Origin of the sequence: Deinococcus sp. (genome assembly GCF_018260405.1) — a bacterium.
Classification (GTDB): domain Bacteria; phylum Deinococcota; class Deinococci; order Deinococcales; family Deinococcaceae; genus Deinococcus.
Map to the genome: position 1 here is coordinate 51,103 of NZ_JAGLBG010000001.1, position 41,859 is coordinate 92,961.

The window sequence follows — 41,859 nt, forward strand, 5'->3', positions numbered from 1 at the left end:
TGCAGATTCGCAGCAGGAGAATGCACGAGGTCGCCGAGTTCGGGGTGGCGGCTCACTGGATGTACAAGCAGGGCAACCAGCTGGCCCAGCGCGACCGTGAAAACTGGATTTTGCAGCTCAAGGAGTTGCAAAACGAGATCAACGACGCTTCCGACTACATGGACGCGGTCAAGAGCGACATCCTTTCGCAGCGGGTGCGCGTCTTTACCCCCAAGGGGCTGGCGGTATCGCTGCCTGCCGGAAGCACCCCGGTCGATTTTGCCTATCACATCCACACCCGCATTGGGGAAACCACGGTAGGCGCCAGGGTCAACGGCAGCATCGTGCCGCTGTCGCACCGCCTGGACAACGGCGACATGGTCGAAATTGTGACCAGCAAGGTGGGGAAGCCCAGCAAGGACTGGCTCAACTTTGCCATTACCCGCAGCGCCCGCACCAAAATCCGCCACCATTTCCGGACCCAGGAGCGCGAGGTAGCGCTGGGGCGCGGCCACGACCTGCTGGAGCGTTACCTGCGGAAGCGGCAGCTGGCCGTGCGTCAGCTGATGCGGACCAAACTGCTGGAAGAAGCGACCCATAAGCTGCTCGGCACCCGCAATCCCGACGACCTGTATCTGGCGCTTAATGCCGGAAAACTAACCCCGGCGGTGGTGGCGCGTATTCTCTCGCCCAGTCTTGCACAGGAGCAGGTCAGCGCGGCGCAGCGTAAGGGGCCGGTGCCGCGTGCGCCCGAGCCGGGCGGCGTCTTCGTGGAGGGCTTTACCACCACGACCAAACTCAGTCACTGCTGTAATCCCATGCGCTACGATCAGATCATGGGCTACCTGACCCGTGGGCGGGGCGTCAGCATTCACCGGCTCGACTGTCCCAACATGATTCGTCTGCTTAAAGACGAGTCCGAGCGCTGCATCGCCGCGAGCTGGGACGCTGGAACGGCAGGCAACACCATTGTCGAACTCGATGTGCTGGCCCCCGACCGCAGCGGGCTGCTGGCCGACGTGCTGGGTACCCTGACGCAGCTCAGGGTCAGCCCCATGAAAATTGAGGCGGGGGTAGGAGCCGACGATGTCGCGCACATTTCTCTGCGCCTGGCTGTGTCCGGACACTCACAGCTTGAGCAAATCCGGCAGGCCATTCTCAAGGTGCCGGGCATCAGCGACGTCGTGCGCCTTGGCCGCAAGGGGGCGCGTAGCCGCAGCGCCAGCAGCGACTGACCGAAAAGCTCAGGTTGAATGGCAATGGAGTTGAATGGAACTGAGGCAGGGCAGCTCTCAGGGAGCGCTAAAGTCGGCCTGTGAGCCTTATTCTGCTGCCAGACCTCGGCGACCTGTTGCGTTTACAGCCCCAGTTCAATGCGGGTACCGTCGTCGAACTGGTCCGGGCACTGGGAAGCCGGGCACTGGGAAGCCGAGAAGGGGGAAGCCAGGAAGTGGTCTGGGTCAGCTCCAATGACCCAGACCACCCACTGCGCGATGCGCTGCCCGCCGCCGGAATAACCGTTCGGGACGGTCTGCTGCGCGACTGGAGTTGGGCGCAGCGTGACCACGAAGAACTGGTGGGGTATCTCGGGCAGTATCCGCAGGGCCGTGAGCGCTTGCAGGCTGTAGCACAGGCGGAAGCCGAACTGAGCCAGCAGTTGACCGTGCCGTTGGCTCCCGCGCAGCTGTTTGGCAACGGGACAGATGGCGGGTTATTTCGCGCCGTACAGGACTACCACCAGACTCTGCGTGAGCAACTCGATGAAGGACCGGGCACCCTCTGGCGGGCAAAACGCCTAGCCGAAACCGTGCAGGCACTTGCAGGCCAGCAGGGACTGGTGCTCGCCCCTTTCGACGATCTTCCCGCCTTGCTGCAACACGTATCCGGCGCTGAACTTCCCGACCTCACCGGCTTCAGCCCTGGCGAAATCAGCCGCCTGCGAGCACTTGCCGACCGGGCCTGGCAGCTACATGAGGAAGACGATCCGAATGCCCTGCTCGAAAGCCTGACCCGTGAAACCGGAGACGAAGTGACCCCGAAAGCCGAACTCGACACGCTGGCGGCTGGAATCTATCTGGCAGCCGGTGAGTTGGGCGCGGCCCGTGAGCTGCTTGAGCGGGCCGCGCATGGCCTGACCGATGGACAGCCGCGCAGTCTGGCCGGTCTGGTTCTGGCGCGGCTGGGGCAGGTGCGCGACCTGCAAGGCGAACGTGACCTGGCCCGGCGAACCTATCAGGCGGCGCTGGCCCTCCAGCACGCGGCCCAGGTGGTGCGCGAAGTGGCCGGGCAGGGACTATTGACGCCTTTTGTCCTGTCGCCCGGGCCATAGTCATGCTGCCTGGTGCTTCTAGCACAGAAGGGGGGTGTGTGAAGAGCAGCCTAAGAACAGCCTCCCTTGCTGTCCGTGCCACCGTGGTGAGATGCACCCGGACGGGGCGGGGGGGGCTAGGAGTGGACACTGACACCCAAACTGCTTATACTTGAAATGTTGCCCGCCAGACGGCGGGTTTTTACCAGCGACATCTGACCCACAAAAGTGGGCGCTGGGAGCAGCTTAAGCGCCGTAAGGCGGCAGTTGCGAAAGGAGCATCTCATGGCTAAAGACGGCCCGCGCATTATTGTGAAAATGGAAAGCAGTGCTGGTACCGGTTTCTACTACACCACCACCAAGAACCGCCGTAACACCCAGGCCAAGATGGAACTGCGCAAGTATGATCCCGTGGCTAAAAAGCACGTTGTGTTCAAGGAGAAGAAGGTCTGAGTCACCCTTCGGGGCAGACTTTTGATCTCTTCTCCTAAGGTGGCGACGGCATGAATATCGCTCAGTATTTCAGCGCGGCCCGCGAGGAACTTTCGCGTGTGTCGTGGCCTTCCCGCACCGAGGTACTGGAAGGGACGCAGGCGGTGATCATTTTTGTGGTCGCGCTGACGCTGATCGTCTGGCTGATGGATGTCCTGTTTAGCACCGGAATCCATCTGGCGCTCAAGTGAGCGTCGGCAGTTTCACAGGCTGGGGAGCGCAAGCATGAGCATCGAATGGTACGCCGTTCACACGTATGTCGGTCAGGAAGACCGCGTGCAGGAACAACTGATGGACCGCGCCAGAAAACTGGGCATGTATTACACCAAGATCTTTCAGGTTATTCAGCCTGAAGAGCAAAAGGTGGAAATTCAAGAAGGCGGCAAGAAGGTCATGGTCACGAACAAGCTGTTTCCTGGCTACGTCTTCGTGCAGATGGATATCGAGGATGACGACGCCCCCGGTGAGCTGGGCGAGTCGTGGGAAGTTGTGCGCGGCACCAACGGCGTGACGGGTTTCGTCGGCACTTCGACACATCCGGTGCCGCTGGCTCCCGACGAGGTCGAGCGCCTGCTGGCCTCGGTTGGTGTCGGGGCGCAGCCTGTCGCCGAGGAAGCGCCGCGCGTCAAGGCCAACTTCAAGTCGGGCGACATGGTGCGCGTGACTGCTGGGCCATTCGCCGATTTCAGCGGCGTGGTTGGCGAAGTCAACGAGGCGCAGTCGAAGGTCAAGGTGCTCGTTAGCATCTTTGGCCGTGAAACGCCTGTCGAACTTGATTTCTCGCAGGTCAGCCGCTAAATCAGGCTGCTTCAACTGGTTTCACGCTGGCCTCTTGGCAAATGTGAGCCAGATAGAGTAAAATAGAAAAGTTGCTGTGTTTCCAGCGTCGAAACACGGAACTTAGCGTCAGCACCCCACACCTGAGTTTTAACGGTTTGTCACTGTGCTGGGGGAGCTAAGGAGGAACGTAATGAAGAAAGTCATGGGGATTGTCAAACTGCAACTCCCGGCGGGTAAGGCCACTCCGGCCCCGCCCGTGGGTCCCGCGCTCGGTCAGTACGGTGCGAACATCATGGAATTCACCAAGGCGTTCAACGCCCAGACCGCCGATAAAGGCGACGCGATTATTCCAGTCGAAATTACTATTTTCGCAGATCGCAGCTTCACCTTCATCACCAAGACCCCGCCTATGAGCTACCTGATCCGCAAGGCTTCGGGCATCGCCAAGGGCAGCGCCACCCCCAACAAGGCCAAGGTCGGTAACCTTAACTGGGATCAGGTTCTCGAAATTGCCAAGACCAAGATGCCCGACCTGAACGCAGGCAGCGTTGAAGCCGCCGCGAACACGGTCGCTGGCACCGCCCGCAGCATGGGCGTGACGGTCGAGGGAGGCCCCAGCAATGGCTAAGCATGGTAAGCGTTACAACGCGCTGGTCGGCAAGATTGACCGCGACAAGCAGTACAGCATCGACGAAGCCGCCGCTCTGGTCAAGGAACTGGCAACCGCCAAGTTCGATGAAACCGTCGAAGTGCACTTCCGCCTTGGTATTGATCCTCGCAAGAGCGATCAGAACGTGCGCGGTACGGTCGCGCTGCCTCACGGGACGGGCCGCACTGTACGCGTCGCTGTGATTACCAAGGGTGAAAATGTGGCCGCCGCTGAAACGGCTGGGGCCGACTATGCTGGCGGCGATGAACTGATCGACCGCATTGCTGGCGGCTTCATGGACTTTGATGCCGTCGTGGCGACCCCCGACATGATGGCGGCTGTGGGCCAGAAGCTTGCCCGTCTGCTTGGCCCCCGTGGCCTGCTGCCTAACCCTAAGAGCGGCACCGTCGGTCCCGACGTGAGCGGCATGGTCAAGGGCCTCAAGGCTGGCCGTATCGAGTTCCGTAACGACAAAACTGGTGTGGTTCACGCGCCGATTGGTAAGGCCAGCTTCGATGCCGGGAACCTCAGCGCGAACTTCAGTGCGCTGATCTCCGCGCTCGAAGGGGCCAAGCCCGGCAGCGCCAAGGGCGTATTCCTTCGCAGCGCTTACCTGACCACCACCATGGGGCCAAGTATTCCGCTGTCTGTCAGCAGCAGCGTTTCCTGAGTTCACCGGGAATGGGTCTAGGCCTGTTCCCTTTTCCTAACGGCATTCCGGTGCAGCAAGTTCGCACCTGCTTTTAACAGGTTCTTGGTCACTTCGCCCCTATTCGGCATCAAAGACAGCGGGGACGCTAGCCACGTTTAAATATCCCGCCGAGTTGTCAGGTTGCGGCGCAGCACTGCTCGCGAAATTTTTGCACCTGAACTTGTTCCCACTAAGGAGGTTCACCGCGTGGCGAACGAAAAAAACCAGCAGAACCTCAGCAGCCTTCAGGGCAGCCTCACAGGAGTCGAAACGTTCTACGTCGTCGATTACCAGGGACTGACCGCCGGGCAACTGAGCCAACTGCGTAAAGACATCCGTGAAAAGGGCGGGCAGCTTATTGTTGCCAAAAACACCCTGATCAATCTGGCTCTGCAAGCAGGTGGGCGTGATTTCACCGAGTCTCTCAAAGGCCCCAGCGCCCTCGTCCTGGCTCATGAAGACCCCGCAGGCGTTGCCAAGGCCCTGACTCAGGCAGCCAAAGGCAACGACAAGGGAATCCCAAGCATCAAGGCCGGGTTCGTCGAAGGCAACAAAGTTGATCTGAACTTTGTGAACCGTCTTGCCAGCCTCGGCAGCAAGCTGGAGCTACAGGCTGAACTGGTCGGCGTCATGAGCGCCCACCTCAGCAGCTTCGTGGGCATCCTCGAAGCCTACAAAACCAAGCTTGAAGGCGAAGGCGAGAGCGCTTAAAGCGTTCCGCCGGTAGCTTTCCGATTTTAGCAGTCATTCAACTATTTCATTCCTGGAGGAATACATCATGGCTTACGACAAACAGGCTCTTATTGATCAACTCGGCACCCTCACCATTATGGAACTCGCTGACCTCATCGACGGTCTGAAAGAAACCTGGGGCGTTACCGCCGCTGTTTCGATGGGCGGCGGCGCTGCCGGTCCTGCGGCGGCTGCCGTAGAAGAGAAGACCGACTTTGATGTCGTGCTGATTGACGCTGGCGCTTCGAAGATCAATGTCATTAAGGAAATCCGCGCCATCACTGGCCTGGGTCTGAAGGAAGCTAAGGACATGAGCGAGAAGGGCGGCGTTCTGAAGGAAGCCGTAGCCAAGGACGAAGCCGAGAAGATGAAGGCCCAGCTCGAAGCAGCTGGCGCAAAAGTCGAACTGAAGTAATCCTTCCGTTCCGGAATGCAGCCCCCAGCCACTGTGGTTGGGGGTTTCCTGTTGGGTCGCCAGTTTCAAAGGCTTCTGAAGGTCAATTGTGTCCTGGTATTCGTTTCTGGGATGTTTGACCCCGTATGCTGCGTAAGTTCCACACCAGCGACGGATTTGATCCATGTGCCCGGTAATACACAGGAACATGCGATTTATGTTGGTGCGAGCAAGGAGAATTAAGATGGCTACAGGTAGAGTTAAGTGGTTCAACGCGGAAAAAGGCTTCGGATTCATCGAGACGGAAGGCAGCGCCGACGTCTTCGCGCACTTCAGCGCGATCAACGCTCAGGGCTTTAAGAAGCTCAACGAAGGCGACGAAGTAGAGTTCGAGATCGAAGCTGGTCAGAACGGTAAAGGCCCCCAGGCCAAGAATATTGTCGTTACCAAGGCAGCCCCTGCCTCGGCCTACGGCAACAGCAGCGCTGGCGGCTCACGTCCCCCCCGCCGCGATGATCGCTGGTAATCAGTAAAACATCGTAATCGTCAGTCCCCTGCCTGCGTGGTAGGGGGCTTTTTTATGATCTGAGTTCCTTCCTCAGCTGCGCGGCCAGCGTAAACCACTCGCCTTCTTGACGGCGGTAAAGACTGGTGGCCTTCTGCTCAGTTCTTTTCATTGCGTCCAGTAGGGCCTGCGCTTCATCTCGGCGGCCCTGTGCCAGCAGGTAGGCAGCGTAACGGGCGCGTGGCTCCTCGGTGGTGGCTCCCAGTAGGGCTTCTTGATAGGTCTGGTCGGCGGGCAGATTCTGTTTTTCCTGCGCCTGAGCCAGCAGGGTCAGGGTGCGGGTGCGGGTTCCGGCGCTGGTTTTCAGGTCGACCAGGTTCAGCTTTTGTTCGGCCTCACCCGCTTTGCCACGGGCCAGATCAAGTTCGGCAGATGAGAGCAGCACCAGGGGATCGTCGGCGTAAATGCCTCTGAGGAGTGGGTCCAAGGTGGCCTGGGCTTCTTCTAGTTTGCCTGCGCGGGATTGCAAAGCCGCCAGATCCGTGCGGTGTTGCAGGGTGTCGCTCTCTGCGAGTGCCGCCGACGCCTCACGAATCCGCACGTCGAGCGATTTGAGGGCATTGACCCCCCTGGACACAGCCTGCCCGGCCTGCCTTCTGGCCCCGCCAAGCCAAGGAAAAAACACCGTGACGGCGTACACGACCGCTCCCACCGTACTGAAGATGCCGCCGAAAAAAGTCGCCATCCCCAGGATAAAAAGCCAGTAGAGTTCCTGGCGCGTGACCAGCGCGTGAATAAAGCATAGGGCCGTCAGGACACGCAGCAGGAGTAGCAGATAGGGGAGAAGGTGCTGAATGGTCAAGCCGTCCATAGCAACAGAATACGGTACGCGGTGGTGTGCTCTGAGGACATTAAACGCACTGCCAATTGAACCGGGCCGCTTTGGATTCGACCAGGGCAGACTCGCAAAGCTGCGCCTCAGAGCGAGCAGCAGCAAACCGGACTGTCGGGCATGGAGTTGGCAACCCAGTAGCCTTGCGGGTTGGGAACGAAACAGGTGGCCGTCCGTATTAGCTGGCAAGGCCGGGCGGGTCAGCCTTATGGAACCGCTGGCACCAGGCTCCAGTAGATTTCCAGGGCGTAGCGGTCGGTCATGCCAGCGAGGTGGTCACAGATTGTGCGCGGCAGTCCATCGGCCTGTTCGCGGCGGCGGGGCCGGGGCGGCAGCATGGCCGGGCGCTGCATGAAGGCGTGAAACAGCGTTTCCAGGACGCGGGTGGCCTGTTCGACCTGCATCTCGACCCGCCAGTGGTGGTAGAGCTTTTGGGCCATGAACGCTTTCGTCTCGCGCAGTAGGCTGCGGGTTTCGGGGCTATACTCGATCAGTTTCTGGGGTTGCGCGTGAACGTCCGCCGCCGACTGTACGCCGCTTTGCCTGATGCTTTGGTCGCTGCTGGTGGTCAATTCGTCGATCAGCCAGCTTAGAAGCTCGCGGTGTAGCAGGCGGCGGTCCAGCGTGTCGAGGTCGCTGCCGCGCAGGCCCAGCTGGTCGCGCAGCTTTTGCCAGAGCCCCAGCCCGGCCAGTTCGTGGTTCTGGATCATGCCGCTTCTCAGGCCGTCGTCCAGATCATGGGCGGTGTAGGCCAGCGCGTCAGCGAGGTCCACGACCTGCGCTTCCAGACCCGGTTGGCCCAGGCCGCTGCGGTGGTGCTTATTAAGTCCGTCGAGGGTGTCCAGGGTCAGGTTAAGGCCCGGGTGGTGCGGGTAGCGGTCTTCCAGATGTGTCACGATGCGGTGGGCCTGCAAATTATGGTCGAAGCCGCCGTGTTCGGCCATAAGTGCATTCAGGATGCGTTCGCCCGCGTGCCCGAACGGGGGGTGACCCAGATCATGGGCCAGCGCCACCGTTTCTGCCAGGGTTTCGTTGAGACCCAGGTTCAGGGCCACGGAGCGGGCGACCTGTTGCACTTCCAGCGTGTGCGTCAGGCGGGTGCGGTAATGATCACCCCTGGCATTCAGAAACAGCTGGGTCTTGGCTTCCAGTCGCCGGAAAGCGGTGGTGTGCAAGACGCGGTCGCGGTCTTTTTGAAAGGCGGTGCGCGTGCGGCTGGTGTCCTCGGGGTATTTACGCTGCGCCGCCGCACTGAACGTGGCGTAGGGGGCGAGGGTCGTCGCTTCACGGATTTCCAGATCGGTGCGCAGGAACATGGGGGCATTGTGGCAGATGATGCCCGGTGTCCGGCAGCCCGTCGGCGGCCCGGCCCAGACGCCCGCTGTTTTCCCGAAATGCTCTAGAGTCGGCACATGAGTGATTTAGGCCCGTCTCAAGCCGACACGCAGGTGCTCTACGAGGGCCATATTCTCCGGTTAGAAGTGATCGGGGGCAAATGGGAAATTATCCGGCACGCCGACGCCGTGGCTATCCTGGCGCTGAATGAAAGGGGCGAGATGCTGCTGGTGCGCCAGAGCCGTCTGGCGATTGGTCAAACCACCCTCGAAGCCCCCGCAGGGCTGATTGAAGCCGGGGAAAGTCCTGAGGCGGCGGCCCGCCGTGAGTTGCAAGAAGAAGCTGGCTTCGACGCCGATATGACCCTGCTGACCCGCTTCTATTCGTCACCGGGCTTTTGTGATGAGCAGCTGTATGTGTTTGAGGCGGCCCGTCTGCGTGAATCCCGCCTGCCGATGGATGAGGACGAGGACATCGAGGTCGTCTGGATGACGCCCCAGGCGGTGCTGGACGGGCTGCGTAACGGCTCGGTGGTTGGCAGCGCCTCGACCATGAGCGCGGCCCAGTTCGGAGTGCAGCGCCTGAAGGAGCGGCCCCAGGCCCAGCACGGGCAGGCCCAGCCTTGAAGACCTATGTTTCGCCGGGGCAGCGCCCGGATACCGACACAGTGGTCGCCATCGGCAGTTTCGACGGGGTTCACCTGGGACATCAGGCTCTGATCGCCCAGCTCAAGGCCAAGGCGCGGGAGCACCGGGTGCCCAGCGTGGTCTACACCTTCGACCCTCCGACGCGGGTGCTGACCCAGGGCGTCGAATTCCTCTCGACCCTGCCCGAAAAGCTGGAACTGCTTAAGCTGTACGGCGTGGATGAGACCATCGCGGTGCCCTTTACGCCCGAATTCGCCGCGCGTCCCAAGGAAGAGTTTTTACAGGACCTGCGCTCTTTACGGCCCCGCGCCATTGTCGTGGGTGAAGACTTTCACTTTGGGCGGGGGCGTGCGGGCGGTGTGGCCGATCTACGGCTGGTGGCCCCCGAGGTCGTCACGCTGGCGATGCATCAGCTGGGCGGCGGTGACATCAAAAGTACCCGCGTGCGTGAACTGCTCCGGGCGGGCGAAGTGCAGGCCGTCAGCCGCCTGCTGGGCCGCCAGTACGACGCCGAGGGGGTTGTGGTCAAGGGCGATCAGCTGGGCCGCACCATCGGCTGGCCCACGGCGAACCTTCAGGTGGCGGCGGGCAAGGCGTTGCCGCTGGGCGTATTCGCGGTGACGGTGCAGCGCGAACGGGACGGGCGGGAGGAACGCTGGGCAGGCATGGCAAATGTCGGCTCCCGGCCCACTGTGAACGGCACCGAGCGCCGCTTCGAGGTCAATCTGTTTGACTTTGATAAAGACCTCTATGGGCAAGAACTTCAGGTTAAGTTCTATGACAGGTTGCGCGGCGAGCAAAAGTTTGCCGGTCTGGAAGACTTGAAAGCTCAGCTTGCCCGTGACGCCGAGCAGGCGCGGGCGGTGCTCGCTGGGCTGCCGGGAAATGTGTACTGATTGCGCGGGGCGGGGAACTTAAGCTCTCTTGAGTGCGTACTCTCTGGTGATGAAGCGATTTGCTGCCGTGTTACTGGCTGGGCTGACCCTGACTTCCGGGTTGACCGACGCTGCTCGCCGGAGTGGAGGTGGGTTCGGCGGAAGCCGGAGCAGCAGCTACCGGAGTGCACCTTCCCGGAGCAGCACCTACCGGTCGTCTCCCCGTTACGTTCCGCGCTCTGTGCCCACCGCGCCGCCCACTGCGCCGCAGAATACCTCGACAAGCAGGTACACTTCGCCGGGTTCTGTGGGGTCCCGCACGCCCAGTACGGCCCAGCGACGGGCAACTCAACGGCAGGTGTCTTTGCCTAGTAACGCGGCTATCCGCACTCACCCGCTGAATACAGCTGCCGCCGCCAAAGTGACCCCGGCGCAGTGGAGCAGCTGGAACAAGGTGACACTGCCCGCCGGGGTTTCCCGCAGCGCGATAACCTACAGTGCAGCGCCCAGCAGTCAGTATCAGTACCAGCTTCAGCCGGGGCGTTACTACCCCTACCCGCAGAGTTATTACCGCCAGCACGCAATCGGCTACGACATTCTTAAGTACGCGCTTATCTTCACGGCGGTCAATGGCATTGCTAATGCTGCCGCGCCCCAGCCAGCGCTTTCTTATCCGAGTTACAGCACGCCCGCTGTGAGGCCGCCGCGCAGTCCCAATCTATGGACGTACGCTGGCGTGGGGTTTCTGGCCGCTGCCGCCGCGTGGTTTCTGATGGGTCGCCGCCGCTAGGTACAATCAGGTCTGTCCTACAGACCGCCCTGGCTTTATCCTTCGTCGATCTGCGCCAGTTTCTGAATCCGCTCGGCCAGTTCGGACAGGTTCAGTGCCCTCAAAGCCTTGGTGGTGCGCGTGATTCCCGCCTCGTCTATGCGGCCCTGGTTCCAGCCTGCAATAAGTATGGCGCAGCCTTGCAAGGCGTCTGAGACAGTCTCCTTATGAAACATGGCGGCAAGGTTTCCCGTTTGTGGCGGCGTGGTCTGCTGCACCTGCGCCTGAACATCCAAGACCACCTGCATAAAAATCTGGTCGAGGCGGGCACGGTCGTTGGGGGCAATGGTTTTTCCGGTCATGGGCGACAGTTTAGACGGCCTAGGCCTATCAGACCATTGATTCCAGAAAGCCGGAGCGTTTCGGTGCCAGCATTTGCACAGGCGCACGCCAGCAGGCCAGCCCCCCAGGACTGGGGCGGTCAATGCTATAGGCGCGGGTGTCAGCTTTCACGCAATTTGCGAAGCGAAACGCCGTAATCCCCAAAATTTAACAAAATATTTGAGAACCAGTATACACAATAATTGCAAAATCTCCAGAAATTTAATACATTAATTGAGAAATGACTCCTGGCATCCCTGACGCACCGGCGCGGAAGATCAAGAAGTCTTACCGGTCGGTTCGAGGGAGTTTGCCCTCCATTGACGGCGGGCCCAGTCTTGGGTATGAGTCCACTCTGGAACGAGACTTTTACATCATTCTCTCCATGGATCCGGTCGTTGAGCGTGTGCTGCCACAACCCGTCACGCTCTCGTTCCTGGACGATTCAGGGCGAAAGCGGCGCTACACGCCAGACGTCCTCGTGACCTATCAGTGCGGGCGACCTCCGGCAATGTTTGAGGTGAAGTACAGCTCAGAATTGCTCGAAGACGCAGACCTTTACCGATGCCGGTTTCAAGCAGCTGCGGCTTACGCCGCAGAAAGAGATATGACCTTCGCTGTCATCACGGAAGACCAGATCAGGACAGGCCGCCTGCAGTGGGCCACCTTCCTGCGCCCTTACTGCTTCCGGGCTCCCTCTCCAGAGCTTGAAGCCAGGCTAGTGGGCGCGTTGGAGTCCCTGGGAGAGACGACGCCAGCGGAGTTGCTTGCCGGTTTCCCAGTTCATGAACACGGGATATTGATCCCGGTACTCTGGCAACTCGTTGCCCGTCACCGGGTCTGGATGGACTCCGAGGCTCCCGTCACCATGCAGAGCTGCCTGCGCTACAGGGCTGGCACGTGACCCGGCTCCGGGTACGGCCAGGCACACGGGCGGTCTATCGGGGAGAACAGGTGCGGATCGTCTCCATCCATGCCTTTGGTGAAGTCCAGGTCAGACGGGAGGACGGCACCCTCACCGACGCCCCGGTCGAGGAGTTGACGCCCGTTCAGGCCGCTTCAGCGACCCCAAAAGTGGGAACCGCGAGTGGCTTCCCGCTGGATTCACCTGAGCACGCCCGACGCATGGAAAAGGCGAAGGCCAAGCTCGTCGCGGTACAGGAACTGCTCGCTCTTGGCTCAGACCGATCGTCTGAACGGGTAGCCAGGATAGCGGCGGATAACAGGATCAGTGTGTCTACACTTTACCGTTGGGAAGCCGTTTACCGGCGCTCGGACTCGGTGGATGCGCTGGTGAGGCCGCAGAGATCTGACAGGAATCGCAACCGGACTTCAGAAGAGGTGGAGGCGTTGATCGAGCGCGTCATCAACGCCTATTTCCTGACCAGGGAACGGCCCACACAGCAAAGCGCGTATCAACGTCTCCGTGACGACATTGACCGGGCCAATCGGAGTAGGGTCGGGGAAACGCCACTCCAGACACCCCATTTTGCGACCTTTCGGAGGCGGCTGTTGGACATCAGTGCCGAACGGCGAGTCAGCCGCCGCTACGGGCCAAAGGCAGGGACACTGCGCCAACTGATCATCTCAGCCTACCCGGGTGCCATCTCCCCCCACTCGGTGGCCCAGATCGACCACACCCCGATCGACCTGATCCTGGTCGATCAGCGCCTGCGCCAACCATTGGGGCGTGCGTTCCTGACGCTGATCATGGACGTGTATAGCCGTATGGTGCTCGGCTTTTCCATCGGCTTTGAAGCGCCGTCTTCGTATGGGGTGGGCATGGCCATCTCCCAGGCCATCTTGCCCAAAAGGGGCTGGCTGGTGACCCGCCAGCAGGAGGTGGACGCAGCCCTGGCTGATCTGCGCCGCCAGCTTGGTAAGACCAGCGAGGAAGCCTCTCTGAAGCTGGAGTGGCCGTGCTGGGGGAAGCCGGACAAGCTGTTCATGGACAACGCCCGTGAGTTCGATGGCAAGATGCTCCACTGGGCGCTCGACAAGCACGGCATCGTGCATGAATTCCGCCCGGTGGGCCGCCCCAAATACGGCGGCCACATCGAGCGACTGTTAGGTACGTTCAGCAAGGAGATCCAGTCCCTGCCGGGAAGTACCTTCAGCAACACCCAGGCGCGGGGGGACTATGACGCTGAGGGCCGGGCAGTGATGACCCTCGACGCGTTCGAGACTTGGTTGACGGCCTACATATTGGGCGTTTATCACCGCAAGGTACACAGCGAACTCGGGGTTACGCCCCTGGAAGCCTGGAAGAATGGGCTGACAAAAGGGACGGCAGACGCCCCTGCCCGGGGTCATCCCGAACTGATCATGGGTGATGAAGCCGAGCGCCTGCGCCGTGATTTCCTGCCGTCCTTTGAGCGGACGGTGACGCCGGCGGGCGTGACCTTCGAGGGGGTGACCTACGTGGGTGAGGCTTTGGCTCGCCACCTCCCGCCCGCGAAGGTCGGGCGCAACGTGAAGCGCCGCAAGGTGACGGTTCACTACGATCCGTGGGACATGAGTGGGGTTCTGTTTCTCGATCCTGACCTCGATACCTATTTTCCACTGCGATCCCGTCAGCTTGACTTTCCTGGACTGACCCTGTGGGAACTGCGGGCTGCCCGGCGCTTCGCTCGGAAGAACAGGATGCGTGCGGATGACGATCTGGCGATCATGCAGGCCTACCGCGTGATGCGGGAGGTGCAGTCTCGCGAGGAGCAGGCGACCCGCGGAGCCCGGCTGGAGTCCGAGAAGCGTCGCCGTCAGCTCAAGAAAACCAAGGAGGCTGGCTCCCCCGTCATTGATCCCCCTCGGCCACCTTCTGCGAAGCGCCCAGCTCTGGCGGAGTTCCAGGAGTTTGGTGATATCCGTCCCTTTGACGATGTGCGCGACTGAGCCGCGCCCAGGTGGCCGATGCTGGCGCTCAGTGGCATGCGGCCCTGTCCTGCCCCATTCCAGGCTGATCGGACACTTGCTGTGGGCGGCGCCGTAGGCTACGATATCGCAGAGGTGTTGCAGTTGACACAAGAGCGCTCTCTGAGGGACAAGGCCCGCACCCTGCTCGACGCACCAGTGGAGGAGCGCCTTCTCTATATCCGGGAGGATCACTGGATCGGCTATCCGGCCGCCCAGATGGTGCTGGCCAAACTTGAAGACCTTTACGCTGCGCCGGACGTGACTCGTCCTGAGAACGTCCTGATCGTGGGCCACACCAACAGTGGGAAGAGTTCCATCGTGCGGGAGTTCGCTTCCCGTCATCCAGCGCAGAACGATCCACACGCCGGCCAGGCAGAATTGCCGGTGATCGTCTTCGATGCGCCGGCGGTACCCACCGAAGAGCGGCTCTACACCCATCTGCTCAATCAGCTTGGGGCCGTGACGCGTCCTTCGGAAGGGGTCGATGGCAAGCTCTTCCGTGTGCGCACCCTGCTGCGCCGCCTCGGTACGCGGGTGCTGGTGCTCGATGAGGTAAACAACCTGCTCGCCGCGAATCCCAGGATTCAGCAACAGGTGCTGACGTCCATCAAGGAGCTCGGCAACGACCTCGGTCGGCCCATTGTCCTGACAGGCACCGAGGTGGCTCTGGCTGCCCTGCGACTCGACCCGCAGGTGCAGAACCGGTTTCCTCCGGTCTTTCTGCCCCGCTGGGTGCTCAACCGCGACTATCTGCAACTGCTCGCGTCCCTGGAATCGTTCCTGCCGCTGAGGAAAGAGTCTCGGCTCGCGTCCGAGGTGATCGCTCCCCTGATCCTGGAGATGACTGACGGTCTCATCGGTGAGATGATCCTGCTGGTACGGCGTGCGGCGACTGAAGCGATCCGGACGAACGTTGAATGCATCACGGAAAAGCTGCTGCGCTCTCTGGACTGGCATAGCCCAACTGAGCGCAACCGGTTGTCGGCGGCCCTGGAACTGGGCGCTCCAGCGCGCCCTTCCTGAGCCGTGGAGGGGTTGCTGCCGCTCCGGCCCCGGCCATACGAAGGTGAACTGCTGTCCTCCTGGGTGCAGCGGCTCGCCCACGCCAACATGCAGCGGCTCTCCTACCTCACGCTGCTGTTGACCGGAGATCACGATATTTGGAGCCACGATCCTGACCGGCATCTGCGGCCGACATTCGGCCAGGCCCTGAGCAGGGCAACGGGAACACCGCTGGAAACCATCCACTCGCTCACCTTGGGAGCCGTGGCAGGCCGCGTCGTCCCCGCCCTCCCACAGCAGGCTCCAGTGCGCTGGATCATGCCCCTCTATCGGCGAGGCTACAGGCGGATGAAGCCCGGGGCGGCCTACTGCCCGGCGTGCCTCGCTGGCGCCCAAGCCCATGTGGCGCGGCACTGGCGCATGTCGTTTGCCACCAGCTGCCTCAAGCACGGTCTGCGGCTCCTGGACTGCTGCCCCGCCTGTGCCGCGCCCTTCGCGCCCCTGCGCAATGATCTGGGCCGAGGCCAGGACTGGAGCCTCCAAATGGAACTGCCCTTCGCCTTCTGCCCGGACTGTGGCGAAGACCTCCGGGGCGCAGCCACGATGCCCGCCGATCAAGGTGAACTCGCTCTTCAACAGCGCCTCGCCGATGCGGTGGACACAGGCACGATGGTCTGGTCAGGGATCGGAACGGTGCCGTCGCTTGAGGGATTCGACGTGCTCCACCAACTGCTGACGCTCATTCTTGGACGGGACGCACAAGGCTTCCTGTCCACCTCCTGCGGCCTCCCTGGCCCGGTGGGCCGAAACGAGCGACCCAACCGCTCGTTCGAGGATTACGGTCTGGAGGATCGCCGCACCCTGCTCGCGCAGATGGACTGGTTGATCTCAGACTGGCCGGCACATCTCGGACTCCTCTGCCGGTCGCTGAAACTGACCCGGCGTCCCCTGATGGTCAACTTCCTGTGTCCCCCGACCTGGTACGACGCGGTGGCCGAGACCTTCAGTCAGGCGAACGGCCGCCGGCGTTACGTCAGCCCGCCGCTCGCTGACCACGGCGCGCCCGATGAATTCGACCGGCAGGCGCAGCAGGCTCCCTCAGCCTCCGAGAGGCGCCGGTGGGCCATCCTGGCGGCCTATGCCAGGATGCCAGACACACGGGCGGTCTGCGAGGCTCTGGGCGTCCGCGCAGAGCTGGTGAGGCAGACGGTACGGCGTTACAACGAGAGAGGGTTTGAAGGTGTAATCGACGCTCGGCGGGGCAGCATTGTTGAGAAGCGTCGCATGCTTACGCAGGAGCAAGGCGTGGAACTGCAGGAGACGTTGAGGCGCCAGCCCATGAGCAATGCGGAATTGGCCGACTGGATCGCGCTGCGCGCTGGACGCCGGCCTGACGCGACGACGTTGTGGATGTATCGCCGGGGCGTGGCGAGCCACTCGTTGGAAGGACGGCGGGCCTGAGAAAAATAGCGAGAACGGCTCGTCTGTGATTAGCAGTCGCTCGGGTGCCCGGATGACCGAGAAGGATCTCTTCGAGATCATCCGTCGTCAGTCCGAGCAGATCGACGGGTTGATCGCCGAGAACAAAGCCCTCAAAGCGGAATTCGCCCACCTGTAATTGTACAAACACTAGACCTCTTGCGAAAGTCACGCCGTGCCAGTCAGGCAGTGGTTGCACACGGCTGCGATGAGATTCACACGTAAGGAAAAGCGCCGTCGTCGGTGACGGTACACGTCCTTCAGCACGCGAAAGATCTTCAACCGGCGTATGACGTGCTCAACCCGCAGGCGGGTTGACGCCAGCGCCCGGTTCTCCTGACGCTCTTCGGGCGTGAGCGATCTGGCCTTCGTCTCCTTGTGCGGTGTGATCGAGTGGCCATGATGACGCCAGATGACCTGATAACCGGCATCCCCGATCAGGGCGGTCTCAGGGTGGAGACGCACGCCCGACTGGCGAAACAGCGTGAGGTCGTGCATGGAACCGAAGGCGGTGGCGACACACCTGAATCTCCATCATCAAATGTGCGGAAGTTCCATTTTTAGGCCGCCAACGACAATACTTCAGGTTGTCAGCTGGGGACGATTCGTGCTGGACGGTGGGATCCTGCGGAAAGATGGCCCTTCGTTTCGCCCCGCAGGTGCAGCAGATCCGATCGTATTCTGGTGGGCGCGCGAGGTGGATGGTGCCAGTGTCGTGCCAGCAGTGATCGTGAACGTGAGCCTTCACGATCACTCGGCGCTGCGGAGTTCGGTTGCGTTACGAAAAAGGTGTTTTCTATCCTGATTGGGCTGGCCGGCGCCCAGCCCTCGTGGGCGCGAAGGTCAATCGTCACCACAATCCCGCGGGCACTTTGGATCGATTAGCCAGCATGGCGCTCTCGAATCTGGGGTAATCCTCCCTGGAGGTGAGAGGAACGAGGTGATGCAAGTCGCCCTCTCGGCACTTGAGCAGACGCGCAGCCTCGCGGGGCTCACCCAGCAGGTGCAAATTCCCCTGAACCTTGGGTTCTCCAGCCTCGATATCTCGCCGGGTCGGTCTCGGAACCGCGAGGGGCCGCCCATAGTCGATGCACGCCCGGCTGGCGTGCAGGCTGCCTCCCTGCACGTCGGTCTGGATCATCAGCACCCCCTGCGCCAATCCGGCCTGAGTCCGGTCCCGCTTGACGAAGTGGGCGGGGAACACTCCCACCCCGTAGGGATACTCGGAAACAAGCGCGCCGCCTTGTTCGAGGATGCGCCCAGCGAGGGCGGTGTGCTGCCGGGGAGCGATTGTCTGAAGGCCGTGGGCGAGAACTGCGACGGTGTGGCCCCCGACGTCGAGCGCCGCCTGGTGGGCCAGGGCATCGACTCCCAGAGCGAGTCCGCTCACGACACTCCACCCCCGCTCGGCTAGGTAAGTGGTGGAGCGGCGGGCGATCTCTACTCCATGGGGCGTGGGTTCACGGGTGCCGATGACCGCCACTCTCCGCTCCTGCCGCAACTCGCCCTTCACGAAGAGCAACGCGGGGGGGTCTGGGGTTTGCCTGAGCAGTGCGGGGAAGGCCTGGTCAACGAATGTGAGCAGGCGCGCGCCGTCCCGTCGGGCGTGGTCGAGGTTGTCGCGAGCCAGATCCGCCGCCTGGGCCACGGCGGCCTCCGTAAGTTTGGGTTCGAGGGTGGGCAGCAGCAGCCCCATCTCGCCCACATTGGTCTCCAGGAACTTGGGATGCCCGGCCAGCTTCAACAGGGTTCGTGGGCCAATGCCCGGAACGAAGCTCAGCGTGAGGAGCGTCTCTCCTCCCTCGCTGGCGACACCCCTCACGGGCGGCTCCGGTCACGGAAGCTAACCGTCTTTGCGATGGCGAGGGCCTGGACAGCCTCTGGGGCAACTCCCTGACTCTCCAGCAGGTTCCTGGCCCGCAAGAAGGTGCTACCGGTAGTGGTCACGTCATCGATCACCACATAATTGTGCCCGGGTGTGGCCCGAAAGGTGGGATGCAACAGGAGGTTCCGCTCCAGGTTCTCCCCCCGCTCCTCACCGTTCAGCAGCTTGTTGGAGGGCGTCCCTGGCGTGAAGTGGAAGACCGTTGGGTCGAGCAGGAGACCGCACCCGTCCTCTTTCAGCACCTCGCCAACCCGGTAGAGCAGGTTCTCAAGGCGCGGGGGCCGCTCCAACTTGGCGGGAATTATGGTCACTACGAGGTTCTGATGCTGCCGGGCCATGCCCTTGAGGATCCAGGCCACCACGTCCACCCAGACCGCCGGCACTTCGGCCTCACCGTGCTCCTTGTCCAGGATCTGGCGGGTGAGGGTGTGAGTGTCGCGTCCGGGAACGGCATGAACGCCCTTCTCGTCCTTTGGGGCGGTGAAGTACCGGCCGAGGATGGTGGTGGGCAGGCGCCGACCGCCTTTGCGCAGGCGACTGAATAAGTTGATCCGGAAGTGCTTGGCCTCCCGCCGAAGTTTGGTCAGGGGTGTCCCCGCGAGCGCCGCCTCCAGGGGCAATTCATGCAGCGCCAGGTCGGCCGCTACTTCCCCGAGCTGTTGGGGAACCGTGCAGACGGCGTGCGGTAGGGTCTCCAGCGCGTTGAAAAAGGTCCAGTCCCTGGTTGCCGTCGCCCCCTGAACAGGGGTGGAGCGCTGTTGCTGCCGGAACTGCTCTTCCAGATGCCGCTTCGTTTCCAGGGAGTAGAAATCGACCATCAGGGCGCGCGCCCCCGCCCTGTAGGCCATCTCCACGTCGTCGTCCTCATCGCCGATCACCAGCGTGCGCCCGGGTGACACGCCGAATCTCCCCATCAACTCCAGGAGGAGGGTGGGATCTGGCTTGTACCTGTGACCTGCCGCCCTGGCCTCGTCGTGGCCCAGCACCGCGTCCCAGGCGGTGCCCGGGTAGCAGTGATCAAGCAGGGCGTCCAAGTACCAGCGGGGGGACTTGGAGATGACGGCCAGTTTGGGGCCATCCGCCCCCGATTTCAGGGCCTTGATCCAGGCCCGCACGTCGCGCTGGGCCGAGGTGTTTCTCCGGCCCTGGTTCCACTCCTCGCCTGCCGCCGGGGCTAACCCCCGGAACGCCTTCAACGGGGTGGTGAAGGCCAGAGTATTGTCGAAATCGAAGACGATCAGGTCAAAGGGCACGACAGGTGAACTGGGTAAGGACGCCGCCTGAGCAGCGGTCTCCGTCTGCTGGGGAGCGGCTCCCCGCCGTCCCGGAGGCAAAAGAGAAGGGTTCTCGGAGAACCACCCCCGCACCAGCTCCGGGGTGAAGGCCTGGACTGGAGCGTTGCCAGGGGCGACCAGGGTGGGCCGGATGCCGTAGGTCGCTTGTAATTCCTCCAGCATCTGGCGGAGCTGACGCTCGCTCTCGAAGGCCAATGCGCCACCGAACAGAACGCGACCCTCATTCAGGAAGATGTTTCGGATGCTGCCCATCCCGGCGGGTACACCACTCGGTGCTGCCAACGCCGGGGTAAAGCACAGCCTCTCCACCTGCTTACTGGAGAACTGGGTCTGAACCTCGCGGCCCAAGACATGCTCGATCTGATTCCGGTAGTCCCGGACGTAATCGGCGGTTCGCAGGCGATCATAGTGGATGCCTTGCGGTACCCCCCCTACCATCTCGCCGAAGTAGAGCCAGCGGTGGTAGCTCTGCATGCCTCGAATGGTGCCGCCGATGGCGTCGGGCAGCCCCGGAAAGCGCAGTACCATCTCCAGCCGCTCGTCTCTGCGGTCAAAATGGGGAATCTGCTGCTCCAGCCCTGGAGCGAAGCACCCGTGAACAGTGAGGACGGCCGTCCCCGGCGTCGAGGATCTGAAAGCCGCCAGACGGTGTGCCGCACCCGCACCACGAAAAAAGAAGTTGTCCTGATCGCTCACGCCTCCACGCTAGGGGAAAGTCCGTCATCAAGAGCGCACATTTGAGGCATCCCTGCGAGGGCCAGTCTGCCAGAATGACCTCATCGTGTCCTCACTCACTCTGGAAAGCTTGTTCGCGGAAGCCGGGTTCACGCCCAACCCACCACAGCTCCAGGCGATCTTGCACATCCACGGGCCGCTGTTCCTGGTGGCCGGCCCCGGCTCTGGGAAGACCCGTGTGCTGCTGTGGCGCACCGTTAACCTGATGGTCTTCCACGGCGTGAAGCCCGAGGAGATCTTCCTCGCCACCTTCACCGACAAGGCCGCCAAGCAGCTCAAGGACGGACTGCTTTCCCTGCTCGGCCTGGTCACCAACCGCACGGGGCAGCCATATGACCTGTCCAGGATGTACATCGGCACCGTGCATTCCCTGTGCAACCGGCTCCTGACTGACCGGGCGTTTTCCCCTGGGAGGCAGCGGTCGCAGTCCCCGGTCGTGATGGACGCCCTGGAGCAGTATTTCCACCTGTACCGCAAGCGCTTCTGGAGGGATGCCCTGGCAGCGCTGAGCATCGAGGACGACCTGGAAGATGTGCAGGCCCAGATCAACCGGGTGTTCGGGAACAAGAACAGTTCCTCGCGGCACAAGGCGGTGGTGGGGCTGCAAAGCCTGTTCAACCGCTTCAGCGAGGAGAACCTCGATCCGCAGGAGCTGTTGGCACGGAACACCACTCCGGAGCTCGATCTCCCCCTGAAGCTCTATGCCCACTACCTCACGACGTTGGGACAACAGGTCGACCTCTCCCTGCTCCAGCAGGCCGCCTACCGGGCCGTCACGGCCTTCCCGGACGCCTCCGCCCTGTTCAAGCACGTCATTGTGGACGAATACCAGGACACGAACGCGATCCAGGAAAAGCTGTATTTCGCTCTTTCCGGCTGCGGGAATATCTGCGTGGTGGGGGACGACGAGCAAGCCCTGTACCGCTTCCGGGGTGCGACCGTGGAGAATTTTGTGCAGTTTCCGGAGCGCTGCCACCAGTACCTCCAGGTGCCCCCGACCCGCATCGCACTGAACACCAACTACCGCTCCCGCAAGGGAGTGGTGGACTTCTACACGGCCTTTATGGACGTGGTGAACTGGAAGCGACCAGAGGGTGGCGCCTATCGTATCGAGGGCAAGGGCATCCAGGCGAACAGCAATGATGCCGCCCCCTCCGTCGTCGTCAGCGATTCCGGCCACCCCGAGGACGTATCCCGCGAGATCGCCAGGCTCATCAAGGATCTGATCGACGCGGGCAAAGTGCAGGACGCCAACCAGATCGCCTGCCTGTTCCCCAGCGTGAAGAACGCCCCGGCCAGGCGCCTGGAGGCCGCTCTGGGCGAGCTGGGCCTGAAGGTCTACTCCCCCCGCGCTAAGCGCTTTCTGGAAACCGACGAGGCCACAGTCATGCTGGGCTTGATGATGCAGGTCACCGGGCGCACGCCCCGCGAACTGGAATTCAACGGTGGGGACTACAAGCTCTACCACGATTGGCTGGACGTGGCCGAGAAGGAGGCGAAGGCCGTGATCAGGCAGGACGCCCGCCTCGCCAGCTTCCTTCAGGAGCGCAAGGCCGAGATCGCCGCTACCCTCAAGGACTACCACGCTCTTCGAGGAGTGCTAGAGAAGCAGGGCTGGGCGCTGACCACCCCGTACGATCCCGATGTGCACAAGCGGGCGCTGATGGACGCCACGGGGCTGAGTGGCCGGGCCAGGCAGGGGATCGGCAACCAGCACTTCGACCGGGTCGCCCGCGAGCGGCAAGCAGAAGGCAAGCCGGTCACGCTGAATTACGCGATCAACCGGGCCACGTCGCTCGACTGGACGGTGCTCGACCTCTTCTACCGCCTCACTGCCTTCCAGCCGTTCAAGGCGATGTTCGACCTGGCCGAGCAGGGCCAGGACGAGGGGCCGGTCACCACCCTCAGCCTGGTGTCGCAGCTCGTCTCCCGCTTCCTGGAGGAGACGCAGACCATCCTCACGGCCAGCAGCTTCGACAACGACTTGCTCCGGAACCAGTTCAGCGGCTCATACCTGTTCGCGCTCTTCCGCCTGGGCGAAGGCGAGTACGAGGACGAGGAGGTTCCCTTCCCCAGAGGCCGCGTGCCGTTCCTCACCGTCCACCAGAGCAAGGGGCTGGAATTCCCGGTCGTGGTGCTGGGCAGCGTCCGCAAGGACGACCGGGGGCCGCAGACGGTGGAGACCCTGGTGCGGCCCTTCCTGCCCGGGGGCGGCGAGCCGCTGGAAAAGATCAGCACCTTCGACACCATGCGGATGTTCTACGTGGCACTCTCCCGCGCCCAGAACCTGCTGGTGCTGGCCCACACCAAGGGCGCGGGCCAGAGCACCCATGATTCTTTCAAGGTGATGCTGGCCGGATCCGTGCACCGTATCCGCGACCTCGACCTGAACACTGTCCCCGCCGCGAAGCACGAGACGGACGACACCAGCCGCACCTACTCCTACACGGCGGACTACCTGCGCTACCTGGAGTGCCCACGGTCATACATGATCTTCCGCAAGTACGACTTCGCGGATTCCCGCACCGGGGGCATGTTCTTCGGGAATCTGGTTCACCAGACCATCGAGGATCTGCACAACCGCCTGATTGCCGTGAGGCAGGGAGTGAACGCATGACCGCGCCGCATGACCTGGAAGGCTTCATCCGGGACGCCTTCGAGCTGAACTACGAGCGCATCCGCCTGGAGACGGGCCGCGCCGTCACCCCGAACATCCGCGAGGCCGCCCTGGAACAGGTGATCCTCTATTACCGGCGGATGCGGGAGGTGGCCGAGAACGTCACCGACACCGAGGTGAAGCTGACCCTGCCGGAGCAACGGACGCCGCTGGGCCGCCGGTTCACCCTGGAAGGCGTAGTGGACATCGTGCGCGAGGGGAACCAGACCGTCATGTACGACGTGAAGACCCACCTTGACGCGGACAGCGCCCACGGGCAGCTCGATCAGTACGTGCAGCAGCTCAACCTGTACGCCCCCATCTGGCAGGGCCTGCGGGGGCAGCCGCTTGACGAGACCGCCATCATCGCCACCCGTCCCACCCGCGAGCTGCGGCAGGCGCTGCGGGACGGCACGCCGGCCACCGTGACCGCCGCGCTGGAGAAGTGGCAGCCGTGCATCACCATCCCGCTGGACGCGGTTGCGGTGGACGACACTGTGGAGCAGTTCGGAACAGTGGTCGATCAGATTGAGGGTCGCGAGTTCCGCCCGCCGCCCGTGGAGCGGCTCCGCGCCCCGATCCGCCCAGGAGCCAAGCAGCCCTTCGGCACCGCCGTGTGCGCCAACTGCGACGTGCGCTTCACCTGCAACAGCTACCGTCAATTCCGCCTTCAGACCACGCCGGGGGTCGCCCCCGACCGGGTGATGCAATCAGCCCTGGACGAGTACGCCAGCAGCACCGAGCAGGGACAATGGGTGGATGCGAACATGGGCACCCTGGGCCGCAACAGCCTGCCTGACGCCACTGACTTTGACGTGGGAGATGCCCGATGAAGTCCTATCAATTGAGCGCGCTGCAAAGAGTGTCTATTCAGGATGTGTGGCCGAAGGAAGCGCAGGACTTCACTCCGTGGCTCTCCGGACATCTGCCCCTCCTTTCGGACGTTCTGGGCATCGAGTTGCAGCTGGTGGCCACCGAGCATCCCGTCGGCCCGTTTCGGGCGGATCTGCTGTGCACTGCGGGCTCTGAGGAAGCACTGGTCGTTATCGAGAACCAATTCTATAAGACTGATCACAGCCATCTCGGGCAACTCCTTACCTACGCCGCAGGTACAAAAGCCAGCACACTGGTGTGGATTGCGGAGACTTTTACCGCCGAGCACCGTGCCGCGTTGGACTGGCTGAATACCAACACGCCGGTCGGCGTCAATTTCTTTGGTCTGGAGTTGGAACTCTGGAGGATTGGAGACTCTCTTCCAGCCCCAAAATTCAACGTCATCAGCCAACCCAACAACTGGACGAAACTCGGTGTGTCTGGTGTTCAGGAAATCACGCCGACCGCGCAGCTCCAGCTGGCCTTCTGGACGGCCTTCCGGGAGTACGTACTGGAACGCACCACGGCACTCAAACCTGGGCAGCCTCAACCCTTGAATTGGTACGAGTTCTACATCGGGAAGTACGGCTTTTGGATCGGTGCTCGGGTCAACACCAAACTCAACAGCCTGTGGGTGGCGCTTTTCATGCAGCCGCCGGCTACGAAGGCGATGTTCCAGCAGCTTGAAGCTCAGAAAGCAGATATCGAGGCTCACTTTGGGTGTGCCATGATCTGGAAGGAAAATCCGGATCTCAACAAGTCGAATATCGAACTCCACCGTCTGAACTCGGATTTACGCGATCAGGAGCGATGGCCAGAATACTTCGACTGGCTCCTATCCCAGCTTCTGAAACTGAAACAGGTGTTCGTACCCCTTCTCCCTTCTTTATCGGATGAGGTAGGAACGTTACCCACATATGAGGAGAACCCATGATCGACGAAATGAAGCGCCCCGAGCGTTTGGACGAAGACCGTATTGAGGCGATCAAGGCCCTGTTTCCCGAGGCCTTCCCGGACGGGAAGTTTGACGCGCAGACGCTCAAGGAACTGCTGGAGAGTCCTGCGGAACCACCAGTTGAAGGCGGGGAGTTCTACGGCCTGAACTGGCCTGGGAAGCGGCAGGCGAGGAAGCTGGCGGTGAAGCCGTCGGAAGGCACGCTGGCTCCTGTGCCCGGCCTGGGCGTCAGCGAAGACACCACAGGCAACGTCATCATCGAGGGCGACAACCTGGAAGTGATGCGGACGATTCTCAAGGCCTACGCGGGCAGGGTGAAGCTGATCTACATCGATCCGCCGTACAACACCGGCAGGGACTTCGTGTACAGCGATGACTATTCGGAGCCGCTGGAGACTTATCTGCGGCGCACCGATCAGCAGGACGACATGGGGCTGCTCACCAGCAATCCGAAAAGCGGTGGCCGCTATCACTCGAAGTGGCTGGACATGATGTATCCCCGCCTGAAGCTGGCGCACGAGCTGCTGTCGCCGGAAGGGGCAATATTCGTCAGCCTGGACGACAACGAGATCTTCAATCTTCGGCACCTGATGGATGAGATTTTTGGAGCGGAGAACTTCATTACGACGGTGATATGGCAGAAGGTCTATGCGCCGAAAAACTCAGCCAAACACTTCTCTGAAGATCATGACTACATTGCCATCTATGCCAAGGATGGGGATTACTGGCGTCCTAGGTTAATGCCCCGAAGCGATGAAGCCAATGCTAGGTACATAAATCCAGATAATGATCCTAGAGGGCCTTGGAAGCCTGGGGACACTACGGCGCGTAATTACTACGCCGATGGTCTATATGAGGTTGAAAGTCCAAGTGGGAAAAAATTTACACCAGCACGAGGAAACTACTGGAGATATAGCTTTAGTCGTTTCAAACAGCTAGATCAAGATAAAAGAATCTGGTGGGGACAAGAAGGTGGAAATATGCCTTCCGTCAAACGTTTTCTGTCTGAAGTAAGGCAGGGAATCGTGCCGCAAACGCTTTGGAAGTACGAGGATGTTGGGCATACACAGGATGCGAAAAGGGAACTTATCGAGTTTGTAGGATTTGAAAACACTGATAATGTAATCGACAGTGTGAAGCCTACCAAGCTACTTCAGCGCATCCTGCATTTAGTGACAGATTCAAATACCAATGACATTGTGCTGGATTTCTTCTCCGGCACAGGTTCCACCGGACATGCTGTCATGAAGCAAAATCACGAGGATAAGGGCAACAGAAAATTCATTCTAGTTCAGTTGCCTGTCGAGCTGGATACGCCCGAGACGAAGCTGAAGACCATCGCAGACGTGACGATGGAGCGGATCAGAAACGTCGGTGCTGCCCTGTCCAGCGAGAAGACCCAGGCGGATGTGGGTTTCCGGCTCTTCCGCACCTCAAGGTCGAATCTCACGAAGTGGCAGACCAAAACCGCACGTTCCGTCGCGGAGTTGCAGGGCTTTGACTTCACTGGTGCGGGCGCTCTCGTGCCCGACTACAAGACGCGGGACGTCCTGACAGAATTGATGCTGCTCGAAGGCTTCCCCCTGGACAGCCGGGTGGAACAGTCGCCAGAGTTTGACGATGAGGTTCATGTTGTCACGCACCCCGAGCGCAGTTTCCGCCTGCTCGTGTGCCTCAGCACCGATACTCTGTCAGACGCCACGGTTCAGGCGACGGCGAAGTACCCCAAGGACACCTTCGTCTGCCTGGAGTCCAGCCTGAACGACCAGCTCAAGCTTCGGCTCGCGGACGCCGTCGAGAACGTGAAGACCCTCTGATATGGCCTTTGAATTCAAGTTCAATGCAGATCAGCCTCACCAGAAGGCTGCGATCAACAACACCGTGGAGCTGTTCGACGGCTTCCAGCGCCTGGACACCGAAGCCGTCATTCTGGCCGACGAGATCATCCCCAACCTGCCGGAAGGCACGTCGCTCGACGAGGAGTGGCTGACTGAGAACCTCCAGGCCGTGCAGCTCGGTCACAACCTCCAGTTCCCCGACGCCGCCATGCCGGTGCGGGGGCTGGAGATGGGCACTGAGGCGGACGGGATGATGCTGGAGGGGGTCAGCAATGATTCCCACCGCGCCCCGCACTTCACGGTCGAGATGGAGACCGGCACCGGCAAGACCTACGTCTATTTCCGGACGATGCTCGACCTCTACCGGCGCTGCGGATTCCGTAAGTTCATCGTGGTGGTGCCGAGTATCGCCATCCTCGAAGGGGTGAAGAAGACCTTCGAGGTCACCCGCAAGCACTTCCAGGAGCTGTACGGCGTCACCAACTTCAAGTTGATCGAGTACGACGGCGCGCGCCTGGGGCAGTTGCGGAACTTCGCCCAGAGCCAGTACCCGGTCGTGATGGTGATGACCACCCAGTCCTTCAACCGGGCGTCCAACAACTTCTACAAGTCGACCGAGAAGCTGGCCGGATCGCGCCTGCCCTACCAGTGGGTGCAGGAGACGCGCCCCATCGTGATCCTCGACGAGCCGCAGAACATGGGCTCCGACCGGGCGAAGGAGGCCGTCCGCACGCTGGCCCCACTGTTCGTGCTGCGCTACTCGGCCACCCACCGCGCGGGCGAGACTCCGAACACGATCTACCGCCTCACGCCCATTGAGGCGTTCCGTCAGGGCCTGGTGAAGCAGATTGAAGTCACAGGTGTCTCGGAACTCTCTGGCCTGAACGTGCCGCAGTTCCGCGTTGAAGAGATCACCCGCAACCCGATCACCGCGAAGGTGCGGACGGTGGCCGTGCAGGACGGGTTGACCAGCGAACAGACCTTCACCCTACATGGCGGTGACGACCTGTTCAAGAAGACCAAGAACCCAGCCCACGAAGGCTTCGTGGTGGACAACATCGGCGTCCCAAAAGACGACTTGCCAGGCTTTGTGAAGTTCACGAACGGTGAGGAGATCGGCACGGGCGACGAGGTGCTGGGTTCGCGCACGGAAGTGTGGCGCGCGCAGATCCGGGAGACGATCCAGACCCACTTTGACCGTCAGCGCCGCCTGAACAGGCACCGCGTCAAGGTACTGTCGCTGTTCTTCATCGACCGGGTGGCCAACTACCAGGGGCAGCCGGGGACGATCCGCCGCCTCTTCGAGGAAGAGTACGTCAAGCTCCAGGCGCAGTACCCGGAGTGGCAGGGTAAGGCCGCTGGCGAAGTTCACAAGGGCTACTTCGCCAAGAAGAAGGTCAAGGATCAGGAGGTCTACAGCGAGGACGTGAACCAGAAAGCCGATGGTGACGAGGCCAAGGAAGCGTTCCGACTCATCATGCAGGCCAAGGAAGAACTGCTTTCCTTCGCTGAGCCAACCGCCTTCCTGTTCGCTCACAGTGCCCTAAAAGAAGGCTGGGACAATCCGAACGTCTTTCAGATCTGCACCCTGAACCAGACCGTCAGCAGTACCAAGAAGCGTCAGGAGATCGGCCGTGGCTTGCGCCTGTGCGTGGATCAGGAGGGGAACCGCCCCGAGGAGTTGAATCTCAACATCCTGACGGTCGTGGCGAACGAGAGCTACGAGAGCTACGTGGCGAACCTCCAGCAGAACTACACCGATGATGGCGAGGGTGCCCCACCGCCGCCCAGGAAGCCCAGCCTGTCCACTGCCAGGCGCAGGGACGATCTTTTCAACGGTGAGGCCTTCCAGACTTTCTGGAAAAAGCTCTGCCAACGCCTGTCCTACCGCATCGAGGTGAACACCGACGAGCTGGTGCAGGAGGCGGTGAAGGCCCTGACGGGGGCCAAATACCCCCAGCCCATGCTCTCGATCTCCAAGGGGCAATTCGTGGTGCGGCAGTACGTCCTGCGGCTGGAGAAGGTCATCGGACAGGCCGCCGTATTGCTGCTCGAAACCCGCGATTCGCAGGCGGTTTCGCAAGTCTCACTGGGAATCACGAACACGCCCGCCAACCAGCACCAGGTCGTGCTGGAGGTAGGGGCTGACCTCAGCAAGCACAAGTCCTTCCCCTCCGGCGATCCCCGCCGGCAGCACTTCCGCAAGTTCAAGGTGCAGAAGATCTACGAGCAGTACGGGGAGTGGCGGGTCAAGTTTGACAACGAGGTGGAGATCAGCCCGAGCGAGCCGTACTGGATGGACGTGCAGGTCACGGCTCCGAAGAGCACGCTGGATGTGCAAGTTGTGGCAGAGGCGCAGCCGATCCCAGACTTCATCGGGAGGGCCGCGGCCGAGACCGACCTCACGCGGGCGACGCTCATTCGTATCTTCAGGGAGGTGCCGGACGGCGTGAAGGAAAAGTTGCTTACCAACCCGGAGGGGTGGACGAACACCTTTGTCTCTACTCTCAAGAACGTGCTGGCCGACCACGTGGCCGACCGGATCAAGTACCACGGAGGGCATGAGGTCTTTAGCAGCCCGGAGGACCTGTTCGCCCCGGAGGTCAAGCAGCCCCAGCGCGAGCTGGTGGACGACGAGACGGGCAAGGGGCTGTACGACCTGGTGCAGATCGACTCGGAGGTGGAGCGGGCCTTCGTGCAGCGAACCATCCACGACGACGGGGAGAACGTCGCGGTGTACTTCAAGTTTCCCCCCAAGTTCAAGCTGGGGCTGCCCCGCGTGATTGGGAACTACAACCCCGACTGGGCCATCGTGCGGCTTGGGGACGAGCAGACGCGGATTGAGCTGGTGCGTGAGACGAAGGGCACAACCGACGAGAGCGGCCTGCGCTTCGAGAGTGAGAAACGCAAGATCAGGGCTGCCAGGCGGTACTTCGAGGCGTTGGGGATCGACTACCGGGTGGTGACTGGAGAGACCGAGCGGTATTGGGAAAAGGCTTCCGAGAAGGGGGGGCACGGCCTGCTATGACGGTTCCCGCAGGAGCACCCCTGCCCAAGCGGCTCAGGAAGCTCGCCGGTCAGCTGCGGGACTTAAGCGGGAACATGCCCCGAACCATCCACGGGTTGGCGAGTTGGCTGGCTCGGGCGGCAGTCGTCTGCCAGAACGGCGAGCCGTACCTGGCAGACCGGCTTCAGGGTGAGCCCACAACCGTGGAGGAGCAATGCATTCAGGCGGCCCAAGCAAACCTTGCCGCCGTCGTTAAGCGCTGGAAGCCCCAGATCACTCGCTTCATCTCGTTGGTGCAGCGTTATCCAGACCAGACGGTGGCGTTCCGAGAAGGTCGGCGCCGCTTCATCGCCCTCGTTGAGGTGGGGGAAGGCATTCGGTCACCTCGACTTCGGCGGGAGCTTGAGGGGCTTCAGAAGGTGTTGTCCCATACGGGGTCCCGTACCGCCACACGTCCGGAGCAGAATGTGAAGACCCGCGAGTTGACGCGGGCAGCAAACGAACCGATTCCTCTTCCTCGCCTCATGCCCCCAGTTCCCCCTGCGCCGAAGCGGGTCATTCCCCTTGCGGAACCGGCCCGTTTTTCAACCTGGGCAAAGTGCGGGGTGTGTAAAGCGAAATTGGTGGATCTGGTGTGCATTGTCTGCCACCGGCACGTTTGCCCGAGATGTGGCGCATGCTCGTTTACCTGTGAGGCCAGGAATAGGAGAAGGGAAATGGTTCAGTTCCCAGCCTTCAGGGAGAGCCGCGTGGGCTTCGTCCCGGAGGAAGAATGGATTGCACGGAAGCGGGAGATGCGGGAAGGAGTGGGTCGATCACTTGATTTCGAGGTCTAGGAGCAGGAGTGCAGCCTTACCAGGAAAGGAAATTTGATTTTGAGAGACCGTGCTGCTCATCCATCAACCCAGGACATTGCTGAGCGCTTGGACGATCTGGCCGTACAGATTGAACAGACCGCTCAGGCGCTAAGTGCGTCCGCCGTTGAACTTGATCGTCAAGCTGTCGCCTCGTGAGACACGACGTGCTTACAGTGAGTTAAGTAGGTCGAAGTTGATCTTTAGATCAACCGAGCGGAGCGAGTATCGAGAAAAGTATGTTGAAGCTAACATTGCGAGATTCCGGCGTTTTCCCGGAATCTCGCAATGTTAGCTTCAACCAAGACTTTCCACGAAGAGCCAGAGTGAGTGTCACACGGCCTCAAGCACGGCGACGTGACGCTCCATGTCGGTCAGGACACCATTTTTCGCATTCTGCGCTGCCAGGTGCTGGGCTGAGCGCCAGGTCAATGACAGATCAGCCTGACGCACCAGCAACACGGCGTGAAAGGCCTCTACGACACACCAGACCCAGTTCTCCTGGGCCTGGATTGTGCGGCACCGACACTGTCCCAGACCCAGGTTCTGCTTCAAGAAGCGGTGAATCACCTCAATTCCCTAGCGGGCCTTCCAGGCCCGCAGCAGCGCGCGAACCGTGAATGACGAATCGAACGTGCTGAAGAGGCAAAAGCACGTCCATTCACCGTGCACCTTCCGCCACACAATGAGGACATCGAAGGTGCCGACCGCACGTGAAACGCGGAGTCTGCGCACCCGCCACTCCAGCTCGTCATACAGATGGCAACGTTCAGGTGGAAACTGCTCAGCCAGCGCTTCGAGGGTGAGGGACTCACCCTCGAACTCGACCGTCATGTTCCGCTTGGCGCGCACCAACATCGGAATCTGGGTCTGGCGACTGAAAGCCACGACCTCATCACGCCCGAACTCCCCGTCCACGAGGACGCCGGCCATCGCGACTCCGGCGGCGCGGCACGCCTGAACGGTGTGGATCATCTCCTGGGTCGCGGTGCGGTACGGGTACATCGGGGTTTCCAGCATCCGGGAGACTTTGAACTGCTCCAGGAGTGGGGTCGGGTCGTGCCCCAATTTCACCAGGGCGGCAGAGGTGAACTGGTGGCCATGTCAACGGCGACTTAAAATTGACCACTTTCGGCGGGTTAAATTTGACCACCCTGCCAGCTGTCATTTCCGGTTCACCTCCTGATTGGTGGGACTGAGCCCCACCAGCGTGCTCGGGAACAGCCCAGATTTCTTCTTCTCCCGCAGCCGGTACGATTCGCCTTTGATGTTCAACACGTGGCTGTGGTGCAGCAGCCGATCCAGGATGGCGCTCGCCACCACCGGATCGCCCAGTACCTCGCCCCAGTCACCGAAGCCCTTGTTGGATGTCAGGATCACACTCCCGCGCTCATAGCGTGCCGCGACCAGTCCGAACAGGGCATTCGCTGCCAGGCGGTCATAGGGCCACACGCCGAATTCGTCGATGACCAGCACCTTCGGTTTCAGGTAGAAGCGCAACCGATGCTCCAGCCGGTTCAGGGCCTGCGCTCGGCGCAGGTCCTCCATCAACTGGCCGGCCCGCGTGAACAGCACGCTCTCCCCCTGTTCGATGGCGTTCACGCACAGTCCGACGGCCAGGTGCGTCTTCCCGACGCCAGGCGGCCCCAGCAGGATCACGTTCTGTCCGTCAGCGGCAAACGACAGGGTGCCCAGTTCCTTGATCAGCCGCTTGTCCACGCTCGGCTGAAAGGCGAAATCGAAGCTGTCCAGCCGCCGGTCGAAGGGCAGTTTCGCGAGTTTCAGTCGGCGGGTTCGGCCGTGTTCATCCCGGGCGTTGACTTCGATCCGCAGCAGATCTGCCAGGAACTCCGCATACGGGAGTTCCTTCTTGGCGGCCGCGTCCAGTCGACTGTCCAGCAGGCTTGCCGCATGCGGCAAGCCCAGTCGCTCCAGGTCGTCCCGACAGCGCTCCACCGAGATCATGCTGACCCCTCCCGGAACACGTCGGCCAGCACCTCGTCCAGCGTGACACTGTCCTGAATGGCCACCAGGGCGGCATATTCCGCCAGGGGACGCTGCTCGACCTGCACGTCCGACAGCGCTTCTTGCTGATAGGCCAGGTGCGGGCCACGTCGGGCGGCCGCGCCACCCGCCGGCAGGCCGTCGTACTGTCGATCCACCACGAATCGCGCGCCGCGCTGAGCTGACCGGGGATGCACGGCGATGCGACATCCACCGCTGAAGATCTGCACCGTGACCTGGTCGGCCTGCACGTCGACGCCCTGACCGGCATACGACCAGGGCACGCCATAGAAGTTGCCGGCATACGACACGAAGCTGTCCCAGCTGACCTTGCGGGGTTCCCGCAGGAACACCGCGATGGTGTCGACCGGTGGGATGGGGGTCAGGGCCGGCTGTTCCTGGTGCAGTCGATCCACCGGGCGGTCACGCGTCGTGCCGTGAACGCGGGAATTCGCGATGTGGTCAAGCCAGGATCTGGCTTGACGGTTCAGATCCGCGTCGTCCACGAACTGCGCACCCAGCCAGAAGTTCTTCTCCACATACCCGACGCCGCGCTCGACTTTGCCCTTGGTGCGCGGCCGGTACGGGCGGCACAGCCGGATGGCAAACCCCAGCCGCAGCGAGAAGTCCAGGAATTGTGGATTCCAGACCGGCGCGCCGGTCTGGTCGCGTTCCAGCACGACCTGCTTGGTGTTGTCGTACAGGATGGTCTGGGTGATCCCGCCGAAATAGGCGAACGCGTTGACGTGACACCGGATGAAGCTCGCGGTATCTGCCTTGCGGATGAACTCGACGTACAACGCTCTTGACCAGCCCAGCACCATCACGAACGCCCAGATGGAACACGTCTGGCCCTCCAGATTCCGGTAGCTGTACCGCCCGAAGTCCACCTGCGCCTGTTCCCCGGGCTGAGTTTCGAAGCGGGTGGTGAGGCGCTGGGCGGACACGTGTGTCCGCCGAAATGGGCGCACAAAGTCCTTGACGACGGTGTACTGGCCGTCGTACCCGCGTTCCTGTAGTTCACGGAATAACACCACGGCATTCAGGACGCCCAGCTCGATCCGGCCTGTCAAAAACTCTATGAAAGGGGCCAGCTTGCTCCCCCGGGGTTGACGTCGGCGTGGCTGCGGGAGGCCGGGATCGCGGAGGTACTTCTTGACGGTGTTCCGACTGACGTTCAGGGTTTTGGCGATGCCGCTGATGGACTGACCTGCCGCCTTGAGCTCGATGATGTGCCGCACCTGTGCGCCTCCAAGCATGCCGACCTCCGACTCGTAGTGAATCGCAGATCGTGGGGGGCTCCAACCTCGGCATGGTCAATTCCTATCCGCCACTTTTGATCATTTTTAGGCCGCCAACGACAGCCAGGACGGGTTCGTTCTTTTCCGCTGTATTGGAGGCTCAGCCCTTCCATCTCGACGCCGGCGTGAGGAACCAGCACACAATCGACGGCCAGGAACGCGCCACAGGGCGCATTCCTGGGACAGCGCGATTATCCACACATTGGCGAAGGAGATCATGCCATTGAGACTGGTGACACGGTGCAGCAGCGCCGTGACGATGCTGAGCGGTAGGCTGGGGAGGCGAGGCAGAGTCACTTTGCATGAAGGCGCATGAGACCGGGGTTTTTCAGCTCCTGCACTCATCGGCTTTCGTTGCTGTCGACGTTCTTTATCTTCTTGAAACTTTTGCTGTAACGAAGCGCGAGGGGTTCAGGGGCGCTGATGATGCGATGGTTCTGTCAGAGGGTGCCGATGCACGTGACGGGTGAGCGGGTGGTGGGTGCGGATGGGCGGGTGTGGTTAGTGTTCTTGGTGGCGACAAGGCTGGCGCTCGTGTGCGGAACGGTGACGTGCTTGGAGGCTTAGGAGCGTGTACCTGAAATGAAACGATCCCGGAAGTTGTTCCGGGATCATCACGTCATGACGGGGATTACATCATGGCGTGGGCCATCTCCATGTGCCGGGAGTAGTCGTCCGCAATCAGTTTGGCATGCCGTTCGGCGAAACCTTCCTCGAGCAGCGCACGTCGAACGAGATCCTTATGCTCGTCGCGGTCATCAAGGCCTTCTGCGGCTGCCGCTTTGATGAATTCGAGCCAGCGCTCACGGTCATTGGGATGACTGTTGCCCGTGCTTTTGTTCGCGCTGTGGTAGCGGAACAAGTCGTATGTTTCTACGGTGAGTAGGTTGCGAAGGTGAACCGTAGCGGGGGTCTGCCGAATTCCCACGGTTGATGGAAGCAATGGGCGCAGGGCGGTGACAAAATCCTGTTCGAGTGTGTTGGATTCGGTGAGGGAGATGTCGTCTTCGCCCTTGTCAGGCACAATGTTGACGATCTTCGCAATCGGTTCATCGCGGTTGAAGTCGATTGCGAGGAGTGGGCGTTTTCCATCGGAGCGGGTGTAGTACCGCTGAGTGAGGCCGAGGTGCCCTTTTGCGGGTTCAAGGTCGTGCCGGCGCGTCCATTGGCCGATCGTGGTGGGAAGTGTATCGAACGTGGCTATGAGGTTCGTGTCGGTGAAAGTGGTTTTCAGGTATTGGGGTCGCTCGCCGCTGGTGGGGCTGGTCATTATTGGATCCTCCTGTAAATTAGGCACTTGGCCTGCAGGGAGCTCAAGACCTTTGTCCAGGGCGGCGCTGAGTGTGTTCCAGTCGCGCCAGCCGTGGATCCGTGCAATGAGGTCAAGTGTCTTCCGGTGCCCCAAGGTTACGGCTTCGTCGCTGAGTGCAGCGCGAAGGCGTCGTGCTTGGGCCTTTAGGGCCTGAGCGGGGGCAGTCATAGTTGTTTCCTCCAAAGAGCGAAGTGGTGGAGTTCCCGCTTTGTCCGCCACGCGCCCTTTGAGGGAAGCAGCGATGACGAGGGTCATGCGCTCGCGCTTAGCCAAACCATCGCTGGCGCGGGAGGCGGGCGGCGAGCAACCGTTCTCATAAAATAGCGGCTCACTTCGAGTGAGTGTGAGAAAACCGTCACTATTGCGTTTGAGCGGCAGGGTGTATGGCGCCGCGTGCTGGGCGCTCCGAGCGTGACGGCCTCCGCCACGTTGAGCGCGGCGCTTAAGGATCCGTGCTTTGATTCGTAGCGACGGGGCACCTAGAGCGACCCCGTGGCATCACCGATCGTGTGCGATGTGCGGTCAAGCATCCGCATGGTGTGGAGGTCAAAACGGTAAGATCTCAGCTCAGATTAGTAAGTGGAATCGGAAGGAAGACAGTTTCGCGCTGTAGCCGAGTCACTGAAGCAGAACACCGTCGCTTTTTTGGTCAGAGCTAGGTCGGTCAGGCTATAGCGCTCAGTTGCTGACGCCGGAGCCTGAGCATGTTGGTGCCTAACGGGGGCAGCAGATAGTGTCGGCTAACCCATATGTATCCTGCAAAGAGCTGCACCCCGTCAGCCGGAATCCTCGCCGGAATGCCTGCCTGAACGGAAGTTGCCGGCAGCCCCAGCAATGCCATGGCAGCACGCCCTTGCGCCTCGTCGTCAGAAACCGTCATGTAAGTCTTGCCAGCGCCTCGGCCAACTCGGCGTGTCCCCGCTGACCGGGGCGCGGCGATTTCGCCACTTGGTGCAGGGCCCGGCGCAGTCTATGCATTAGTACGTCGTCGCTTACATGCGCGTCGATTCGCACCCGCATCAAGGGCAGCCCCGCCAGGCGGCAGATCGTGTTCTTCAGCCCGTCGCGCCCGCTCTGGGGAGGGTGGTCGTGCTGTGGCACGTCGGCTTCCACGGCCAGAACCGGCAGCAGGCTGCACCCGCTGTAGATCACAGCGTCCAGCTCGGCGGCTGGGTGCGCCAGGAACTTCAGCGACGCTGAGTCGAGGTACGGCTGCGCCAGGACTGGATCGACGACCTCGCTCAGCCGCAGGTTGGCCATGACCGCGCAATTGGGGAAGAGCAGCACCAATGCCCGAAAGATCCGGCGTTCAAGGGGGTTGGCACACACGGGTATCAGCAGGTCAGGCACCGGCAGGATCAGGCTGATGTGCACGGAGCTGCGCAGGTCAGCCTGCGCCAGGGAGCGGATGCTGGCCGCCAGCGCCCAGCCATGCGGTGTCTGTACGGCCATGCCGACCTCAGTGAGCCGCACCATCATGCCGAATACCGCTCGGGTGGGCACCTGCACGGCCGCCGCCAGCGTGTCCGTGGGCACCTCGCCGTCGTGGGCGGCCAGCGCGGCGAGCAGGCGGCGCTGACGCAGTTCCAGCTCCCCGTAGCGGCGGCTGGCGTCCAGGACTCGGGCCGGCAGTCCTTCACGCAGGGGCGTCTGCCGGCCCGCGTGGTTCAGCGCCACGGTCACGGCTCAGGCCTCGCTGGTGTGACTGCGCCTGGCGCGGCCGGTGCCGATGTGGCCGACCAGCCAGCCCTGCACGAGCAGGTCGTCAGCCGGGTAGGTGAGCGGGGGATAGGCAGGGTTCTCGCTGCGCAGCGTGACCGTACCGTTGTTGCGGTGCCAGCGCTTCAGGGTGGCCGTCTCCTCGCCTGGCACTGCCACCAGGGCGATCTCACCGGACAGCGGTTCCTGGGTGGTCGGATGGATGGCCACCAGGTCGCCCGGGTAGATGCCGATACCCATCATGGATTCGCCGCGCACCCGCAGCAGGAAATCTCCTTCGTGCAGATCGAGCACATCCTGGAGGCGGGTTGCACGGGCCTCGATGTCCGTGCTGGCGAGGGTGGGATGGCCAGCGGCGACCTCACCGAGTACCGGGAAGGTCAGGGTGCCGTGCTCTTCGGCGCGCGGAGTCCGGCGGGTGACCGCCACATTCCAGCCCTGTTCAGTCAGATGGATTGGAACGGTCTGGCGTCCACTTGCCGGATAGCGGATGGCTCCACGGTTGAGCAGCGCCAGCAGGTATCCGCGGATGTTCTGCCGGGGCAGGCCGAGTTCGGCGGCGAGCCGGCTGGTTGTGACGTGTTCGCCCAGGTTTTCCAGGCGCGCGATCGCTTCGAGAACGTCACGGGTTCGGCCTTTCACCACGGTTTCGTCAGCCTTGTTCATGTGTCATCTGACACATGATAGGAGCTGGGGCCATCGGATACAAGGTCGGCGGATCGAGTTCAGTCATTCGGGAGATGCCCCCGCAGCGTCCGTGCCAGGCTCTCGTTGGTTGTATACGAGTGGGTTATCCGTCCGAACCTCCAGCCCAGAGGTGCCGCCGGCCAGGTGCGTTGACCAAGGCGGCTGAGCAGCAGGGACAGGAGTGCAGCTTCGCTGGCCCTGTACCACCGCGTCCGGGCGGCCACGATCAGGGGCCCGAAATCACTCGCGTTGAGCCGCTCTTTTTCGAGGATGTAGGCGTAGTGGGAGTCGCGAGAGATCTCAAAGATCAGACAGCGCCACGGAACGCTCGATGGACGGCGGCTGGTACCCAGGGCAAGCTCACGCACGTTGAAGCCACGCGATTCGAGTAGCGTCAGGGCTCCACGGAGCCGCTCAACATCCATCGGATTGAGTTTGAAGGTCGAACCCTCTGGAACACTGCCGACCACTGCCTTGCGCACGCGTGACTTGCGCGTGGCTGACCTGCCAGTAGACACCGTACCCTCCACGGTCAGGGTTCCCTGAACAGACACCGAGGGTGACGGTTGGCGCTCCACGTCGTGGAAGAGAGGCCGCTGCTGCGAAAAGTGTGCGGGCAGACCGGGAAGCCAGATGGTGGCGCGAGACCTCTGTCCTTGAGCTGTGGAATCAACAACGATGTTGTCCATATCCACGGTGAGCAGGGTCTTGCCCCCTGCATCGCCCTCATCGGGCTGGCCGGACTCATCCGAGGCAGTATGACTCGGCAGGCTCACCTCGAAGGCACGTTCCACGTCAACTCGCAGAACCTGCTGAACCAGGAAGCGGGGCATGCCCGTGTTCGCCACCCAGTTCCCGGAAACGTGGATCTGAGCTTCCCCCTGGTACGGAAACAGCGCGGCGACATGGCTTAACTTGGGGAGTCCGATGGCTCCTGGCGCAGATGCGGCCATGAAACTGGTATCCAACTGCAGGGCCTGCTTGCGTGCCCAGGCATCTTGCAGGAGCCACGCCATGGTCAGGGACTCTTCAGCCGAAAACCCTTTGGGCAGCGCATCGACGTGCAGGACGTCACCTTTCCAGGTGGAGTGGGCCTCAAGTTCAGCCAACACCTCTGGGAGCCGGTCGGAAAGGACGGCCTGCAACAATCGTCCCGAACTGCCGTAACAGTAGCGGATCATCTCCGTCATAGGCACGACGACTTCGGCGCCGTCGTGGCCCGGCAGGATCAGGCAGGGTGAATCCGAAAAGGTGGCCCAGTTCTGAGGGCACCCAAAGACGTTTTTTGGGAATAAGGGCTGGCCGCCTGAATCCAGCTCGCCCAGACGCCGTACGCGCTGAAAGGTGAAATCGGTGACCAGAGACAGGGTTCGTGCGGAAGGTTGATGCTGGGCGCGGCGGCCTCTGAGAAACAGGGTGCCGATCGTGAGGGCCGGCAATTCGCCTGCAGGAACGCTGATCACCTTGCAGCTTCCCTTTCTCTGAACAGGCGTGAGGAGTAGCCGCGTGTTCCTGGAACCGTCGAAAGAGGCCACGGGCATTAAGATGCCGAGTACACTCCGCTGACCGCTGTGATTTGGATCGATGAACTGTGGCCCCAGCCAGGTCAGCAGGCGCGGGTGGTCGTCAACCACGAGACTGCGGAATTGGGGCCAGGCCAACGTCATATCACCCGGGCCAGAAGCTGAATCTCATTCTCAAATAATTTGCACCATTCTCGTTTATCGTGAAAGCTGACAGCGGGGGCTGCGTCGTCCTCGGCTGGCCACTAGCGCGGTGCAGCCGTGTTGTTAACGTGATGCAGGGCGTCCCAGAGCGCAGCCACACCGGGCAGGTTATTCGCCAGTGATCTGCACACCTTTCCAGAAGGCAACATGACCCCTGATCTGCCCGGCAGCTTCCTTCGGGTCGGGGTAGAACCAGGCGGCGTCCACGTTCTGCTGCCCGCCGACTTCCAGGGTGTAATAGTTCGCTGTGCCCTTCCAGGGGCAGACCGTGTGCGTACTCGACGGCTTCAGGTATTCCTGACGCACGCTACTAAGCGCAAAATAATGGTGGCCTTCGACCACGACCGTCTGCTCGGACTGCGCGATGATTTGACCATTCCAAGTAGCTTTCATAGGGGTCTCTCCAGGGTGTTGACCCGGCGGTTCAGGGAACGGCGTGCGGCCCGCATCAATGGAGGTCGGCCACGTCGGCCAGCAGTTCGGCCAGCTGCTCCTTGGCGCGGAAGACCCGGCTCTTGGCGGTGCCGGTGGCAATTCCCTGAAGCCGGGCAATTTCTTCATAAGGCAGGTCCTCGACAAAGCGCAGCACCACAGCCTCGCGGTATTCGGGGGCCAGTTTCATCAGGGCACGCTGCACCCGGTCCTGCGCCTGTTCACTCTCGGCGGCTTGCACAGGGGTTCGGGCATGGCTGGTGACCTCGAAACCAACTTCCTCACGCGCCTCGTCGAGGCTAAAGCGCTGGTGCTGTTTGCGGCGGTGAGACTCGATCTGGGTATTGCGGGCCACCTGATACAGCCAGGGCAGGACACGCTCGCCCGGATGAAAGGTGGCGATAGAACGCCACGCCCGGTAAAACACTTCCTGGGTCAGGTCAAGCGCGTCTTCGCTGTTGCCTTCGAGCCGGTACAAGTAGCCGTACATGCGGTTTTCGTATGTGCTGACAAATTCGTGCCAGGCTGCTTCGTCTCCCGCCGCCAGCCGAGCATGGACTTCGGCTGCAAGAAGGTCAGGGGCGGTCAACTGGTCTGGCTGCTGGGTCTGACTGTCCACGCTCTGCACACCATACCGCGTTAAGGGTCGCTGTTCCCCTGATCAAGGAGAAAGGTGCATGAGAAAAGAGAGTGGGCATCAGCTGCCGACTCTCCTCCAGGGTGTGCCGCACTGAGCGCGGCGAGGGCTGCTCAGTTGTTGTTGTTTAGCAGCAGGTTCTGTATGGGCGTGGGGGCGTCGGGGAACTTGACCACCACGTTGACCACTGTGCCTGGCACCGTCTGCGGATCGATGTTGATCCAGTGGCTAGCCAGGATAGGCGGATCGGGCTGCGCGTCGATGGCCCGCACCAGCACGCGCCCCTGCGTGGGTACGAAAATGCACCAGCCGTCTTGCCCGGCAGCCACAAAAGCGCGGGTAGGCAAAAGGCTTTGCAGGGTCAACTCTTCGTTGGTGGCCCAGTACTCAATGAGCAAAACGGCCTGCTGGCGTTCCTTGTCGCGGGAGTCGATATCAAGCTGGATTTCGACGGTGTCGGGTTTGCCGGGCACCAGGTTGGTCCAGCCAGGAACCACGAAACGGTTGCTGCTGGCGCTCTTGAATTGCTGTTGTTCGGGGGGATTAGTCATGGGTATACCTGCCCAGAAGTATCGCACACATTAAAACCCTGCGCTGCCCCTGATGGTGGTGTCTAAGTGGCTGGCGGGTGATGGGTGCATCACCGGCCCAAGCAGAGCGAGTAGCCAAGAGCTACTTACCACGGGCTAAATGATACCGAAAATTCGCTTATGATTCAGAGCCGGGCTTGCAGGGATGCGGGACCGCCGACGCCTCAGTTGGCGCGGCGGACGGTGCCGATCAGGGCTTTCATGGCGAGGTAGCCCACGCTAAAAAACATCAGCGGGGTCAGGTTGAGGCTGAATTCAGCGTCTTTTTCGGGTTCCAGCGCGTTTTGTTTACGGTACTTGATCATGTTTCCAGCATAAATGAAGCCCTGGCCCCCGGCGGCTTTCGTTAAGAATTTAGGATTCTAGGCCGTGGTTCCGCAGACCCTTCTTGCTGCCGCCCCATGACTCTCTGTGGAGTGGCCGAGTGGCCCGCCTCTGTTGCCAACTGCATTACACTCGGCCTATGCTCGTGTATCACCTGCCTGGAACGTTCGACACCCGTGAAGCTCACCTCGACCTGTTGTGGGAG

At 61.6% G+C, this 41,859-nt stretch carries 39 protein-coding genes and 1 pseudogene; 22 read left to right on the forward strand and 18 right to left on the reverse strand.

The window, feature by feature from the left end; genetic code table 11:
* From QZ269_RS00250 to QZ269_RS00295, 10 genes are all read left to right on the forward strand, one after another.
* Positions 1 to 1,214 (forward strand): TGS domain-containing protein (locus QZ269_RS00250; protein WP_291423028.1); only part of this gene is annotated, 1,214 nt, incomplete at its 5' end.
* Positions 1,215 to 1,294: 80 nt separating this feature from the next.
* On the forward strand, positions 1,295 to 2,308 hold the full coding sequence (locus QZ269_RS00255; RefSeq protein WP_291423030.1) for a hypothetical protein: 1,014 nt from the start codon (positions 1,295 to 1,297) through the stop codon (positions 2,306 to 2,308).
* 264 nt (positions 2,309 to 2,572) lie between these two features.
* Complete coding sequence (rpmG, locus tag QZ269_RS00260; protein WP_022800165.1) at positions 2,573 to 2,740, forward strand: 50S ribosomal protein L33; 168 nt, start codon at positions 2,573 to 2,575, stop codon at positions 2,738 to 2,740.
* Positions 2,741 to 2,790: 50 nt separating this feature from the next.
* A complete protein-coding gene (gene secE, locus QZ269_RS00265; RefSeq protein ID WP_291423051.1) occupies positions 2,791 to 2,970 on the forward strand; it encodes a preprotein translocase subunit SecE in 180 nt (59 codons plus the stop codon).
* A gap of 34 nt (positions 2,971 to 3,004) precedes the next feature.
* Positions 3,005 to 3,577 carry a transcription termination/antitermination protein NusG gene (gene nusG, locus QZ269_RS00270; RefSeq protein ID WP_291423053.1) on the forward strand — a complete coding sequence of 191 codons (573 nt, stop codon included), beginning with the start codon at positions 3,005 to 3,007 and terminating at the stop codon, positions 3,575 to 3,577.
* A 172-nt stretch (positions 3,578 to 3,749) separates the two neighbouring features.
* Positions 3,750 to 4,187 carry a 50S ribosomal protein L11 gene (gene rplK, locus QZ269_RS00275; protein WP_291423055.1) on the forward strand — a complete coding sequence of 146 codons (438 nt, stop codon included), beginning with the start codon at positions 3,750 to 3,752 and terminating at the stop codon, positions 4,185 to 4,187.
* The gene (rplA, locus tag QZ269_RS00280) at positions 4,180 to 4,878 is read left to right on the forward strand and encodes a 50S ribosomal protein L1 (protein ID WP_291423057.1); all 699 of its coding nucleotides are present in this window, start codon (positions 4,180 to 4,182) and stop codon (positions 4,876 to 4,878) included. Before rplK ends, rplA begins: the two co-directional genes overlap by 8 nt.
* 228 nt (positions 4,879 to 5,106) lie before the next feature.
* Positions 5,107 to 5,610: a 50S ribosomal protein L10 gene (rplJ, locus tag QZ269_RS00285; RefSeq protein ID WP_291423059.1), complete on the forward strand. Its 504-nt coding sequence runs from the start codon at positions 5,107 to 5,109 to the stop codon at positions 5,608 to 5,610.
* A gap of 67 nt (positions 5,611 to 5,677) precedes the next feature.
* Positions 5,678 to 6,046: a 50S ribosomal protein L7/L12 gene (gene rplL, locus QZ269_RS00290; RefSeq protein ID WP_291423061.1), complete on the forward strand. Its 369-nt coding sequence runs from the start codon at positions 5,678 to 5,680 to the stop codon at positions 6,044 to 6,046.
* Positions 6,047 to 6,269: 223 nt separating this feature from the next.
* Positions 6,270 to 6,551 (forward strand): cold-shock protein, encoded by a 282-nt coding sequence (locus tag QZ269_RS00295; protein ID WP_291423062.1) that lies wholly within the window; start codon positions 6,270 to 6,272, stop codon positions 6,549 to 6,551.
* A 52-nt stretch (positions 6,552 to 6,603) separates the two neighbouring features.
* Here the strand turns inward: QZ269_RS00295 and QZ269_RS00300 are convergent, their stop codons facing one another.
* Both QZ269_RS00300 and dgt read right to left on the reverse strand, forming a co-directional pair.
* Positions 6,604 to 7,401 carry a hypothetical protein gene (locus QZ269_RS00300; protein WP_291423063.1) on the reverse strand — a complete coding sequence of 266 codons (798 nt, stop codon included), beginning with the start codon at positions 7,399 to 7,401 and terminating at the stop codon, positions 6,604 to 6,606.
* Between the two features lie 227 nt (positions 7,402 to 7,628).
* Complete coding sequence (gene dgt, locus QZ269_RS00305) at positions 7,629 to 8,738, reverse strand: dGTP triphosphohydrolase (protein WP_291423064.1); 1,110 nt, start codon at positions 8,736 to 8,738, stop codon at positions 7,629 to 7,631.
* Between the two features lie 96 nt (positions 8,739 to 8,834).
* Here dgt and QZ269_RS00310 point away from each other — a divergent pair, with 96 nt between their 5' ends.
* The 3 genes from QZ269_RS00310 to QZ269_RS00320 are packed head-to-tail and all read left to right on the forward strand — an operon-like array spanning position 8,835 to position 11,069.
* Positions 8,835 to 9,383: an NUDIX domain-containing protein gene (locus QZ269_RS00310; protein WP_291423066.1), complete on the forward strand. Its 549-nt coding sequence runs from the start codon at positions 8,835 to 8,837 to the stop codon at positions 9,381 to 9,383.
* On the forward strand, positions 9,380 to 10,300 hold the full coding sequence (ribF, locus tag QZ269_RS00315) for a riboflavin biosynthesis protein RibF (RefSeq protein ID WP_291423068.1): 921 nt from the start codon (positions 9,380 to 9,382) through the stop codon (positions 10,298 to 10,300). The genes QZ269_RS00310 and ribF overlap by 4 nt, the downstream gene beginning before the upstream one ends.
* A gap of 49 nt (positions 10,301 to 10,349) precedes the next feature.
* Positions 10,350 to 11,069 carry a hypothetical protein gene (locus QZ269_RS00320; protein ID WP_291423071.1) on the forward strand — a complete coding sequence of 240 codons (720 nt, stop codon included), beginning with the start codon at positions 10,350 to 10,352 and terminating at the stop codon, positions 11,067 to 11,069.
* 35 nt (positions 11,070 to 11,104) lie between these two features.
* Here QZ269_RS00320 and QZ269_RS00325 read toward each other — a convergent pair whose 3' ends face one another.
* Positions 11,105 to 11,410, reverse strand: a complete 306-nt coding sequence (locus QZ269_RS00325) for a hypothetical protein (protein ID WP_291423073.1) — start codon at positions 11,408 to 11,410, stop codon at positions 11,105 to 11,107.
* A gap of 404 nt (positions 11,411 to 11,814) precedes the next feature.
* Between QZ269_RS00325 and QZ269_RS00330 the strand changes: the two genes are divergently transcribed.
* The 4 genes from QZ269_RS00330 (at position 11,815) to QZ269_RS00345 (ending at position 16,805) form a co-directional block, all read left to right on the forward strand.
* Positions 11,815 to 12,333 carry a TnsA endonuclease N-terminal domain-containing protein gene (locus tag QZ269_RS00330; RefSeq protein WP_291423075.1) on the forward strand — a complete coding sequence of 173 codons (519 nt, stop codon included), beginning with the start codon at positions 11,815 to 11,817 and terminating at the stop codon, positions 12,331 to 12,333.
* Between the two features lie 50 nt (positions 12,334 to 12,383).
* Complete coding sequence (locus tag QZ269_RS00335; RefSeq protein WP_291423077.1) at positions 12,384 to 14,321, forward strand: Mu transposase C-terminal domain-containing protein; 1,938 nt, start codon at positions 12,384 to 12,386, stop codon at positions 14,319 to 14,321.
* A gap of 81 nt (positions 14,322 to 14,402) precedes the next feature.
* Positions 14,403 to 15,365, forward strand: coding sequence for a TniB family NTP-binding protein (locus tag QZ269_RS00340; protein WP_291423079.1), 963 nt, complete (start codon positions 14,403 to 14,405; stop codon positions 15,363 to 15,365).
* A gap of 12 nt (positions 15,366 to 15,377) precedes the next feature.
* The gene (locus QZ269_RS00345) at positions 15,378 to 16,805 is read left to right on the forward strand and encodes a TniQ family protein (protein ID WP_291423081.1); all 1,428 of its coding nucleotides are present in this window, start codon (positions 15,378 to 15,380) and stop codon (positions 16,803 to 16,805) included.
* Between the two features lie 186 nt (positions 16,806 to 16,991).
* On the opposite strand, the pseudogene QZ269_RS00350 reads toward QZ269_RS00345, so the two are convergent.
* From QZ269_RS00350 to QZ269_RS00360, 3 genes and pseudogenes are all read right to left on the reverse strand, one after another.
* A pseudogene (locus QZ269_RS00350) lies at positions 16,992 to 17,333 on the reverse strand (transposase family protein); the annotation flags it as partial.
* 340 nt (positions 17,334 to 17,673) lie between these two features.
* Positions 17,674 to 18,645: a DNA-processing protein DprA gene (locus QZ269_RS00355; RefSeq protein ID WP_291423083.1), complete on the reverse strand. Its 972-nt coding sequence runs from the start codon at positions 18,643 to 18,645 to the stop codon at positions 17,674 to 17,676.
* Positions 18,642 to 20,699 carry an HAD hydrolase-like protein gene (locus QZ269_RS00360; RefSeq protein WP_291423085.1) on the reverse strand — a complete coding sequence of 686 codons (2,058 nt, stop codon included), beginning with the start codon at positions 20,697 to 20,699 and terminating at the stop codon, positions 18,642 to 18,644. Before QZ269_RS00360 ends, QZ269_RS00355 begins: the two co-directional genes overlap by 4 nt.
* A gap of 109 nt (positions 20,700 to 20,808) precedes the next feature.
* Between QZ269_RS00360 and QZ269_RS00365 the strand changes: the two genes are divergently transcribed.
* Genes QZ269_RS00365 through QZ269_RS00385 form a run of 5 tightly spaced genes read left to right on the forward strand, consistent with a single transcriptional unit; the run spans position 20,809 to position 30,088 of the window.
* Entirely contained in the window at positions 20,809 to 23,355 is a 2,547-nt protein-coding gene (locus QZ269_RS00365; RefSeq protein WP_291423087.1) for an ATP-dependent helicase, read from the forward strand.
* Complete coding sequence (locus QZ269_RS00370) at positions 23,352 to 24,227, forward strand: PD-(D/E)XK nuclease family protein (RefSeq protein ID WP_291423089.1); 876 nt, start codon at positions 23,352 to 23,354, stop codon at positions 24,225 to 24,227. The genes QZ269_RS00365 and QZ269_RS00370 overlap by 4 nt, the downstream gene beginning before the upstream one ends.
* The gene (locus QZ269_RS00375) at positions 24,224 to 25,201 is read left to right on the forward strand and encodes a DUF4268 domain-containing protein (protein WP_291423091.1); all 978 of its coding nucleotides are present in this window, start codon (positions 24,224 to 24,226) and stop codon (positions 25,199 to 25,201) included. The genes QZ269_RS00370 and QZ269_RS00375 overlap by 4 nt, the downstream gene beginning before the upstream one ends.
* Positions 25,198 to 27,039 carry a site-specific DNA-methyltransferase gene (locus tag QZ269_RS00380; protein WP_291423093.1) on the forward strand — a complete coding sequence of 614 codons (1,842 nt, stop codon included), beginning with the start codon at positions 25,198 to 25,200 and terminating at the stop codon, positions 27,037 to 27,039. The genes QZ269_RS00375 and QZ269_RS00380 overlap by 4 nt, the downstream gene beginning before the upstream one ends.
* A gap of 1 nt (position 27,040) precedes the next feature.
* A complete protein-coding gene (locus QZ269_RS00385; protein ID WP_291423095.1) occupies positions 27,041 to 30,088 on the forward strand; it encodes a DEAD/DEAH box helicase family protein in 3,048 nt (1,015 codons plus the stop codon).
* A gap of 1,166 nt (positions 30,089 to 31,254) precedes the next feature.
* Here the strand turns inward: QZ269_RS00385 and QZ269_RS00390 are convergent.
* The 12 genes from QZ269_RS00390 to QZ269_RS00445 all read right to left on the reverse strand — a co-directional run bounded on the left by QZ269_RS00390 (position 31,255) and on the right by QZ269_RS00445 (position 41,635).
* Positions 31,255 to 31,476, reverse strand: a complete 222-nt coding sequence (locus QZ269_RS00390; protein WP_291423097.1) for a hypothetical protein — start codon at positions 31,474 to 31,476, stop codon at positions 31,255 to 31,257.
* 24 nt (positions 31,477 to 31,500) lie between these two features.
* A complete protein-coding gene (locus tag QZ269_RS00395) occupies positions 31,501 to 31,941 on the reverse strand; it encodes a hypothetical protein (protein ID WP_291423098.1) in 441 nt (146 codons plus the stop codon).
* Between the two features lie 144 nt (positions 31,942 to 32,085).
* Entirely contained in the window at positions 32,086 to 32,886 is an 801-nt protein-coding gene (gene istB / locus QZ269_RS00400; protein WP_291423101.1) for an IS21-like element helper ATPase IstB, read from the reverse strand.
* Entirely contained in the window at positions 32,883 to 34,166 is a 1,284-nt protein-coding gene (gene istA, locus QZ269_RS00405; protein ID WP_291423103.1) for an IS21 family transposase, read from the reverse strand. Before istA ends, istB begins: the two co-directional genes overlap by 4 nt.
* A 691-nt stretch (positions 34,167 to 34,857) precedes the next feature.
* Positions 34,858 to 35,793, reverse strand: a complete 936-nt coding sequence (locus tag QZ269_RS00410) for a glyoxalase superfamily protein (protein ID WP_291423105.1) — start codon at positions 35,791 to 35,793, stop codon at positions 34,858 to 34,860.
* Positions 35,794 to 36,414: 621 nt separating this feature from the next.
* Entirely contained in the window at positions 36,415 to 37,221 is an 807-nt protein-coding gene (locus tag QZ269_RS00415) for a DUF2726 domain-containing protein (RefSeq protein WP_291423106.1), read from the reverse strand.
* Positions 37,222 to 37,224: 3 nt separating this feature from the next.
* Positions 37,225 to 37,923, reverse strand: coding sequence for a S24 family peptidase (locus QZ269_RS00420; protein ID WP_291423108.1), 699 nt, complete (start codon positions 37,921 to 37,923; stop codon positions 37,225 to 37,227).
* A 59-nt stretch (positions 37,924 to 37,982) separates the two neighbouring features.
* A complete protein-coding gene (locus QZ269_RS00425; protein WP_291423111.1) occupies positions 37,983 to 39,611 on the reverse strand; it encodes a hypothetical protein in 1,629 nt (542 codons plus the stop codon).
* A gap of 168 nt (positions 39,612 to 39,779) precedes the next feature.
* The gene (locus QZ269_RS00430; protein ID WP_291423113.1) at positions 39,780 to 40,064 is read right to left on the reverse strand and encodes a DUF427 domain-containing protein; all 285 of its coding nucleotides are present in this window, start codon (positions 40,062 to 40,064) and stop codon (positions 39,780 to 39,782) included.
* Positions 40,065 to 40,119: 55 nt separating this feature from the next.
* Positions 40,120 to 40,722, reverse strand: coding sequence for a sigma-70 family RNA polymerase sigma factor (locus QZ269_RS00435; RefSeq protein ID WP_291423114.1), 603 nt, complete (start codon positions 40,720 to 40,722; stop codon positions 40,120 to 40,122).
* A 131-nt stretch (positions 40,723 to 40,853) separates the two neighbouring features.
* Entirely contained in the window at positions 40,854 to 41,291 is a 438-nt protein-coding gene (locus QZ269_RS00440) for a uracil-DNA glycosylase (protein WP_291423116.1), read from the reverse strand.
* A gap of 203 nt (positions 41,292 to 41,494) precedes the next feature.
* Positions 41,495 to 41,635, reverse strand: coding sequence for a hypothetical protein (locus tag QZ269_RS00445; protein WP_291423118.1), 141 nt, complete (start codon positions 41,633 to 41,635; stop codon positions 41,495 to 41,497).
* Positions 41,636 to 41,859 lie beyond the last annotated feature (224 nt).

Excerpts from the sequence above, each read along its gene's own strand:
- rpmG (WP_022800165.1), top strand. The coding sequence starts at position 2,573 with ATGGCTAAAGACGGCCCGCGCATTATTGTGAAAATGGAAAGCAGTGCT.
- secE (WP_291423051.1), top strand. The coding sequence starts at position 2,791 with ATGAATATCGCTCAGTATTTCAGCGCGGCCCGCGAGGAACTTTCGCGT.
- nusG (WP_291423053.1), top strand. The coding sequence starts at position 3,005 with ATGAGCATCGAATGGTACGCCGTTCACACGTATGTCGGTCAGGAAGAC.
- rplK (WP_291423055.1), top strand. The coding sequence starts at position 3,750 with ATGAAGAAAGTCATGGGGATTGTCAAACTGCAACTCCCGGCGGGTAAG.
- rplA (WP_291423057.1), top strand. The coding sequence starts at position 4,180 with ATGGCTAAGCATGGTAAGCGTTACAACGCGCTGGTCGGCAAGATTGAC.
- rplL (WP_291423061.1), top strand. The coding sequence starts at position 5,678 with ATGGCTTACGACAAACAGGCTCTTATTGATCAACTCGGCACCCTCACC.
- QZ269_RS00295 (WP_291423062.1), top strand. The coding sequence starts at position 6,270 with ATGGCTACAGGTAGAGTTAAGTGGTTCAACGCGGAAAAAGGCTTCGGA.
- QZ269_RS00300 (WP_291423063.1), bottom strand. The coding sequence starts at position 7,401 with ATGGACGGCTTGACCATTCAGCACCTTCTCCCCTATCTGCTACTCCTG.
- dgt (WP_291423064.1), bottom strand. The coding sequence starts at position 8,738 with ATGTTCCTGCGCACCGATCTGGAAATCCGTGAAGCGACGACCCTCGCC.
- QZ269_RS00310 (WP_291423066.1), top strand. The coding sequence starts at position 8,835 with ATGAGTGATTTAGGCCCGTCTCAAGCCGACACGCAGGTGCTCTACGAG.
- QZ269_RS00320 (WP_291423071.1), top strand. The coding sequence starts at position 10,350 with ATGAAGCGATTTGCTGCCGTGTTACTGGCTGGGCTGACCCTGACTTCC.
- QZ269_RS00325 (WP_291423073.1), bottom strand. The coding sequence starts at position 11,410 with ATGACCGGAAAAACCATTGCCCCCAACGACCGTGCCCGCCTCGACCAG.
- QZ269_RS00330 (WP_291423075.1), top strand. The coding sequence starts at position 11,815 with ATGGATCCGGTCGTTGAGCGTGTGCTGCCACAACCCGTCACGCTCTCG.
- QZ269_RS00370 (WP_291423089.1), top strand. The coding sequence starts at position 23,352 with ATGACCGCGCCGCATGACCTGGAAGGCTTCATCCGGGACGCCTTCGAG.
- QZ269_RS00375 (WP_291423091.1), top strand. The coding sequence starts at position 24,224 with ATGAAGTCCTATCAATTGAGCGCGCTGCAAAGAGTGTCTATTCAGGAT.
- QZ269_RS00380 (WP_291423093.1), top strand. The coding sequence starts at position 25,198 with ATGATCGACGAAATGAAGCGCCCCGAGCGTTTGGACGAAGACCGTATT.
- QZ269_RS00385 (WP_291423095.1), top strand. The coding sequence starts at position 27,041 with ATGGCCTTTGAATTCAAGTTCAATGCAGATCAGCCTCACCAGAAGGCT.
- QZ269_RS00395 (WP_291423098.1), bottom strand. The coding sequence starts at position 31,941 with ATGCTGGAAACCCCGATGTACCCGTACCGCACCGCGACCCAGGAGATG.
- istB (WP_291423101.1), bottom strand. The coding sequence starts at position 32,886 with ATGATCTCGGTGGAGCGCTGTCGGGACGACCTGGAGCGACTGGGCTTG.
- QZ269_RS00410 (WP_291423105.1), bottom strand. The coding sequence starts at position 35,793 with ATGACCCTCGTCATCGCTGCTTCCCTCAAAGGGCGCGTGGCGGACAAA.
- QZ269_RS00420 (WP_291423108.1), bottom strand. The coding sequence starts at position 37,923 with ATGAACAAGGCTGACGAAACCGTGGTGAAAGGCCGAACCCGTGACGTT.
- QZ269_RS00425 (WP_291423111.1), bottom strand. The coding sequence starts at position 39,611 with ATGACGTTGGCCTGGCCCCAATTCCGCAGTCTCGTGGTTGACGACCAC.
- QZ269_RS00430 (WP_291423113.1), bottom strand. The coding sequence starts at position 40,064 with ATGAAAGCTACTTGGAATGGTCAAATCATCGCGCAGTCCGAGCAGACG.
- QZ269_RS00440 (WP_291423116.1), bottom strand. The coding sequence starts at position 41,291 with ATGACTAATCCCCCCGAACAACAGCAATTCAAGAGCGCCAGCAGCAAC.
- QZ269_RS00445 (WP_291423118.1), bottom strand. The coding sequence starts at position 41,635 with ATGATCAAGTACCGTAAACAAAACGCGCTGGAACCCGAAAAAGACGCT.